The organism is Pseudomonas sp. Sample_24 (assembly GCF_004307605.1).
In the GTDB taxonomy this organism is placed as follows: Bacteria; Pseudomonadota; Gammaproteobacteria; order Pseudomonadales; family Pseudomonadaceae; genus Aquipseudomonas.
In genome coordinates this window covers 1-53489 of the sequence record NZ_RCNW01000480.1, presented here as the reverse complement: position 1 = coordinate 53489, position 53489 = coordinate 1, and the positions used below count along the sequence as shown (strand labels likewise).

Genomic DNA, 53489 nt, shown 5'->3' with positions numbered 1-53489 from the left:
CGCCTGGCGCACCAGAAATCCGAATCCAAAGAGGTCAAGGATTACACCATCGTCGTGATCAACGACCGCACCACCGCCAATCAGCACCTGGCGAAGATCGCCAAACAATTGGATCTGCCTGTGGCTCCCCGTGAAGAAGTGGTGGAGAAGGCCAAGGCCCTGATGCCGCAAGTGATGGATGGCGAAACGTTCGATGAGGCCTACGCGGCGAGCCAGGTGAAGACCACTCAAGAAGCCATCGAGCAGCTTGAGCAAACGGCGCAAACCACCGACGTGCCACAAATCAAGGCATTCGCCGAAGAAACCCTGCCCAAACTGCAGAACCATCTGCAAATGGCCAGGGCGCTGCAAGCCAGCCGCTAGCTTTTGGTATTGCGCAGGCGACATCGGTCGCCTGCGCATTTCAGCAGTCCTTCAAACCAGACTTGCCCTTTTCTTCGACAACCGTGCCTTCCAGTTCAATGGTCTGCCCCTCGCCGAGGCTGCGATAGCGCTTTCTCAGCGCCTCCAGTTCCTTGAGGTCCAGTGCTTCGAGCCCGAGCATCGCGTTCTGCGCTTCCTTCGTCACCCGCAGCAACTCGTCGACCTTCAGATGCAAAATGTCGGTGTCACGGTTCTGCGTGTTCTGGATCAGGAACACCATCAGGAACGTAATGATGGTGGTCGAGGTATTGATGACCAGTTGCCAGGTGTCGTTGTAACCAAAAAACGGACCGCTCACCGCCCACAAAAAAATCAGAATGATCGCTCCCAGGAACGTGGTGGGGCTACCAGCCCACAGGGCGAGTTTCTGCGCGATTTTTGCGAATTTCATGGCCGTGTTTCCTTATTAAGGATGAACCTGAAATTCAGACATCGGGGGGCAGATGAAAATTCGGCCGGGGTTGACGTACAACTGGAAAAGCCTAGTTCTGCATCCACTGGCAGCGCGCATCGCGGTATCGTAGCTAACCGGTTGTCGACTCTGATCATGACAACGCACCGACAGGAGAACGCAATGAGTTGGTCCGCCAAACAATACGTCGCTTTTGAAGATGAACGCACCCGTCCGGCCCGTGACCTGCTGGCGGCGATTCCCGCCGGGGACGTGCGTTCGGCCATCGATATCGGCTGCGGCCCGGGCAACTCGACCGAGTTGCTGGTGGAGCGCTTCGCCGGTGCCACAGTGCGAGGGCTGGACAGTTCGGCCGACATGATCGAGGCCGCACGCAAGCGCCTGCCCAACGTGCGGTTTGATGTTGCCGACATCGACACCTGGAACGACAACGGCCCGTTCGATGTGATCTTCGCCAACGCGGTGCTGCAGTGGGTGCCTGATCACGCCACATTGCTGCCTTCGTTGGTGAATAAACTTGCACCCGGTGGCAGCCTGGCAATCCAGATGCCGGACAATATCAATGAGCACTCCCACCGCTTGATGCGCGAAGTGGCTGCTGATGGGCCATGGACAGGCAAATTGGCGAACGCCGCCGGCCAGCGAACCGACATTGAAAGTGCAAGCGGTTACTACTCGATACTGAAAGCCTGCTGCACCCGCGTCGATGTGTGGCGCACCACCTACCATCATCCGCTCGCAGGGGGCGCCTCGGGCGTCGTCGAGTGGTTCAAGGGCAGCGGTTTGCGGCCGTTTCTCGAGCCGCTGAATGAGGCCGAGCGGGCGCAATACCTCAAGCAATATCAGACAGCTATCGAAAAGGCCTACCCGGCGTTGAGCGACGGATCGGTGCTGTTGCCGTTTCCACGGTTGTTCATGGTGGCGACGCGCTGAAGCGAAATAGGGACAGATGAGTCATCTGTCCCTATTTTTGACCGCTGAGAAAATCACTGCGGTTTGCTTTTCCTTGAGCGCCTGGCGCTCAAGTATTCAAAAACAAATGAAGCAAAGCCGAACAACCCGATCATTGAAATGATCATGATCCCCAACTCTGAACTTTCCATGCTGATCTCGATGCGAAGGGTGAGCCCAGAGGATAAGACATCCATTTACGGTCTCAACGCCTTGCTACGCCTTCTTTACTGGCGCACGCCGATCCTTACGCAAAATATACGGGCGGCTTTCAGCGCTGCACGCAACCAACATCATCATCGGTGCTTGAATCGCTCTTCGTAGGAGCCGGTCGGCACAATACCTGTGGGAGCTGGCTTGCCAGCGATGGCGATCGTGAAGATGCTATCGCCAGCGAGCCGGCTCCTACACAGGGCCATTATGCAATCAGGAGGGTTCTGCATCCATTCGCCGGGCAATGACATCCAGCACATCGCAGCCATCGCGCAAAGATATGCAGCACAACAATGCGAAATCGCTGAGGATGACCGAGTCGCTGCTGATTTCACCGCGCATCGCGAGGTTTTCGAGAACCTGCGTAACGGCACCGATTCGATAACGGGCGCTGCTGAGCAGGGAGTGCAGAGGTTGGGTGGTGTTGACGTAAAACGTGGGGAGGTCGTCGGCGTTGCTGGTTAAAGCCATGTATTCGTTCATGAGTGGTATCCGTGTAATTTGCGAATTAACCACTCCATCATCGCCAAACAATAGGGTGGCAGCTGTACGCGGGTTGGCGAACCGGGACACGGCAAAACCGGCAGATCCTGGGATCTCCCACGCACAGCTACCAAAAAACTGGCAGCACATTGCGTTCAAAAGCACACCGATAACTGCTCGGAAGCTTCTGCACCGTATCGTCAAGTCGCCAAACCCGACACGCCATTTGGGCGTGCCCGGACTATAGGTCTCATGACAAAGGCACAGCAATGCGCAAGTGTACGGACATTTCCCAGACTATTGTAGGACGTTGCTTTATCTGCAATACGCACGGCGAAGCGCCCGCTCAAAGCACGCTTTCACCCAATCCCGTCCAAATAAAACCGGCTACTGAGGGCCGGTCGATACATCGCTGGACCACGCTTAGCCTTGTTGCAATACCTTGAGTGCCGCCGAGGCCAGAAAACCCGAACTATGGGGTTCTGATTTTTTTGCCTGCGGATTTTGTTTCATCTATGAATTGCAGGCGAGGCAGCTCTCTCATTTGTGTGGTCTCCAAGATGGTCTTCTGATGTCTCGTAGAGCTTGCTCTTTGCCCTGGCTGTTGCGGAGTCGTGCGTACAGTTGAATGCGTGGGGGCAATCTGATTTGAAACTCTGGGTGGGCTGTATGGCGGTGGCGGACTCAAGTCCAGGCTGGAGAATGATGGAGGCTGATCGAGTAACGATAAAGTTGAGTATCGCGGTGGATTATCTAAGGATCGAGCCACCGACTGGAACCATTGGGTTCCAGTTGCCGTTGCTGCACGTGCAGTCCTGTAACCCAGCGCTATGCCCGCTCCCCCTGCGACCATACTCACACTCGCCAGAACCGGCGCTATTGCTGTGGCAGGATTTGCAATCACCGCGGCACCGAGCAAAACGCCAGCGGCCCCTGTACCAAGGGCCAAAGTGCCTTGCCCGCTAAATCGGGCACTGTTGGTCAATGAAAGTCCAATCCCCCCAAACGAGGAAATCCCGCCTGCATATCCCCCTAGTGAGATGAGGAAACCCGGTATAGCGAAGCGTCCAGTTGGGTCACGATGATTGATGGGGTCTGCAGCGCAGTACATATATGAGTTCAATCCACCAGCCCCGAACGGGCTCAGCTTGTCTGGGCTGTGGAAACGCATCAGCACTGGGTTATAGGCCCGATAACCGTTGCCGAGCAGATACCAACGAGTGTGCGGATCTCTAAGTTCGCCGTTGAAACCCAGATGCGTTGAAGTAAGACGAAGGGCTGAGAGGTGTCCATAGGCTGTGTATGCCATTGGGTTTGCAATGCCTCGAATCACTTCCGCCATGACGGACTGGTTCTGACTGGTCGCAAGCAGAATCGTTTTTCCGCTGTTTTGGATAACTCGAATGGGCGTGGTCATGGGATGCTCGAAGAAGAGGCGGCATCGCTGTTTTTACAGTATGAAAGACATCTCTTGTACTAGCAGAAGTGATAGTGATCGTGCCTGCATCCCTTAGCCCTGCTGCAACACCTTGAGCGCTGCCGACGCCAGAAAACCCGAACGGCTCTTCTCTTCCGGATGGTGCAGTAGAAAAGTGAAAAGGGGACAGATTTATTTTTGTTACTCTAAACACCCGCTCCTGGCCGATTTTGCCCGTATTGACAGGTAGGTTTGGGTCGATTGCAGTCCTTCGCTACAGGCCGCAATCGGCCGATTCTGTTGAAAAAGTAGCTCCCCTGTCTGGCCTGCGGCAAAATCCGCGCATCGGCCAGCAGGGAAGCACGCAGTATGATGGGACAGTTATCGAGTGGTCAGGAGCGGCTGTTTTACTCGTTCAACCTTGAAGACCACATCCCCGCCAATCACATTCTGCGTAGCGTTGATCGGTGTCTCGATCTGAGCGATTTGCGCCATTACCTCGCCGATTTTTAAAGCCCAATTGGGCGTCCTTCGATTGACCCAGAGTTGATGATCCGCATGCTGATCGTGGGCTATTGCTACGGTATTCGCTCCGAGCGGCGGCTGTGCGAAGAGGCCCATTTGAACCTGGCGTATCGCTGGTTCTGCCGGTTAAGTCTTGAAGATGAAGTCCCCAATCACTCGACCTTTTCCAAAAATCGACACTGCCGTTTTCGGGACAGTGATCTGTTTCGCTGGTTGTTCAATGAAGTGCTGCGTCGCTGCATGGACGCCGGTCTGGTCAAGGGCGAAGGCTTTGCCGTGGACGCCAGCATCATCAAAGCGGATGCGAGTCGGCAGCGCGGGGTACCGGGAGATGAACCGATCAACTGGAGCGATCCGGCCCTGAGCACCCGCGCCGTGCGTGAGTATCTTGAGGCACTCGATGAAGAGGCTCTGGCCGAAACGCTACCGAAGCGCCTATCGCTGACGGATCCTCAGGCCCGCTGGACCGCAGCTCCAGGCGGCCCAGCTTTCTACGCTTATTCTACGAATTATCTGATCGATACCGAGCACGGCGTGATCATGGATGTGGAACCCACACCCGCTCATCGCACGGCCGAAGTCGAGAGCACCAAGACGATGATCGACCGGGTCGAAGCGCAGTTCGACATCAAGCCGGAACGCCTCATTGGCGACACCGCTTACGGTACCGCGCCGATGCTGGCCTGGATGGTGGAGGAAAAAGACATCGAGCCACATGTGCCGGTGTGGGACAAAACCGAGCGCAAGAACGATAGTTTTTCGAGCAACAATTTCCACTGGAATGAAGAGGCTGAGGAATACCTCTGTCCGGCCGGCAATGCATTATGTAGCGAATGGCGAGCCTTCAAGAACGAGCGTTCGCACGTCACCAAAGCCAACACCATCATCTTCCGATCCCGGCAGACCGACTGCGTTGCCTGTCCGATGAAAGCCAAGTGCTGCCCGAACACAGCGTTCCGCAAGATCGCCCGCAGCGTCCATGAAGCCGCTCGTGATGTGGCTCGGCGAATCGCAGCGCTCTCGCCACGAACGCAAGAAGGTCGAAATGTTGTTTGCCCACCTCAAGCGCATCCTGAAACTGGATCGCCTGCGGCTACGTGGCATGAATGGTGCGACAGATGAATTCACGCTGGCCGCTGCGGTGCAGAACCTGCGACGGCTGGCTAAATTTACATCTCAAAGGCCACCCGCCACGGGATAGGTGCGCCTGCACTCAGCAAAAAACCTCAAATTAACCCAATAACAGAGCAGCAAAGGTCACCGAAGGGCCGAAAAACCACTCATTGTGGTGAGTAGGTTCTCCGGTGGTGGTCGTGCCTGAGTTCAGGCCATTTGAAAATCCGATTTTTTCAACAGAATCGGCCGAATGCTACCGCTCGCGACTAGTAGCTAATGGATTACGATAATCGGCAGTACCGAGATGGGGTCGTCGGCAAAATGAAAAAGCCCGACACTCGGCCGGGCTTTTTTTGAAATCAGATCGTTATCAGGCCTGCTTTTCACGCGCCGCCAGCATAACTTCATTCTGCTTTTTAGTGGCTTCGGTCAACACTTCGCTGTAAACGCGCTTTTTCTCTTCTGATTTTGCATTCCGAATGAAGTCTGCGAATGGACTCGTGGACTCCTTTATGGATCCGAATTTCATGGGTTTGCTCCGTCGTTTATCCCAAGCATGGTCATCAGTTCGTATGTCGAATGCTTCTCGGGGATATGGTAGTCGATCTTGTCGACGCCAGCCTTGTAGAGGCGTCCAGTGTTATCAATATGCTTCACAAGCAGATCGACATGAAGATCCTTGCCAAACTCTAGCTTAAGGGTGTTTACCACGTCACGTGCTGCGAAATACTGCTCGACGAAATGCTCCGGTCGAATCCGTCGTCCTTCAGCCTCCTCTCGAGCCTTCACAAAGGACCAGGCAAGCCCAGGGTCTTGATAGACGTAGAGAATTTGCACAAATCTTCCCTTACCCAAACACCGCCGCACGTTTTTCCTCGCGATCTCGATATTTGAAAACGTCCCGTCCAGCAGGAAGGATTGCTTTCGCTCTAGGGCGAGGTCAATCAGCTTTCCAACTAGGATCGAAATGGCGCCTTGGAAAAGCCAGGCGTTGCCACCTCGATACGCTTCAAATTCGCTTCTGAGCTCGTCTGGATCAATTCGTAAGATGGGCGTATCGGAAAAAAGGTTGAGCAGGGCTAAGGATGCTTCTGTTTTGCCGGCACCGGGCGACCCTGCCATGAAAACCGAAACAGGCTCCTTTTCGGGCGGATACTTGCTCTGATCCGTGAGTCGTTTACCAATAGCCTTCTTGTTCAATCGGGCAAACCTGATCGCGTCATCCCAGATGGCCTGCTCTTCTCCCGTCATCTCATGCCTTTTGTCTTGCTGCACCAATGAAAACCCTTTTCGAGTGACTGGTGATTTCCCTTTTGTGCTCCGGTATCGCATGCGACACCCAGGAAGGGCAGTGAACACAATGGCTCAATCCGCCACTCTGGCCCTGTCTAAGTGTTAGTGAACTGGAGATGGTGAGACCTCGAGATGACGAATCTAACAGCTTCGCCGAACTACCTGCCGAGATACGTTGCGGTGATTTGTATCCTTTCATGGCCCAATTCCCGGCTGATCATTTACCGAGCATGATTATCTTCAATACGCTGATATGCGCTCAACTCCTTGGCTGAGTGTCCACCCGCCGCTGGCGGCTTGAGACGAACAGGGATAGACCCCACGCAATCGGCAAGCGAAAAGTTTTTACCAGTGGATTTGGCTTGGCGGATTTTGAAATCGGTGAGCATTTCCAACCCTCAGAATTAGAGTTGGATGCGATGGTTATCCCTTGGGGATGGCTCCTCCAGCCACAATGCGATACGCGAAAAAAACTGCATTGATGTACCACTTTATGTACCAGAAAAGACCGGTAGTCAGTGGTTTTCGCTGGATGTCACTGGAACGAGGCTAGGAAAAAATCCATATCAGCTCAGTGACTTGCATGCGTTCCGTGGACTTGTATAGACGTCCATGGAAAGACGATGTGGAGCGGGTGAAGGGAATCGAACCCTCGTTATCAGCTTGGGAAGCTTGGGCGGATGGTGTTTCAGATGGGCGCCGGATGTATGCTTATGCACCGGATAGCCCCGAACTAAAGGGGTTGAAGGGAGAACCGCGATTTCAGTCTGTTTCATCGGTTCACCCCATATTTCAGTCATACAGCCCCCAGTAACGGCCCCCAAATGCTCACGGAAAAACAAATCAAGGCAATGAAGCCTGCGGAAAAGGAATACACAGTCTCGGATGGCCGAACTGCTCGAGGCGAGGGCGTGCTGCTTCTGCGGGTACGATCGAACGGTACGAAGGAGTTCTACTTTCAGCGCTACAGCAGCGGCAAGAAGATCAAGAGCAAACTCGGTACCTGGCCAACGCTCGGTTTAGCTGAGGCCCGGGATCTGTGCCGCGCTGAAAAGGAAGTCGTGGTCGCGGCCGGCACCTTTCAGGACGTTATGGATGGTTACATCACCAAATTGAGGGGGGAGGGTGCCGCTTCCGTTGAGGATGTGAAGTGGTCTTTCAAGCACTACGTTTCCGAACCCTTTCCCAACCTGATAAAGCTACCGGCTGTTCTGATCGGCCCAGGAGAAATCCGGGACATCATCGCCAGGATGATCGCGAATGGAGTGACCACGTACTGCAATCGACTGCGATCGCAACTGCATGCAGCGTTCCAGGTTGCCCTAGAGCAGGAGTTCAACCCGCGCAGTTACCAGAAAGACGATGTGAAGTTCGGGATCAAAAGTAACCCCGTGGCCAGCGTGCCCGTTCAGGCCGACTGGGAGCAACCAGGCGATCGAGCTTTGTCTACCACCGAGCTTGCCCACCTCTGGCAATTGCTGCCCGAGCAATTAAGCGTGGTCACGGCGGAATTAATCAAGTTCTTGATTGCGTCAGGTGGTCAACGTCCTGAACAGTTGCTCGCGACCGAGCGTCGACATTACTTGAAAGACCACCTGATTATTCGCAATAAAAAGGGGCGCGGGGCCGAAGGCGAACGCTCGTTGCATGTTGTGCCCTATAACAAGTTGATGCGACAGAGTCTAAAAGCAATGAACGAAATCAACGCTATAAGCCTATACCCGTTCGAGGGGAAAGTTCCCGACAGTTCGCTGCACGCCAATTCACTCTCCCGTGCGGTGACCAAACTTTATAGTCGGCATCCCGAAAAGTTCAATGGTCCCTTCACTATGCGAGATTTACGACGTACCTGCAAAACTCTGATGGGCGTCGCGAAACTGACGAAAGAGCTGCGCGACCGAATTCAGGGGCATGCTTTTGGGGATGTCGCATCTAAGCATTATGATCGATATGACTACTTTGATGAGAAACAACATGGCCTCAAACGTTGGGCTTCTTGGTTAGAAAATAATGTCATTACCGCCGAACTAGAGTAAGCGAATCTGCCTTGGCGGACTAATGTAATCTCTTTTGGCGATTAAGCGCGAAAAGCAGGCAGCTCAAATATTTGCGCTGCCTGAATCTAAAGCATAAGTATCAAAATTAATTGTTTGGGGCTAGTAATCGCGTCAGTGCGTTAGTGATTTCGACCTCGTCCTTGAGAGCCTGAGAAAGTCGGTCTGATAATTCGCCAAGCACTACTCGGACTGCAGATGCAAAACCCAAGCATTCTTCATCGGATAAATTATGTATGCCGTCACTCAAAGCTCTATATAAAAGTTTTAGAGGGCTATGGCCGTTTATCAATAAGCTTTCAGGCATTGCATCTTTTGCCATATCCAAAGCTTTCGTGAATTGTGTTTCAGAAAGAGCGGCAGTTAAGATGTCAATTTTTTCTTTGGGGGCTCCAATTTTTTCTGAAACTTTAACAATTTCTTTAAAGATACGATCTTTCTGATGTTCAACTACACGCCTGTAATAAACAAATGCTCCGACGCCTAAACCTTGGTTTTCACACCTCCTACCCTTTAAAAAGTTATCTCTGTCTGGACCAATAAGTTTTAGCAATCTTGGTGGTACAGGAGGTCCGAATACAGGCGTTTCTCCAAATTTTATTAGAGTTCCAGAAGTGTCGTTAGGATTTAGGCGAGCTGCGATTGCAAATGTTTTTTTATGGTTTTGACAGTTAGAGCAAATATAAGTTATGAAGCAGTTAGTGAGTGATTTTTCTCTAAGTGTTATTTTATTGCCATCTGTGCAGCGATGAAATCTAATGCCGTTACATGTTTCTGCAGAGCAATGGATTTGTATCTCTGGCGTCGTTAGATAGTAGTACTGATTGCCACTATTCCACTTCAGATCTATCAGATCGCTAATGTGGACAGTTTGGTTTGGTGGGGATGCTTCGAGAAATTCTGCAAAAGATTGCGGTATTAATTGCGGGGTGGCTTCGCTAGTCATTGTGGCTATCCGAACAGGGCAAATGCGAAGCGCATATGTAGCGTCTCAGTATTGTTTTGTCCAATTTGGGATCAGGAGTGTATGAAAAAGGCCGCTTACGCGGCCTCGTTTGATGTGTAGATTTGCCAGCTTTCCGGGTTGGTCTGCCACGCGGCTATGGCTGACTCCCGCCAGCCAACACGCCCTGCCGAAATTACGACCGACTTCGGAAATCGTCCGCGTTTAATTTCCCGCCAGAGCGTTGTTCTGGAAAATGAGGTTACGCTCAATACCTCTTTTTCACGCATGAAGCGGTCTAACCTATTCGTCATAGCATTTGCTCCTGGGCAACGCTCAGTGCTACGGCCACCGGCCGAACCCAAATTGGCATGCTATTCAGCATAAACGTCTCACCGGCTTCAGCCAGCAATAAAGTAGTCCCCATGACATGGGCGATCGCTTTGGCTGCTGCTGGTGGCACAGCATTTCCTATACGCTCACGCCAAGCCTGATCACTCAGACCGTCCAGCTCGAACATATCTTCGGGGTCGACCAGACTTTGCAACGCTGCGAGCTCTAACGTCGTGAATGGTCGATGCCAGGTACCGTCGAGACTTTCAATCACGCAGGTCAATTTGTCGTTAGCTTCTGGCATCCGGGGATCAGCGACTGACCAACGGCCATTGTCTTGGCGAGCGCTCGCTGAAACGGCACCGCACTGATCATTCCAGCCAACAACGCCATAGTGACCGCCAGTCAAGTAGGCGTCGCCCTTCACACGCTTCATGCCAGGTGTTGGGTCTTGTACCGCGAAAGCACCTTGGCCAGTAGTGCTACCGGCGATAACTGTGCCGGCCGACTGATCCCACGGTGTCACCAGATACTTGCTGAATCCTTCTCCCGGGCGACGTGGGTCGGCAACGCTGTAAGTGCCTTGTCCTGGGGATTTAACACCGATCACCGCACCGCTCGTTTCATCCCAGCGCCGTACCCCGTACTGCTGGTATTGCAGGGCACCCGACTTGGCGCGTGGATCTGCAACCGAGAACGCGCCATTTGTTGGATTGCTGCGACCGGCAACTGTGCCAGTCGAATCGCTCCAATCATGCACGCCGAGGTAGCCTGCGCGATATTCGGGAACGATGACCAGGTCACGCAGATAACCGTCCTCGATCGCCAATTCGTTCAAGCTGCGCCAGTCCTTGCCGGCGGTAACCAAGGCGAGGCGAACCCATGTTTTCCATTGCAGCGCAGGAACCCGGTGCATGGGACCGGCGGCCTCGACATCACCTGCTAGTGGCATGCGACCGAGGATTGAGCCGACCGACTTGAGGGTCTTCTTTTCCGGCTCATATAGAAAGGGCGGCACCTTCTCGATATGACGGGCCACCAGCAAGAAGCGCTTACGGCTCTGGGCCAGACCGCCGATGACTCCGCAATCGTGGGTGGTCTCGGCGACGGCATAGCCGTAGTGACCAAGAACCTTGTTGATCTGGTCCAGCAGGTGGCGCCCGCGAGTAGCGAGGCGTGGCACGTTTTCGAACACCAGCAACGGCACCGGGTCGTTCTTCCAGGCTTCACACATCAGCCAGATGCAGCGAAGCGTCAGTTCGTTCAGGGCCTGATACTTCGGCGTCTGGCTCATAGTTTCGGACAGTAAGCCCGAGGCACCTTTGCATGGGCTGGAAATGAACACCGCGTCAGGCCGTTCGTTGTTGGCCGCGCGGCGCAGGTCTTCGGCGCTCGCTTCGATCCAGTTTGCCGGCGGCTCTTTGCCGTGGAAGCGGATGTATTGGTCACGGTTGAACAGGTCCATCAGAGTGCCGCGCACGCCAGACAGCCGTTCGAAGTCGCGCAGGCCAGCCGGATCTACGTCAACGCCACCGATGCACTGCCATTCGGCCTGGATGTTGCCCACGACGGGCTTGGCGCTATTGAAACCTTTGGCGCCGCCGCCAAGGCCACAGCACATATGAAAATGTTTGAGGGTGCGTTTAAGCATAACGACGCCCCTTTGCTTGTTTGATTGCTGCTTTTTCCGACATGAGGGCTGCCCATTCAGAGGCCTTGCGTTGTTGCCTGAGACGACTGCAGTTTTGGTGTTTGCGTGTTGAGCGTGCTTTCCCGCAAATATCGCAGATGCTGGGCAGGTCAAGGCGATGGCTAGCCATTGCGGGACGAGTTCTAGAGGTGGGTTGCGTTGTGTTCGTGATAGCCTCGGCAACGCCATCGTTGTTGGTTTGAGCTTGCATGGTTCTCTCCTTTCAGTGGTGGTCGGTGCCGAGGGGTTGCAGCCCCTCGGTACCACTTCCAATTACTTTGTTACTTGGCTGCGTCTCGGTCAGCGGCCGTCATTAAGAGCCAGGTGGGATAGATCCCCTTCGGCTCATTCTTGAAGCGCACAATCACGCAGTTGCCGAATACACGCAGAACAACTCCTGGCTTGGGATGACGCCTCTGGTGGCGGGCTCGCTTGCCAGTGATCGCTTGATTCACCTTGTCGCCGGGCTTGAACTCCGTTTTGTTGGTTATCCAAGGGACCAACTTTGGGTTTCGTACGCGCATCGTGTGTCTCCTATGGGGTAGTCGGTGCCGAGGGGTTGCAGCTCCTCGGCACATTCGTTGTTTACTTGGCGAGCCAGATCAGTACGTCAGGTACTTGCATGGCAGTAACGGTGATCAGCGCGACGGTTGCGATCGAGCTGAGCAAGTTGATCAACAACTCCCTGCCACCCGTTTGGGCTGTTTCGTTGATGCGTTGCATGGTTCTCTCCTTTCAGTGTTGGCCGGTTGCAGCCGGCGTTACATGTCGCTGTCTGGCTTTCGCACCAGGTGCAGCTCCAAGCCTTCAAATTCGTTGCTGTCTTCAGTGCTCGATTGCCAATCCAGTACCGCCTGGATCTGCAGTCGCGAACAGTTCAGTACCAAGATTTCGCACTGACCGTTGGCTGCTCGAACCTCCAAAATGTCTACGAGGCCATCGGTGCCGTATGCATCGGCCTGTACGGTTTTCCGGTGGTCGTTGCCCATGTACTTCAGCAACTCGGTAACGCGGTCCTGCAGGCATGGCGACGTGTCTGACGGACCTCCTGCGAGTACTTGAATTTGCATTCCCATGTCCTGTCGGTAAGCAGTGGTCAGGCCTGAAAAACCCAGCACTTCACAATGGGTTGCTTGGTGATGGTGGCGTTGGAGTGCTTTGCCTGGTGGGCACGTACCGCGCTGTCGGTTGCTTTGTTCGTGTCGATCAGCTTCCGGGAGCGGGAATCCTTCAGGCGATCGCGCAGTTCGCTGATGTCTGCGACCTTCTGGCGGTGTTCAGCCGCGCACTTGACGAAGTCGTTGAGGTTGATGGCGATGGTGTGGTCTTTTTTGCTGTGGTTGACCACCGGGCCGTCAGCGTCCAGGCCTTCGAGGTATTCGTAGACTTCCCAGAATTCAGCCACTACCGGGTGATCCGAGCTGATCGAGGCCTGGCGCTCGATGGCCATACGGATGATTTGGGTCCGGGTGTGGCTGATCTGCGGTTCGCTAAGGGGCAATACCAGGCGCAGGCAATCGAGCAGGGCGAGCAACTGGGCGTGGTTTTTGTTGATCCGCTCCACACGGATGTAACCGCGCAGCTTGTTACCGCAATGGGCGCAGTGGTCGTGCTCGTCTTTGAACGGCGTTTCGCAGGCAAAGCAATGGCTGTGGAGGGTGCGAAGCTTGGCTTCATAGCCGGGCACGCGATGGGCGAACAGCTCCATCACCTCCGACTCTTTGCGCACCGCCTGCAGCAGGAAGTTGCTGAGCTTGGCGCCTTCCAGTGAGTTGAGCAGGTCTGCCGCCGCTCGACTTTCAGCCGTGACCGTCGGCCGTACAAAGTGCAACTTCACGATCCTGGTCATGATCGCCTCGGACGCTACGACCGGCGCGTTCTGGCTGATGGCGATCGTGGCGCGGAACGGCGGCTCATAGGTCTCGTTGCCGGCAGTCTTCACACCTTTGGTCGCCAGTGTGCCGCCGCCGTAATAGTCCTTCAGCTCGTCCCATTCGAATGTTTTGGCGTGGGCTTTATCGTCGCCGCTACGGTCCGATTCCAGTAACACAACAGGCATGGCGGAGATCTGACCCATCAAGCGGCTGCGGCCGGCCTTGGTGGATTTCGACGGGTCGAAGCCTTCGTACCCTTCGCGGCCCAGCAGTTTCCACAGCAAGGTGAGCAGGGTGGTTTTGCCGGCACCCGCTTCGCCTGTGGCTTCGAGGAAGGGGAACGATTGATACCGGGCGCGAATCTGCTCGGCGAACAGTGAACCGAACCAAAAGGTCAGCGCCACGGTGCCCTGGGCGCCGAAGCATTGCCAGAGCAAGTCCAGCCAGCGAGTGTCGTACTCTTTGGAGTCCTTCTGCAGCGCGATCTTCACGCCTTTTTGCAGGCTCTTGAGCTTCAGCTTGCCCATCTCGAAGAACTCTTCTTCGTTGATGGTGATGAGCTGGCCGTCGCGAATGGCGATGTCGTTGAACACGTAGCAGCCGTATTCCCGGCTGTAGCCAACATAGTCGATGGTTTGAACAGTTTTGATCCCGAAAAGCTGGTCTTTCATGATTTTGTCCAACTGTTGTCCACTACCGGTGAACACGGCTCCGGCACCCATGCCGAGAAGTCTTTTTTTGAATTCGCTGGCGGCGGCAACCTGGCCACCGGTGAAGGTGTTTTTCACCGAGCCGCCGTCGTGGGGAAAGTCGACGCGAAAGAAGTACCAGGACTCGTCGGTGATCTCGTTGCGCTGGAAATACAGGGCCTTGGGGTAGCAGTTGGCGATCTCGACCACGCAGCCGGACATGCGCAGCGCCTTGGCGCGACGTGCTTTGTCGTTCAGTTGTTGGTCTTCATGGTTATCGCTGGCGTCCAATGCCTGCATGGCGCTGTTGAACTTCGAGATGTCCAACTTCCACCAGTACAGGCGCGAGTCGAAACCGAAGTGAAACTCTTCGCGCTCGCGCCACTGGTACATGAGCAAGGCTTTCTCCACGGCGCTCTCGGCAATCAGCAGGGCGCCGTGGTGCTTGGCTTCGTCCAGCTCCTTGTCGATTCGCTGGGTACGGGCTTCGACGTCATCCATAAATGCCCAGCGCTGATGCAGGTCGTTCCAGTCGACCTTGCGCGAATCCGGTTGTGGGATCTGTGCTGCGTCACAGGTGAAGCCAAGATCCCGAGCTTGGCGAACCCAGGTGCGGGTGTATTTGTGCGCACCTGGTTCGTTGTCCAATGCCCAAACCAGCTTTGGCGTTTTGCCGCCGCGTGCGGTGATCAGAGCCTTCAGTGACTCTTCCGGATAAGCGTTGGAAGAAAGCGCGGCGACGGCGGGGATCCCGTTCTGTACCAGGGCAATGGCATCGAAGATGCCCTCAACGATCCAGATTTCATCTACCTGCAAAAGGTCGACGCAGGGTGGCACCCACCAGTAGCCCTTGTAGCTTTCACCTGGTTTGAAACGCGCTTTCTTCTTGCCGAAGCGGTTCGGCTTGTCGATGAGTCGCTCCCAGTAGCCGCCCTTGTCGAGGGGAAAGCGAACCGTGGCCGAGCCGATGTTCAAATCACGGTCGTAGTAATGCTCCTGGGTGTACCAGCCTTCAATGATCCCAACGTTGAAGCCGCGGGCGAATGTGAGGTAAGCCTTGGCACTTGCCGCCGGTTGATCGTCTGTGGCCGGGGCGCGCTTGCTCCAGTCGTCGAACAGATCGCTGTACAGCTCCTTGACCGGTTCCATGTAGCGGCATTTCTGCTCGCGGCCGCAGCGGATGAACCATGGCTCGTCATACCGCGAGAACAGCCGGCGCTGGTTGCACTGAGGGCACGTTCCCTTGCGCATGTATTGGGTGCCGGCCATGTGTTGCAGACCATAGTCAGCCTCAAGTCGCTGCAGCACGTCGGCACGCAGTTGGTGGTCCATGGTCTTCACTGCGCACGCTCCGCAGTGTTTGCACCTAGCTGTTTTTCCAGCTCCTTGCGGGTCCGGCAAATACCGGCCAGGTGTGGGATGTCCTGGAGCACCTTCGGTGCCCGCTGGCCACGCGGTACATTCCGGTAACGATCGGAGTACCAAACGTCGGCCATGGTGGTGTCGTACTGGCTGTTGAGCCACTGCAGGTATTGCTCTGCCTGCTGTTGGTTCAACTCCAGTTGGATGGTGATATTGCTCATTTCGGCCACCAATAAAGTGCAGTTTCCCCTTACCCACGCAAGGCGGGCATGTCGCAGGGGCGGTTCAGATTTAGTTCGAGGTGTTGCGGGAGGTCAGCAAGCGCGCTGGTAAGAAGCGGGCCGGGACGGGGTAGCGCTTTTGGGTTTGGGTATCGAGCAGCCAAACCAGGTAACGATAAGCGCTGCTGCCCGGATAGATGCCCAGCCGCGCTACGCGTTTCGAGGTCATGCCTTCGAATTCGGTAACGGCCAGCTCCGCGATCCGCTGCACCAGGTGCTCAGGCACTTCGAGCGACTGAGCGAGGTAGCGTTTGCAGTTTTCAAGTAGCTGGTGGTCACCGGACAGGTGCTGTCCATGCTGGCGGTACAGATATGCAACGGCAGCCTGTTGCATGGCGGCGCGATAATCATTGGTGGGGTTGATCGTCAAGGTGATGGCGTTCATGCGAGTGTGGCCTCCATTTCCAGTTGATCCAGCAAGTCGGGTTGATCATTGGCTGACTTCATCGCGGCGCGACGCAGGGCAACATCCGCAATGGGAAGTCGAACAGTGGGATTGGCCATGCCGCTCGGACTCATTTCATGAGTCATTTCGAACTGAGCACGAACGGACCAGCCGCAGGCTTCGTTGACGCATTGCAGGTAAGCCACACGCAGGAAAATATGGGTGCCTTCACTGGTGCGGATACGCATGCGGCCCATGCAGTGGGGGCAAACAAGTTTGTAAGTGCTCACTGGTCGCCCTCCTTGCTGTGCAGTGAAATGGTGGCCAGCACCTCGGAATGGCGTGCGCTCAGATACTTGCTGTGGGCAGCAAGGATTGCAGCAGCTTCACCTTTTTCGATGACGCCATCAGCCAACGCTTTATCGATGATCTGGTCGACCACCCCACGCTTGGCTGCTGTGCTGACCGAGCGGCTGTACAACTCGATGTTGTCCAGGGTTTCAGGGGCAGCGATTGGCACGAACATGCCGCTGTACAGGGAAGCCACGTATTCAGGGAAAAAGCTGGTGCCTGCGTCTCGCTCGAGCATATGAATTTGGTCATCGCTCAATGGCCGGCTGCCCGCGTTCTCGTAGACGTGGTTGTCGAATTTCTTGAGTTCGTAGCCGAGGCGCGCTGCTGCGCATTCGCGACCGCCCGGGTAAGCGCATACAACTGCGCTGACTACTTGGCGTCGGGTTTCTAGTACTGGGCGTTTCATCTTCTGGTTTCCTCCGTGAGCCAGAGGCCCTAATTTGTTATCACGCCGTCTTTGATACCGAGGAGCACTGCTGCTCGATGCGCCTCACCCCGGAGGCACTTTTTCTGCCCGTTCAGCACCGCATAGACGGTGCTTGGATTGAGATCGTGGCGCTTGGCGAAATCAGCTGTAGACAATCCCTGCTCATTCAACCGTTGTCGGGCAAGTTGTAGTGCTTGCTCGGTGATAGCTGTGTTCGGCATAGTGCTAATTCGTGTGATTTGGTGTGAATTTTTGACGATATTGTCCCAATAAATAGGGACTGTCAAGGCTGAGGGGTGCAAAATTGATGACTATTGGAGCTCGGCTGCGCGAGGAGCGAACACGGCTGGGCGTTAGCCAAACGGAATTGGCTGTAGCATGCGGTATTGCGAAGAACACCCAGCTGAATTACGAGAAGGATGATAGAAGCCCCGATGCGGCTTACTTGCTCTTGGCGAAGCAGATGGGCGTGGACGTGTACTACGTGTTGTTCGGTGAGCGCTTACCTGTCTCGGCAGATCGCCTATCACCATTTGAAATTGAGATGCTGTCGTATCTAAGAGAATTTTCGGATTACGACAAAGAGTCAATTCGTCGTATGGCATTCGCCATGGCAACAATTTCTAAAAACACCACCCCACCACCACAGACTTGAAATACTCGAATAAGGAATCCGATTAAATGCTTAGGACTGCAAAAAAGCTTGTGCTGGCCACTGCCCTGTTTTCGACCTTATCAGTTACGGCTCACGCTCTGGAGCCGCAGCATTTTGATAGCCTTCCGGCGATGGTCGAGGACTTTGGGGATTTCTCTGAGGAGAATGGCACCTTCAAAGTCTTGTCCGCCAAACCCCTGCATGTACAGTTTTCTCCCCACGTTGTACCTGGTGATTTGCCAGAAAATGTTCGTTATGAAGTGCAGCGCGCTGCGCTTTATGGCGTGTTTCGAACTTTTGTGCACACCTCTGCTGATGCTGTTCAGGTCACGGCCGCTCCACTCGAGATTGATATCAAAAATGGCGGCACCAGAAAACTAAAGGGACCTGCTGTCGATATCACTGTCACCCGTGCGCAAGCCTTGGCGGCTGTAAAAAAATTCATCCAGGTGAACGATTTTTCGGATCTCGTTGACCCACAACAGATGGGCAAGATTCAGGTGGATAACTGGACCAAAGACTTCGAAAGTCTGTACTACAAACAACCGAATATCGACAGGTTGCTTGTGGATTTGAAGGCGAAGCAGGTCTAACCCAAGACGGGAACGAGGTTCGAATCGCAACTCAAAAAGCTCAGCTCAGGCTGAGCTTTTTTGTTTCCGAGCCTGCAGCCCATTGGCGAACGCGACGGAGAAATGTACTGTATGCACATACAGCTATGGAGCGTTGCAAGCGATGGACCTGATTCATATCCCCTCTCTCCCGAAGATCGCCGGAGTATCGGCAGTCGAGCCCATTACGAAATTGGAGCTTGATCTGCTCGTTGGCTACCGGCGGCTATCTGTGGATGACCAGGAGCGGATGCTTTCGGTATTGCAAGCCATGGTGGCTGTTAATTGCTCGAGCGACTCGCCCCGGCCTCAACGCTGAAGCCGCTTGTTCTCCCTCTCTGCTGCCCGTTTCGCTGAAGACTTACTCTCATAGAGATGAGCTAACCGTCTCGGCTTGCTTTGGTCGCCCTCGGTGAGTTGCTTTTGCTCTCCCGTCTTATCGTCGCGGTACCACGCCACGATTCCTGTGTAATTGTCCGAATTGTCAGCCAGTTCATTCACGCCGTCGTCGTCCGGTAGCTTGGACTCCAGTTCGAGACTGGTGGTGAACGAATCCGGCGAGAAGCTGTGTTTGACGTTTCCGCCCAACCACACCACGTCAGAGATTTCTTGCTTGATGCCAACCAGGGAGTAGGTCAGCTCGGGCGTCAGATCGGGTCGGCCCCTCGCCAGGGTATAGCTGAGTGTCGCGGTACCACGTTGCAGCCTGCTCATTTCCGAGCGAGCGGCCACCAGTGCACTTTTCTGGTCAGTGTAGGTATGGCGCAGGTCTTTCAGGTTTTCCCCGCCGCCGGCAATGGCCTCTTTTTTCTCGGCGCTATTCACCTCGTAGTAGAAAGCACGCACACCCGTGTAGCTGTCGCGATCAGCCTGAAGGAACCGGTGCTGATCGCCATCCTGGCGGGTGAGGGTGATGTGGGGAAGGTGTAGCCCGCTGGCGGTGGTGGATTTCCCGATAGGCATGAACAGTAGACGGCCCGCCTTCACGGTAGCGATGGCATCGTTCTCGAGCCCCAGGCGGCTGAGCAGATTGGCATCGGACTCATTGGCTTGGTCAAGGTGCGCAAGGTTGAGGGCACTGAAGGCGGCACTGACTACGGCGCCGAGCCCGTATGCCCCTGCAATTGCCTCGATGACAGCTTTCAATGTCTGGCCATGCCAGCTGCGTTCCCGTTTGACCTTCAGCCCCGCACGTAGATCGGCGCTACGGGCGCGGATGCTGAGTTGGTCAGGTGCCCCACTGTGCTCGGTCTCGTCGACGGTGTAGGTGCCTTTGTCGACCAGGCCGGTATCACTCCAGCCCAACCAAACTTGCAGGACTGCACCCTTGGGCGGAATGGCCAGCATGCCGTCATGGTCAGACAGGGTCACGTCCAGTTGGTCCGCCTCCATCCCGCGATTGTCGGTGAGCTCGATGTTGATCAAACGCGCCTCGATCGCCGCCGTGATGTCATTGCCATCGACCACGACGCGGCAGATCGGCCGAGGGTAGGCCGTCGCATCGCGGTAGGCCTCTTTCGCCCTGTCAAGGTAGGCATTGACCTGGTTGAGGGCCTGATCGATCACAGAACACTCCTGAGGATGTTTCCTGCGGTGCTCGCTGCAGCGCCGAGGATGTCGGCACGGCCGTCGTCGGTGCGCTTGAGCGCAATGGTGAACTCGATGCGGCGGGCGGCACCGTCGGTGAAAAAGAGCGTCCTAGTTTCGTTGATGCTCTCGATGACCCACGTTCCAAGGATCCGCCCGGTGCCCTCAATGAGCGGCCAGGTCTTTCCGGTGTCAGCCATCACACGCAGGGTGTCGAGGCTCAGTGGTGTTCCGGACAATGCCGGCAGTAGGACACCAGGTAGGGTGATGGCATCCTCACCACGGCCGAGAAACTGACGGGCAGGATTGGTCCCGATTCGTGATGTGGTGCCGTGGCGCCAGTCGGTCTGCCGCTGCAGCTCCTGGTACACCAGAGTTTCTAAGGTGAAGACGAACATGCCGAGGGCCATCATCATGGGTGATTACTCCTGGTCGTAAAGGGAACTGCGTCCCCGCGCCTGCTTGGCGTTCTGGCGCTTGTCCAGTTCGGCCGCGACAGCTCGCGCAATGGCAGACGGATCCATCCCCGCGGCTGGATGGATGTTGATGACGATCTGATCGCCCGCAGCCTGTGCAAGCGGTGCTGCAGAAGTGGAAATGGGCGCTCGATTGTCGACGGCGATCGCGCCGCCGGCACTGCCCATACCAATGGCCAGTGCGCCGGCTTGGGCCAGTCGTTTGCCGGCACCGGCGACAGCGGCCAGTGGACCACCCTCACCATCGGAAAGGCCCTGAGCCAAACCGGCCATGGTGAAGCCGCCCAGTTCAGCGAACACGCGGGAGGGGCTGTGGATGCCGAGTTTTTCCTTGAACCAGCCAATGGTGTTTTCACCCGCTCCAACCACGGCGTCTTTCACGCTGCCCGCTGCAGCTGTGATGCCGTTGACCAGGCCGGCCATGATCATGCCGCCGAACTCGGTGAATTTCCCCGGCAACTCAACCCCGAAGTAGCTCATCACACCGGCGAAGGCGCGGTAGAACAGGCCGAGTGGGCTGAAGTTGACCAGGATCTGCAGAATGCCGGCGATGCCACCACTGAAGCCCTGCTTCAGCTCAACCCACAGCGAGCCCAGGTAGGCTTTTACCTTGTCCCAGTTGGCGTAGATCAGGTACGCGGCCGTGGCAATGGCAGCAACAGCGGCGACGATCGGGTTCGCCATGAACAGTCGGCCAATCCACAACAGGGCCTGGCCCACCAACGGCAGAACTTTGCTGCCCAAATTGACCAACAAGCTGAGTACGGAAGGCAGTCTTATACCGATCAACGACAACCCATAACGTACAGCCAGGAACGGTCCTAAGGCACCCGCGACGGCCAGCGCGGCGGCGCCGAAGCCAGCGGCCACAGCGGCAATGCCGGCGGCAACGGTCAGAATGCCTTTGACCAGGCCGGGGTTCGCCTGAGCCCAGGCATTCACCTTCTCGAGCACGTTGTTGAAGCTATCGACCAGGGCCACAAGCGTCGGCCGCAGTGTTTCGCCCATCGCGCTGCTGAGGTTGAACATGCGGTTTTGCGACATCTGCCAGCGGGCGGACAGCTGCTCGCCTTTGATGTCGCCCTCACGCTGCATCGAACCCGCGCCCTTGACGCTGTTGACCAGCTCAAGCTGGCGTCGGTATTCGCCGATGTTGTTGGCCAGCTTGGCGGCATCGTCGCCATATTCCTTGCCAAACAACTGCGTGGTCACACTCAATTGTTCGCCCTTGGGCAACTTGTTGATGGCATCCAGCACCTTCTGGATGGTGCCCGTAGCGTCTTTTGCCATCCCCTCCTGGACGGCCTTCGCTTCCAGTCCAACGGCTGCCAACCCTTCCTGAAAGCGCTTGGGTTGATTGGTTGCGATCGCCAGCTCGCGGATCATGGCGTTCGTGGCCGTGCCGGCAACCTCGGCTGAAGAGCCCAAAGTGAGGAACGTCGAACCCAACGCGGCGGCGTCCTTGAACGACATGCCCACCGAGGCCGTGATGCCTGCCGTGCGTTGCATGACATCGATGATATCGGCGCCCTTGGATTTGGCGTTGTCGTCCAGGTAGTTGATGGCGTCGCCGAGTTGACTGACGTTCTGGATCGGCAGTTTGTACAGGTCGGCGATCCGAGCCAGGTTCTCACCGATCTGATCGGCCGGCAGTTCAAACGCGGTAGCAGCCGTCGCAGCGACACGGGCAAATTCGAGCAGGTTGTCTTTGCCCTGGACGCCCATGCGCGCGCCCCCTTCGACCAGGGCGGCGATATCGGTCGTGGCCATGGGGATTTGCTCGGCCATTTTTTTGATGGCAGCGCCCATGTCGTAGTAGGTCTGTGTGAGCTTGCCATTGTCGTCGCGTGCGCCGTCGACCTGCTTGGCCACCCCGGCCATCGCATCCTCGAAGCTCGAATAGCTTTTCACCATGCCGAGGATCGGCAGGCCCACGGCGGCACCGGTGGCGCCAGAACTGGCGCCTGCTACTGCCGCATTGCCGGCAAATTCCCGCCCTTTGCTGTAGCTGCGCTGCAACCTGGACACGCGCTCTTGCTGCTTGCCCAGGGCGGCCAACCGCTCACGCTGGGTCTTTATGGCTTGATTCGCCGCCTCGATATCAGTTTTCAGCCGGCGTTCCGTGCTGCCCAGATCGCGGGTATCAGCCCCGGTGGATTTGACCAGGGGGATCAGGCGCTGCAATTCGGCGCGTTGCTCACCATGCTTGTTCTTGAGCTTTTCCACCGCTGCGGTGGCGTTGACAAAGGTTTTCTGGAAAGCCGCCGAGGGGGCGTCCATGCCTTTGAGTTGCTCGCGGTACAGGCGCAATTTGTCCTGGGCCTTGGCCAGTTCCTCCGAGGTTTGGCGCACGGCCTCGCGTTGGCGGGTGTAGCTGGAAATGTCCGATTGCTGTGCGTTGAGCGCCTTCAACTGGTCGCGTGCTTCCTTGAGCGCACGTGAGGTGGCATTGCTGCCATTGCTGATCCTCTTCAGGGGGGCGGTGACCTTATCGACCGCCGACAGCAGTACTTGGAGCTGCAGCTTGTCAGTCATCTTTCGCCCCGCTTCTTACCCGGGCGCGCTCGCGCCACTCCATTAATTCAGCGAGGGACAGCGGATCCATGGCCGCTGGCCCCCAGTGGAAAATCACAGCGATGTCCGCCATGGCGTCATCTACGCAACGAGGGACGCATCCACCTTCGCCGACTTCGGCAGCAAAAAACCTGTCACCACGGTGGCCATCTGCACCAGGTCGGCCGGGTCCATCTGCCCGAGTTCAAAATCGGTCAACGCAGGGCTGGTGATACGCGGCAGGACTTTGCGCAAGGCGAGGACATCCATCTGCAGCAAGTCCGACAGGCTCACGCCACGCAGCTCGCCCGACATGGGTTTGCGCAACGAGACGGAGGTGATTTCTTCGGTACCGCGCTTGATCGGAGTATCCAGGGTGACGTCTTCAACATTGGGGTTCTTTTGTGGAGCTTTTTCTGGCGTTGGCATGGTGATGTCCTGAGAGTGGGGGAGGGGAGCCGCCTTGGGTGGCACGGCTAGAGGCCGATGGCTTTGCGGTGTTCAGCCAGCATGTCTTTGCCGTTGACGTTGAAAATGAAGTTGAGCAGATCGATTTCGACTTCCACGTTTCCATCGATCGACAGCTTGTAGTAGCTGCAGGTGGTGGTGAACTTGTGCTCGGTGTCCTCACCGGACTCGGCATCTCCCATGTCGATTTCTTCATGGCGACCACGCACAACGACCTCGACGGCCGAAACGTCGCCGGTGTCATCGCGTTGAATGGAGCCAGCCCAACGCAGCATCACGCCACTGGCAGAAACGGCGCCGTATTGACGCAGTGCGGTCAGGTCCCAGCCGCCGAGTGTCCATTCCAGCTGAATGCCGTCGTCGCTGTGGCCGAGGTCGGCCTTGACCGGGCCGTCCATGCCACCACCACGGAACTGTTCGAATTTGCGCCCGAGCTTGGGCAGGGTGACGCTCTTCGACTGGCCGACGTAGCTGACGCCGTCGTTGAAGAGGTTCATGTTCTTGAGCTTTTTTGGCAGGGCCATTGGGGCGCTCTCCTACGGCGCGGCCGAGGCCGCGCGGGTGAATGGGTGATCAGGCGTTGACGCGGCTGGCGAAGTCGACCAGGTAGCGATCGGTGATGCGCTGGCGCAGGTTCAGGTTTTCCAGCGGCGGTACCGGCGTGTAGTCGTAGTCCAGGTACAGCTTGCCGGCCTTCAGGGTGTCCTTGTCATTGGCGGCCTCGTCGTACCAGCACTCGCCGCCAATCAGGTAGCCCAGGCGTACCAGCTCGCGGAACTTCGCATTGATGCCTTCGACGATGTCGCGCACCAGGCTTGCGTGCATGGGCTTGTCCACCGCCCAGAACTGGCCCTCGGCCATGGTGTCGGCGAGTACCTGGGCGGTGCGGGTGTAGTTCTCGAAGGCAAACAGTGGATCGTCGCTGCAGGTGCGCGAGCCCCAGAAACGGAAGCCTTCGCGGCGAATCAAGGTGGTGACGTCAGCTGCGTTGAGCAGGCCGGCGTCGGTGGCTGGGTTCTGCAGATCCCAGTAGATGTCCTTGCTCAGCCCAGACACACCGTTGACCGGCACGTTGGACAGGGTTTTGTGCCAGCCGACCTGCTCGTCAAGCTTGGCGCGCAACCCCAGCGCGCGGGCGATGGACGAGGCGGGGGCATCCGCATTCGTCGTGGTGTCCCAGTTAATGAAGTCCGGCCAGATGGTCATCAGTTCCCGCGCACCGAAGTTCTCGCGGTATGCGATCGCCTCGGAGACGGTCTCGCAGTCCCAGGCATTGGCATAGGCAAAACCTCGGAGCTTCTGCGCGATGCCAACCAGCTCGGTGGTGACGGCCAGTGAGTCCAGACCTGGCACCCCGAGTATGCGCGGACGCACACCGAGTTGGACTTCGGCCGCGAGCAGCGCCTTGAGGCCTTTGTACTGTCCGTTGGCGCTCACACTACCTACGATGTTGGAGGTGGTTTCTGCTTCGGTCGCGCCTTCTTCCACCCGTACCACAACGGTTACCGGGCTGGCCTGGTCGGCGATGGCGTCCAGGCTTTTAGCCAGCGTACCGAGCTCGCCGGCCTTGCCGCTGGCGGTCAGCACGTCGGTGAGCAGAACGGGCTTGTTCAGTGGGAATGCGACCGGGTCCGCGTCGCTTGCTGTGCAGACCATGCCGACTACTGCCGTGGCGATAGTGCGGATGGGGCGGGTGCCTTCGTTGATTTCGACGACTCGGACGCCGTGATGGTAGTCAGTTGCCATGGTGATTCCTGCGCGTTGGTGGCGATGAAACGCAGGGTGACGCGCGCGCGATGCAGCAGCGAGCATCTGGGGTTGTAGGAAGGGCTGGCACAACAAGCACGTGCAGTGCTGAAAGGAAAAGCCCCGCTGACGCGAGGCTGTGTACGGCGATTATTGGGTCTGCTCGGCGATCCAGGCCGGCGGCGACGGGCGTCCTATCTCGGCCGGAAACGCCGCTTGCTCGGGCCAATCGCGCAGTGCCTGCATATAGTCCAGCAAGCCGGCGAACTGCTCCGAGGTAATGGTGGTCGGCCGGTTCAGCTCGCGCTCGTCGCGGTGCCGGTCACGAATCCATTGCACGCGCTGAATTTCGCTGTCGCGCCAGGATCGTTCGAGCACGGCCAGATCCTCGGGCGGTGGGTCGATCAGGATCGGCAACCCGTCAGCATCATGGCTGCGAACCTTGCCGGGCTCGGGATTGGCGAGGACCTCTAGATAGCGACCATCGCTGATTTCCTTCGCATCAGCTGGCATGGTCCTGTGCAGGCCTTCAAGATAGGTCGTTTGCGTGGTCTGACTATAGAATCGTTTCAATACTTAGACTCCAATTCCAATGACGCGGGCCGGCGAATTAATCGAGCCGCCCCAGTTGTACAAGTTCACCGCAACAGGCGACACACCTCCCGCCACAACATTGCCAGCGTTGCCATTCCCAGCGTTACCCAAAGGCGCCGCGAGCGCCCAAATGCAGCCCACCGGGAAGGCCATAGGCCAATAAGCCGCGCCCGTTGCACCTGGTGCGATCGACGCCGAACTGGTCCATTGAATGATTAAGCTACCGAGCCAAGACGGAAACACGACATAACCTGATGCGTTGAAACTCACCGTAAAACCCAAACGCATCTTGTACGGCGTGACCATGACGTCATCACCTGATCCCGCATTGACCTGCGCCAAGGTCGCTACTTTGGCAATGCCCTTGACCACTTCAGTCGCCTGAATAACCAACGCCGCAATTCCAGCAGAGAATTTTTTCGGCGTGACAATAGTGGTGTCATCGGCGCCCGAGTTGGTCTGCGTCTGCGTCGCAATTTTCGCCCAGCCGAATGCGGATTCGGTCGCCTGAACTAACCGCTTGGCGATGGCCTGGAACACGCGCAAGGCGGTCATGGGCTTGGTGTTGTCCTGATCGGCCTGCGCCTCGGCTTCGGCCTGCGTCGGGATGTCGATGCCGTAACCCGTCAGCGTGGTTGGATTGGTGCCGCCAATGACTCGACCGTACTTGTCAACGGTCACGCTGCGGTAGGTGCCGGCGTTGATGCCCGTGCGCCCGCTGACCATTTCAAACAGCAGATCCGAAACGCCCAGGACAATCGGCCCATCCGTTACCAGTTGCCAAACGCTGTCGCCGTTGAGCGTGCCGCGTTCGACATGCACGAACATGCCGGGAGTTACCTCCAGACTGCTGTCGGCATCCGCGCTGCGTGTCCATACCCCCGCTGCTGACACGTTGTACAGACCATTATCTTTGGACGCGACCTGATGCTTTACCAGCACCCGTGAGTCGCCGGTCAACTGCACGGCATCGATGATCTGCAGGCCATTCAATGCCACCGGGCCGGTGGTAGCTGCCAATACCGAATGCTTAAAGTCCTGCTTGTTCAGCTCATCGAGGACTTTTTGATCTACATACGACCGGGTCGCTAGCACCACGCTCGGATCGATCTTGAGTTCGACGGTGCTGCTGTTGCTAACGAGTAGGTTCATGCGTACGACTTGCGTGCGACCAGATCCTTGCGTGAGTAGCGGTTTGAACGACGGCGCGCAGTTGGCGATTGCCACCAGGTCGTTGTCGGCATCGTACAAACCGATCTCGCGGATCCACCAGCCACCGACCTCGGCCGGGATAACTTGCTCGGCAATGATGATGGCGCTATTGGCAGGATCAACCTTGAGCTGATTCAACGGAGCCCGACGCCGTTCATTTATCAGGGCGATTTGAGTGGCGGCCGGGATCGGGTCGGTACCATTGGCATCCCCCACACTCATCTGGGTGATCTTCCAGGGAATGCCCAGGGCATCGGCGTTGGCTTGTTTGGCGGCGCCGACATTGGTCAGGATGGCGAAGAACTGCGAGGTCTGGTCGATCATGGGTAAATTTCCAGAGTGTCGATTGTGTGGTCACGCCCACCACGACCGATAACGCCCGAGACTTCGATGTCTCGCGGCTCCGGTGGGTAAACATCGATTTCGTCGCCTTCATGAAGCGCGGCGGCGACGTGAAAGCCGCCCGAGGTTTCCAAGCTGATGGCCAATCCGGTCAGATGACGTGTCAGGGGTTTGGCGTCTTCGATCAACCAGGTGAGCTCCTGGTACATCTCCTCGGTGATGCCGGTGTCGAGTACCCCGACCTTCAGGGCAAAGGTGCCAGGAACGCCTTCAGGTACCGTCTGCCACCACTCCAGCACCTCGATCAAGTAGCCCAGCGGCTCGACGACGCGTCGCAGGGCGCCGATGGTGCCCTTACGGGAATGGACGTAGTACGAGGTCTTGATGACTCGGCGCTTGGTCGCCTCCGACCAGTTGGAATCCCACCGGTCTACGGAAAACGCCCAGGCGAGGTAGGGCAGTAGGTCGACAGGGCAACGATCGGGATTGACCAGGTCGCGGATCGGAATGGGGACACGCTCGATGCGAGCCAACGCTTGTGCGGCGAGCTGCTCGAGCTGGCTGGCATTGGGTGGCAATAGAGTGCTCACAGTTGCCCCCCGACTATCACTGTCACGCCGGTGCAATACGCCGCTTGGGCGGTGGTAGGGGCCAGGTCAATCCAATCATTGAGCTCTACCTTGCGAACGCCCTCGACGTGCAGGGCGGCATGGATGGCGGACTTCGAGATTTCAACGCCCAGGCGCCGACGCTGCGAAACGAACGCTGCGAGTTTGGTTTCGGCTGCTGCACGAATCGGCTCAGCCTCGGGGCCGGTGGTGGCCAGGTACAACACGGCATCGACCGTGTAGGGCAGGATCTCCGCTGATTGCACGGTGAGACGATCGGCCACCGGACGCCGATCTTCGTCGCTCAGATAGTCAAAAACGATATCCAGCAAATCCTGTGGGGCAGTGCCGTCGCCCAACAGCGCCTGCACGGTGACGACCGCCACGGCAGGGGACGGGCTTTCGGCTGAGGCATCGGCCACACGACCATCGGCGCTGCGCGCGTGCAGGATGTAGCTGTTACGTGGGCCAGCAGTAGAGAGGCCTTCCCAGGCCATTTGTGCGCGCTCGCGCAAGCTTTCATCCGATTCCATCACCGCCGTAACGGGCGGGACTGCTGTGGGATCGGCCGGAATGACAACAAGCCGGTGGACGTTGACGTTGGCGGCCAGTTGCACCAGGTCATTGCCTTTCGCCTTGGCCAGCAAGTTGGCCAGGCACGCCTCATTGACCCGTTGACGCCAAACAGTTTCGCGGTACGCGTTCTCCTGGACCAGTTTGGTCAACGGCTCCGACTCAAGTGCGAGGGTGGCGGCAACTTCAGCCTGCTGCTCGGCGGGCCACAAGCTCACCGTGTAGGCCTTACGCTCGGCAAGGATCTGCTCGTAGTCGATCTGTTCGACCACGTCGGGATCTGGCAGCTGCGCCAGGTTAATCGGCGTGAAAGTCTTCATGCGGTGGCTCCCATCGCCAGCGGTACGCGCAAGTTGAGCGGTTCGTTGGTGTCTACCCGAGTGCCCTCGATGTCGAGAATCGTCTGTCCGGCTTGTTCACCCAGGCTCAGCTGCACACGGCTCAAATGAATCCGCGGCTCCCAGCGCATCAGGGCCATCGCGGTCGCGGCATAGGCCTGCAGGCGCGTGGCGTTATTGGTGGGCCAGTCGATGAGGTCGACCAGCAGGCTGCCGTACTCGCGGCGCATGACACGCGTGCCGATCGGGGTGGTGAGGATGTCGGCAATCGACTGGCTCAACTGGTCGTTGCCGGCGATGACGCGGCCGGTGGCCCGGTTCATTCCGATCATGGTGTCGGCTCCAGGGAGACATCGGTGCCCTTCATGACGCCTTTGGTGCGGTGGTTTACCAGACTGATGTTCTGCGCACCGGCGGTGACGTCTTCAGTTGCGCTGAGCAAGCCCTCGACGGCTACATTTCCGGTGATGTGTACATCGCCGGTGATGTTGACACCGCCTGGGGCGGTCAGATTGGCGGTGCCACCGGCAGGCAGCGTGGCGGTCAATGTGTGGCTCTCGGTGTCGTACTCAACGATGGCGCCATCGCGGTACTTCCGACGTCGGCGGGCGAGGTTGTTGTCCGGCGCCGGGAACTGATCGCTGAAAATGCCGTAAAGGACAAAGCCGGTCGCTGGATTGCCTGAAGGCGAGAGCACCAGGCACTGCTCGCCTTCGCTGGGCGGATCCCACTCGCTGTCGGTACCGGCCCTCGGGGAGAAAAATGGCAGCCAGCCGGTCATCAGTCCGCCAGTTTTCACTCGGCAGCGTGGGGCTTCCGGATCGATGGCGGCGATGGTGCCGGCACGGAGCAGGTTTTCGAGGCGGCGGATTAGATCGGTGAGGTTTTCCATGTCGCCGATGGTGACGCTCGCGCGTGCGAGCCGCACTGGTCGGTTCGTGTAGCGGGGCGTGCTACAGGAACCGGTCAACCAGCGAGATGATCGATTACCGCGTTGCGGATGGTTTCGAGTTCCTGCTCGGTGAATCCGAGCAGCTGACGCGCTTCATATCGGACATCGGCTTGTCCGCGTTCCGGACGGTCTTTCAGGCCGTACTGGTGGACGCGGGCCATGCGGGCCACCCTGCCCAGGAACTCGACCGAGAACCCGACGCCCGAGCTCTGCACCTTGAGGTAACGGGCGGTGCGCAGCTTGGTGAACATTTTCGACTTGATCCGTCCCTGCTTGCCCCGCAGCGTCTGTTTGGGCTTTCGTGGGGCAAACGCGGTGCCGTCCGGATTGCGCTGGGCGGTGATGCGCTGTCGCTGGGTCCGGCGCAGCTCCTGGGCCAAGGAGCCCATAAACTTGCGCCGCTCATTTGAGTCGAGCCGGTTCAACAGAACGGTGGCCCAATCCTCGAGCGCCTGCAGGTCCTGGGTCACGGCTGGCCCCATTGGGCGAGAAATTCGCCATCGGAAGTCGTCACCGTGACGCCGGCAACGGTGAATTGTTCATCGTCAACAAGGGGCTCGGCCGGGTGGTTGACCACCAACTTACCGTCATCCTGCCGCTTGACGATGACTCGCTCGGTGAGGGGCAGTTTGATCGAAAGGTCGACCTTGCTGTTGTCCAGGACATCGGCCTCAAACGCGATCGCATCCTTGCCACGTTCAAGGTTCTCCATCAACTCCCGCTGATTGACCAGCACCCAAGCGAACAGCGGAATGGCGACTGCATCAGGGTGGCCGGCGAAGTCGGTCAGGATCAGATTGAGGGTGTAGGCATATTCAAACGACAAACCCGGGGCAGCGGTGCTGCGCATCGTGCCGTTGTCGATGAACACCAGCAGGCGGTCGGGGTTGTGTCTGAGCTCGGGAATCGAGTCGAGCAGATGTTTGCGCAGGGATTCCGGTTTGTTCATGGCTTGGCGGCCTGCTTGAGTTGATGACGAAAGACCATGTCGACCTGGGCAGCACAATCAGCCCATGCCGCCTCGGCGCGATCCTGATCGGTGAGTAGCCCGCCGTTATGGGTTGGGCTGCTCGCCGGCAGGCTGCACGGCACCACGGCCGGACAGCCACTGACGATAAGCGTCGGCGCCGGTGAGGGCGGGGCGCTCGCGCAGCCGGCGAGCAGCATCAGGCAAAGGCTGGGCAGCCCAATCGCGTAGTTCGGCGTTTTCACGTTTCAGAGCCTCAATGGTGAGTTCGCGTTTTGCCAAACCTTGGCGCAGCTGATCCTGCTGGGTGCGCAGAGTGGTTTGCGCGCTGCGTTCCTGCTCCAGGGTGGACTGCAGAGTCTTGGCGGTTGCTAGGTTGCGGTCGGCGTCTTCGCGGGCAGTTTTGGCGTCTTGCGTTGCCAGTTCCGTGTTCTTGTCGGCAACACTGATGCGCAGCTCTTGGGTCCATATCAGCAAAGCCAAGGCACCGAACAGGGCAGCGCCATAGAGGAACTGGCGCAAAGTACTCACGCGCGGTACCAGCCGAGTTTGTTCATATCACCCACATCCATTTGCTGCACCGGGCCGCGAATGATGATGACTTTGCGGCCTGGCATTTGGACGTAAAGCGCATTGATCAGCAGCTCCATGTCGTGCTGATCGCTGTCCGGTGGCACCACCAGCAGATCGCCGTCCTGGACGTTCAAGCGTTGTATTGCGTCGATATCGATCATGCGGCCTCCGGCATTGGGCAGCTGGAAGCGTGTCGTTGATAGGCGCGCTGCAGCTTGGTGTCGTAGAGATTGCGTTCGTAATCGGGTCCGTTGTAGCCCTTGGCGAACGCCGCCCACTTCTTGGCCTGGAGCGCTTTCACCAGCGCTGGCTCGGCCTCGAGAAAGCGTACGAACGCTTCGAACTGCTCGTTTTCGTCCTTGGCCATGCGGGTGGCGAACTCTTGCACGCTGGCGTAGCCCAATCGCACCGCGTGATACCCCATGATTTGGAAACCGCCCCAGCTGGCCGATTCCAGTGCACAGGTCTCGTCGATCAGCTTGGCATTGGCCAGGCGCTGATGTTCGGCCGTGCCACCGACGTACCCGCCGGCGCGCGGGTTGACCAGGTGGGGTTGGGTGGCCGCGAGCTCGTCGGCATGGGCCTTGAGTGCAGCCGCGTCGTCATCTGGGTGGCGCGGTTTGACGAGCTGCCGGTACATGATGTGCCGCTCGAAGAGGATCTTGGGCTTGCCGTTATCGAGGAAGCCCGAGCCCAGGCTTTCCACTTCGTTCACCGCGAGAATGGCTGCCAGTTCGATGCCGAGCCGCGCAGCAGCGGTTGCCAGCGTGGAGTGGCGCAACAGGCAGGAACAATCGGCACCGGCCAATGCGGCGAGGGTCTTGGGGCCGGCGATCCCGTCTCTGACCAGTCCGATTTTTGATTGATAGTTGCGCACCGCGATTTCGGTGGCGTCGCCGAAATGACCGTCTACATAGAGGTCAGCGCCGGTTTGGTTGAGGCGTTGTTGCAGCACGCGAACATCCTGGCTGCGGTCGCCATGACGAAGGGTTGTCATACCTGCTCCACCTTGCGCTTGAAGAATTGGTTGGCCAGGGCGCGGGTGCCCTCGACGCCCAGCAGTCCGATGACCCCGCCGAAGAATGGCGCCGTCGTCGCCGGGATTCCCAGCAGGGACAAACCGTGACTGCAGGCCAAGGCAAGTGCGCCACACAACGGGGCTTCCAACGCCACGCGACGCAGGGTGCCGCCGCCGTACATGATCCGCAGGGCGGCGATAATGGCGGCGAGTCCACCGGAGTAGATGGCGGGCCAGTTTTGTTCGAGCCAGGCCGCGAGCCAGGCCCATGTATCCGGTTTGTCAGGCATGCGCATAATTCCGCTGTCCGAAGGTGGAGGTAGAAAGCTTTTCGATGCCCAAGTGGTGGGCGGTTTGAGTCAGTCCCATAGGTTCACCATCTGGCGCTGCTCGGCTTGCGGCGCTGCGTCGGGCAGTTGCACCAGGGTGCCGTGTGGCAGAGTCGTTCCGAGGTCGGCCAACCCGGGGTTCGCCTCGAGCACGGCTTCGGTGACACCCGCCGTGCGCCCATAGATCCGCCAGCAAATGGCGTCGACCGTGTCGCCCTGGTTGGCACGCAGGCTGGTCGCCATCACGCGTGTTCCTTGAGTTCCGGGGTGATCGGATCGGCGTACACAAACTCCCCATCAGGCGAAACCAATGCACCAGGTGAAATACCCGTCTCCGGGATGCGGCAAACCGCCAAACCCAGCGGGTGCATGATTTCCCGGTTGATCCGCTCGAGCAGGCCCAGGCGGCTGATTTCGTTCCAGTCGATGCGTTTGCAATCAATCATCAGAGCAACTCCACGGTGGCGCGTGAGATACCGCTCAAATCGCGCATCGCCCAGCGCGCATCGCGGCGGTACTCATCAACGCTGGGGGTGAGTTCGTCGGCATTGCTGCTGCCTTCGTTGGTGCTGTCGTAACTGCGGTACCGCTCGGCCAGCTCAGCACCAGCGGTGCAATAGACGGCCCGCAAGTAAAGGTGCAGTGGACGCGACAGGTTCTGGATCAACGGCCCGGGTACGGCTTCCAGATTGGTGTAACCGAGTGCGTGTTGTGCCGCCTGATAGTCGCTGAGCTCGCGGTTAACGCTGAGGATGGCGTTGACCAGGGCGACCTCGAGGCGCATGGAACTGATGCTGGCGTCGAGACGCAGAGCAGCGCGCACGTTTTCGCCGTCGAGATCGGGCCACCACCCGTCATTGCTGATCGGGTGGGGCTCGGTCGCGCTGGGCGTGGTGCCGGTCGCAATAAAGCCGCTCATGTTCTGGCTCCTGGCCAATCAATGCCTTGAATAGGTCGGCGGTGGTCGGGACTTCACAGCAAGGAAAGGAGAAAACCCGCTGATCCGACCCGAGCCGCCGGGGTTGCGTGGGAACGCTCGGTTAGCTGGCTGGGCCAGCGTGTTTTTTCAGGAGGCGGTCAACGCGCTCCAGATCCTTTTTGCCGCCGCAGGAGGTGTGCAAGGCAATCGCTCGGGTGAGGTTGCCCCGGGCTTCCTTGAGCGTCTCCATTTGCTCGGCGGTCGGGGTTTCATCCGTAACCTGTGCTGCCAACGCTCGGCCGATGGCCAGATGCAGCTTGGCGCGGGCTTCATCCGGCATGTCCCGCTCCCGCGTCAGCTCCTCGGTGTCGAGCAGTGTTTGCAGGTCGAACGCGCCGCCGGCTTTCTGTGCCTTGAGGGCAGCCTCGGCCACCTCTTCGGCAATCAGGCAGCCGGTGCTGCGCGCAAAACGGTCGGGCATGATTAGGTTGTGTTTGAGCACGTAGCCCGCGATCTTTAAGGCATGGGGGAATGCCCCGGCGTCGATCGCCCAGACCATGAGAGTGGTCATCACTTCATCCTGGGCACCGTTGCCGCCGGCCAGGACACCCTCGATGTAGGGCTCGTAAGTCGGCAGCAGCTCGATCTTGAGCGCGGCCTTGCGCTCATTGCCCTCGATGTTTTTCAGGCGCAGCCGGTCCTGCAGTAGCTGGGCCAGTTGAAGCTCGTAGGCCGTGGCACCGGCCATGCTGGTCAAGGGGGAAGCGGCGGCAGCTTCCAGCTCCGCGAGAACGCGGAGCCGGTGACGCTGAGCGAGTGAGAGCGCCATGGCTTATGCCTCTTCGATGTTCTCGACCACGGCACCCAGACCGAAGTCCTCGATGACATAGGCGTCGTTGGAGGATTGGTAGTCCGCGATGCGATCCCACTCCGGCTCGTCCTTGATGTGACGACGGCGAGCGCTGATCTGCCAGTAGATCGACAGGTTCTTCAAGGTGGTGACCATGATCGCCTTGTCCAGGAAGAACGGGGCATCTTCAATCGGCAGGCCACCGAGGCGAGCCTTGGCGATGATCTGCGACGCCGCCAGTTCGTTCTCGTTGTCCGAAGCGCCTTCGATGTTGGCCAGGAACTTGGCGTGCAGCAGGCTGCGATCGACCAGGACAACCAGATCCGGGCGCTTGCGGTGCCATGGGTCCAGCAACTGGATGGCGTCATAGACCAGGCCATCAAGTGTCTTGTAATCGCCGCCGGCGCCGATGGTGACCTTGCCCGCGACCGCGCCTTCGCTCATTACCCGTTCCGGCGCATTGGTGCGGTACTTCTGAATCCAGCCGACGTTGACATCCTGCAGCAGCGGGTTGGTTGCGCGATTGGTGTCGGCGGCGGCACTGGTACCGTTGAAGCCAATCATGATGCGGTCGAGCGATTGCCGTTCGACGATGGCGCCCGACAGGCGTGCCTGGAAGTCCTGAAACTTGGCCCAGGCGTCGAGCAGGGCATACGGGATAGCGGTGTCGAAGTCAGTCTTTTTGCAGCTGTAGGTGTCCTTGTTCAAGGCACTTACATCACGTGGAGTACGGGCCTTCTGGTTGGTGTCGGTACGGCCCGCGATGGAGCTGCCAACACCGAGAACGATGGCTTCGCCGTCTTTTTCGTCCACGCCGATGACGTTGATTTTTTTCAGGAAGTCGCTGGCCTCTTGAATGGCGGTTTCCAGCTTCTGTTGCACCGAAGGGGTGACCGTGAAGGATTCCGCTGCCGAGCTGACGCCGTTGAGCTTGGCGACTTGTTGCAAAAGGCCGGTGTAGGCCTGACGAGTTTCATTACGCATAGGGTTCTCCGAAGAAAGGCTGGGGTCAGAACTGGGTCAGCACCTGGTTTTCGCCACCGGTGACCTGAGGGCGATGCTGTTGGCTGTGATCAGCGGTTTTGCCGAGCTTGGTTTCGAGGTCCGCAAACTTCGTTGCCAGCGCCTCGTGTTTGCCGGTCAGTGCCTGCAGATCGGATTTGGCTTTTTCATTGGCGTCGAGGGTGCTGCCCACGGCGTCAGTGAGCTGGCTGATCAAGGTGCCCAGTTCGGCGAATTGCTCCTGGTCGGCGTCGTCCTTGCCTTTAAGGCGGGCGAACAGACCGTTCATTTTTTCCTTGAGGCCTGCAAACACCTGGGGCTGCTCGCTGACCTCTTCGAACTCCAGCGCGACCTCTTCGGCGGCGGTAAACAGGTTGTCCGAGTGGGTTTTCCGACTGGTGAAGGTGCCATGTTTGGCGCTGAACGAGAGTGCTTCGGTGCCCAGGCTGGCCGGCGTGTCGGTAATTGCCAGACCCACCAGGTAGGCCTTGCCGGTGTCGGCGAACTTGGGTTGAACCTCGATCGAGGTGTAAATCTTTTGGCCTGCTTTGTTCAGCGCGAGCAGCGCGTCGTTGGGCTGAAGTTGAGCGAACAGGGCCAGCTTCTTAACGCCTGCGATGTCGACTTCTTCGGCCTTCAGTGCCAGCACGTCGCCATAGGCGCCGAATTCACCACCAGGCATGTAACCCTTGATGTGCTCGCAGTTCATTCGAGCACCGTAGGTGTTGGGGCTGTAGGTGCTGGCCATATCCTCGATCCAGCTGCGTTCAATGTTGCGCCCATCGGTGGTAGCGCCTTCGACGGCGATGCGAGTCCACTTGGAGCGAAATTTCTTTTTCATGGGAGAGGCCTCAATGCGTTGGCTGCGGTAGCAGGTAGCGTTGGGGCCATGGTCGGCAGCGCGCGCACGGCGGGCAATGATGCTGGCCTGTAGCCGGTAGGCCTACAGGTCTCGGGGTTAGGGGCTTCGCGCGCGTGACGGCAGCATCTGCGTCATGAATGAAGCCACCCACCCACCGATGGATCCACGCCGCCAGGCCAAGTTTTTGTACTGGACGGGTTGGCGCGTCACCGATATTGCCGACTTCCTGAGTGAGAAAGAGAAAACCATCCACTCCTGGAAGGCCCGCGACGATTGGGACCGGGCCGACAACGTCGAGCGCATTGGCGGCGCACTCGAAGCCCGCCTGGTGCAACTGATCCTCAAGGATGGCAAGACCGGCGGTGACTTCAAGGAAATAGACCTGCTGCATCGGCAACTGGAGCGGCAGGCCCGCATTCAGCGATTCCAGGGCGGCGGCACCGAGACCGACCTCAATCCGAAGTTGGCCGCGCGTAACGCTGAGCCCAAGAAACAACCCAAGCGTAACGACTTCTCCGAGGAAGACTTCGAGAAGTTGGAAGAAGCCTTTCGAGATGGTTGCTTCGAGTATCAGCTTGACTGGTACCGGTCGATGAATCAGCGCACCCGAATGTTGCTCAAGAGCCGGCAGATCGGGGCGACCTACTACTTCGCTCGAGAGGCATTGATCGATGCGCTCAAGACCGGGCGTAACCAGATTTTCCTATCCGCCAGCAAGGCGCAGGCCCACCAGTTCAAGAATTACATGCAGGCGTTTGTCAGTGATGTGCTGGGCCGGCAATTGACGGGTGATCCGATCGTGCTGGCCAACGGCGCCGAGCTGCACTTTCTCGGTACCAACTACCGCACAGCCCAAGGCCGATCGGGCAATTTCTACTTCGATGAATTCTTCTGGACCCACAAATTCGAAGAGCTCAACAAAGTCGCCTCGGGCATGGCGCTGCACAAGCACTGGCGCAAGACCTACTTTTCGACCCCGTCGAGCATGGCCCATGAGGCCTACAAGCTGTGGACCGGGGAGCGTTTCAACAAGGGCAAACCGACAGCCCAACACCTCAAGTTGGATGTGAGTCACGACGCCCTGGGGCAGGGCCGGCTGTGCGAGGACCGCATCTGGCGCCAGATCGTGACGATCCTCGATGCCGAGCAACGAGGTTGCGATCTGTTCGACCTGGAAGAGTTGCGCTTCGAGTACAACCCTGAGCAATTCGCCAACTTGCTGATGTGCCAGTTTGTCGACGACGGCGCCTCGATCTTCCCGCTGCAAATGCTTCAGCCCTGCATGGTCGATAGCTGGGTGGAGTGGGGTGAGGATTACAAACCGTTCGCCGCACGTCCCTTCGGTGATCGGCAGGTCTGGGTTGGCTATGACCCAGCCGAAACCGGCGACAGCGCGGGTCTGATCGTAGTAGCTCCGCCGCTGGTACCGGGTGGCAAGTTCCGCGTGCTCGAGCGTCACCAGTTCCGGGGCATGGACTTCGCGGCGCAGGCCGAGGCCATCCGCCAGGTGACCAAGCGCTACTGGGTGACCTACATCGGCGTCGACGTTACTGGTTTGGGCAGCGGCGTGGCCCAGCTGGTGCGCCAGTTCTTCCCGGCCGTCACCACGTTCAGCTACTCGCCCGAAGTGAAAACCCGTCTGGTGCTCAAGGCTTACGACGTGATCAAGAACGGACGCCTGGAGTTCGATGCCGGCTGGACCGACATGGCCTCCAGCCTGATGGCCATCCGCAAAACCATCACCGCCTCCGGGCGGCAGTTCACTTACACGGCCGGTCGTAACGACGAAACCGGTCACGCCGACTTGGCGTGGGCCTTGTTCCACGCCCTGCACAACGAGCCGCTGGAAGGGCAGACAGCTGCCAACACCGGCATCATGGAGATTTGTTGATGACTACCGATCTGGTTGAGGCGCTGCCTGCGCAGAGTCAGGCCCATGCATTCACCTTCGGCGATCCGGTACCGGTGCTCGATGGTCGCGAGATTCTCGATTACCTGGAGTGCTGGTCGAACGGGCGCTGGTACGAACCGCCGCTGTCGCTGGACGGCTTGGCCAAGTCGACCCGGGCCAGCGTGTACCTGCAGTCGGGGCTCAACTTCAAGCGCAATGCCCTGGCTCGGACTTTCATCCCTCACAAGCTGTTGAGCCGCCAGGCATTCGAACAGGTCGCCTTGGATTTCATCTGGTGTGGCAACACCTACCTGGAGAAGCGCGACAACATGCTGCGCCAGGCGCTCGGCTTGTTGCCGGCGATGGCCAAGTTCGTCCGCCGCGGCATCGAGGAGGGGAGTTACTTCCAGGTGCGTGGCTGGCGGGATGAACACGAATTTCGCAAAGACAGCATCTGCCACCTGCGGGAGGCGGACATCAACCAGGAAATATATGGATTGCCTGAGTGGCTGTCGGCGCTGCAGAGCGCGCTGCTGAACGAGGCGGCGACCTTGTTCCGGCGCAAGTATTACCAGAACGGCAGTCATGCCGGCTTCATCCTCTACATGACCGATGCCGCGCAGAACGAAGATTTCGTCACGGATCTGCGCAGCGCCATGAAGAGCAGCAAAGGCCCGGGCAACTTCCGCAACCTGTTCATGTATGCACCTGGTGGGAAGAAAGACGGCATCCAACTGATCCCGATCAGCGAAGTCGCGGCCAAGGATGACTTTGGCTCGATCAAAAATATCAGTCGCGACGATCTGCTCGCAGCCTTGCGTATTTATCCGCAACTGATGGGCATCGTGCCGCAGAACTCGGGGGGCTTTGGTTCGATGCGCGAGGCCGCTCAGGTGTGGGGGCTGAATGAACTGGAGCCGCTGCAGGCGCGCCTGCTGCAAATCAACGAATGGCTGGGCGAGGAGGTTATTCGCTTCAAGCCGTTTGAGCTTGGAGAGGGGAAGTAAATCCCGCGCAGTGAATAAACGAGGCGACGAGCCGGTGCGTCAACACCAGCTCGACGTCGTACCACTCGAGCATTCCGAGTGATCCAACCCAAGGCCTCGCCCCACTGCGCAGGGGGGCGGAAGCCTAAGCGAATCCAATAGCAGAGACAAGGATCACTTATGTCTACACCGATTTTCCCTTGGATGGGCGGAAAGCGCCGCATGGCCAAACACATCCTGCCTGAGTTTCCAGAGCACGAATGCTATGTCGAGCCGTTCTGCGGAGGTGCGGCACTGTTCTTTATGAAAGAGCAAAGCCATGTGGAGGTTATCAACGACTTCGATGGTGAGGTGGTCAACCTGTATCGGGTGGTGGCGCATCACCTGGAGGAGCTGGTCCGGCAGTTTCGCTGGTCACTGGTCAGCCGCAAGATGTTTGAGTGGACCAACATGCAGATCCCGGAAACGCTGACTGATATCCAGCGGGCTGCGCGGTTCTTCTACCTTCAGCAGCAATGCTTTGGCGCCAAGCCAACGGGTCGCACCTTCGGTACCGCGACCACTTCACCGCCCAGGCTGAATCTGTTGCGCATTGAGGAAAAGCTCAGCGAGGCGCACCTGCGATTGGCTCGGACAACCATCGAACACCTGGACTGGAAGGAATGCATCCGCCGGTACGATCGGCCGCACACGTTGTTCTACCTCGATCCGCCTTACTTCGAGACTGCGGGGTACGCACCAGGTGCATTCAACTTCGAGCAGTACCAGGTGATGGCCGAGCTGGCGGCATCGATCAAGGGCCACATGGTCATCTCAATCAACGACCACCCACAGATTCGCGAGGTGTTCTCGGGGCTTCGACTGAAGGAAGTGCCGTTTCGGCATATGGTGGGGGGGCAGGGCGGTAAGCAGGCCAACGAGTTGATCTATTTCAACTGGTGAGTAAGCCGCCCGGTAGGCGTTTCAACAGATAACTGGAGCATGAAAAGCCGCCTTACTAAAGGCGGTTTTTTGTGTCTTTTGTCCCGTCCTGAGTGCCTCAGCCAATCATTGCTCCAGCACCACCAGCCGCGCCGTCGCTGCGTGCTCAAATTCCAGATACAAACCTTCCAAGCTCGCCGCATTCAGCGCCTTGACCGTCTCAATCCCCAGGGCGAAGCCCTCGGCGCGGTCCGCCGCGCGGTGGCAATCGGCCGCTGTGCGCGCCTGGGCAATGTTGCCCAGCAGTTTCAGCGCCATGGCGTGGATCGCTTGCGGCAAGTTCAGCGCCGCGAAAGGGTCGTGCTCGTCGCCGCTCATGGCCGCGCCTTCGACAGCCACGGCCATATCTCACCAGGGCGTGAACGCACAAAGCGCACAGGTAAACTTTTAAGGTCACCGAGGGCGGTGTGATCACTGGCTCGTTTCAATGCTTTCGACTCCAGACTCTGTACAGAACCAAGGCAGCCATCAGTGCCGCACAACCATAACCTAGGGTAGCCGGCTCAAAGTCGTAGCCACCCCAGGCTTCAGCAATTAAGAACATGCCAAAGCCAACTAGGACGATGGTAAAGAGAGGGAGCAACCAGGCGGACATAGAGATTCCTTTTCTTTCCGAGTGAGTGGCGGTCAGTGCGCAAAAACAATGCTAGAGATGATGGTAGATCAGTCCTGGGCGGCTTGTATCCGAAGCAACAAAGCCCCCACACCGGGGCACAGATGTGTGGGCCTGTTGAACATAAACGGCGTTTTTCGTAACGCGACGGTTACGCGCGCGGCCGCTTCCAGCTTTTTATCAGAACACCCGACGAACGGTAGTGAATTCCGGCTGATTCAAAATCTCGCCAAGCTAAATACAAGACATACGAGAGAATTTACCGATGTCTTTAAACCTCAACCTAAACAATTTGCTCCTGATCGTTAGCATCTTCGTCACTCTGCACGGCCCCATTCCATCAGCGCCGCCGGCCCCAAATCCCGTGGTGGCCCTGCCACTACTGATTTGCCCCCGGTGATGCCGGGGGGCGTCTTTTTCTTCACTGGGTGCCTATTCGACTTCTGCTGGAATCACACTACCTAAGCAGCTCTTCCTTTCCAGCTCATCTAAATGGGCTATCACTTCCTTCATATCCTTATCTCGATCCCATTCACCTGGAAGAGGTTCGTCAGCAGGTAGCCCTGCATGTGAGCGAAGTTTTTTCGCTACGTCAGATGCCTGCAACCCTAATACGGCGTACCCCCTTCTCCTTGACCAGAAAAACTCCGGGTGATCCGGCGGATCGTAATTGAAGTCCTGAATTCCTCGAAGCTTTCCAAGAAGCTGGTCCTGTTGATCGGGAATTCGAAGAATCGAATACATCAAATCTTTGGGTAACAGTCTCCAATCAACGTCAAGTTCTAATGGACGAAAAATAGGGTCTGAAGTCGTGGTTTGGCAGTAACCATCTTGGCCCGCTGGTTGACCATGCCAGGTGCCATCATCTTTGCAACAGTCGAAGCATTCACTTGCGAATCGATCCAAGTGCGAAACAACGATAATCCCTAAATACGTCGTGGACTGGTTAACCGTCTTACGTTTGACCCACCATTCTTTAATCAAGACGAAGGAGTTGCCGAGCAAAACGCCGCTGATACCTGCCACAGCCGAAATGATTGCTGAAACGTTCCCAGGATCCATGAGTGCCTCTGCGTGATTTGAGCGTAGTAAACACCAATTGTAGGTACAGCGATCAACGAGGTGCGGGCTTTCTGGTACCGGACCCACCAAGTGGTGTTTTGACTTGGCGCGCGCCGTCGTCCCCCCGCCACGCCTGCGGGCTAAATAGGGCGCTTTTTCTGCACGCCCTGCAGGTGCTGTGACGCGGGCCTGGCTGGGCTTGCTCTGGCATTGATAAGGGTGAAAAAGCCTGCGAATCCCTGCGAGGGTAGGCTGTTTTGAGGGCGTTGCTGGAGCGAGGTCACAGGGCGATTCAGAGAGGTCACTCGGGAAAAGGGTTAGTTTTTGAAAATGGGGGTAGAGGTGATTTGCAGGCCCCGTGTTTACTGGGGTTGAGGCCTAACTTTGAGAGGTTAGTTTTGGTTAGGTTTGAGGTTATTAAATCGTAATGTACTGATTTATAAGGATTTTATTGATTGGGTTATTAACAGTTATAAAGGTTAGGAAATTACCTCTCATAACCCTAAAGCTAACCAAGGGCGCCGACCGCAAAGCCGCGTAGCACAAGGCTTTCAGACCGATTAGCAAAAAACTAACCTTTCTAACCTCTTTCCGGTGGGTCAACATCAAAATGAGAAAAAGACTCAAACGGGGAGGTTTTCTTCTTCCTCGCCTTCTACCGGCAGTTCCTCGTTGTGCTCGATCGCTTGAATTCGCTCAATCAGCCATGCACACGAGGCGGACATAGATAAGGCTTCGTCCTCTTCCAATTGTAGTTCCTGGATATGCGCCGCCTCGTTACGAATCTTCATCAATCTCTTGAACGTCGAGGCTGTCAATTCGTCGATATGGCCTTTTTCGCGAAGCAACCACAATTTGTGTATGGGGCTGTCGTACTTAGGCTCGAACCGCCAACCAAGTTTATCTATGGCTGAATCAAGGGCTGACTCAACCTCAGACCAGGAATACAAAATGGCCGCTCGGGGCGCGATTGCTGCTAATTGGACCGTGGCAGCACTTACTACTGGGGGAGTTGCCCCACTTGAAACACTGGTGTCGGTTGTTAGATCCGCTTGGACAGCCTTGAGCTGTTCTTCAAGATCAATCTGTAAATCTCCGTACTTCAGCGTGCGGATTTTTGGCAGGAGAGCAAGTAGTGGTCGTTTGACCGAGAGAACAACGGCTACTGCGGCGATTGGCCATGCCAGCGAGGAGGTGATAGCCGCTACAAACTGCATCCAATCCATGATCACACTCCTAAAGCGGACTCTTTGTTACGTGGCTTTTTACGTATTGCAGATAAACAAAAGGCCCGCATAACTGCGAGCCTTGATTTTTTATGGCGCGGGCTCTAGGTATCGACCCCGGGGCTTATTGATTACAAATCAGTGGCTTGCCTGGACATCCAAACAGCCAAACGGCCCCCAAAACGGCCCCCAACTGATTGCAGAAGTGTTCATGCACCGCTGGAAGCCTTGAAAATAGTGGAGCGGGTGAAGGGAATCGAACCCTCGTTATCAGCTTGGGAAGCTGGAGTAATGCCATTATACGACACCCGCTCAGAGCGGTGACTTTGTACCAGATGTGCGTGTGGAAATGAAGTTTTTCTTTGCGCGATACGGCTTTAGCGCAGGTGAAACACTACAAGGACCTGAGACGGTCATTCGCGGGCAAGCCTCGTTCCTGCGGAACCGGGCTTGCTCGCGATGACGCTGTTTCAGATGGCCAATGCATGGTGGTCCTGGACGTAGTGGTAACGCGGTCGGCTTTCGTGCTGCGCCGGCTTCAGGAACCCAATCAGTGCGTTGCGGCTGTCTCGGCAGGCAGCTTTGTGTTCCATGTCGAGAAAGTGGCCGGTGGCCTCAAGGGTGGTGAAGGTGGCGTGTTGCACGTGGTTGGCGAACAACCGGGCGCCATCGGCGGCGGTGTATTCGTCCCATTCGCCATTCATGAACAGCACCGGCACATTGATTTTCTCTGCCGCTTTGAAAAAGCACTGGCGGTCGCTGTGCAACAGATCGCTGATGTGGAAATGCATCTGCCCGTATTCGTGATCGGCCAGGCTGCTGACGTGCCGGTAGTTGAAGCGCTTGAACAACGTCGGCAGGTGTTTGCCAATGGTGCTGTTGACCAGGTTGCCGACCCGGTCGCCATCACGGCTGCCGAGGTAGTCCACACCGCGCTCGAGATAGTCGAGCATGTGCGCGTTGATCTCCGGCGAGAACGAGCTGATCACGGCTTTTTCGATGCGCCGTGGTCGTTGGGCGAGGGCGACGAGGGTCGCGGCGCCACCCCAGGAAAACGACAGCACGTGTTCGGCGGCGAAGTGGTCGATCAGCTCCAGAAGGATCTGCCCTTCGACTTCCTTGGTCAGCAATTTCTCATGCAGGTTGTGGGCTTTTGATTTGCCCGCGTAGGGCTGGTCGTAGCAGACCACATTGAATTGCGGATGGAGGTTTTTCACGGTTTGTGCAAACGACGCAGTCGTGGCCATCGAGCCGTTGACCAAGATAATGGTCTTCTCTGCGGCGTCTGCGCGATAGAACTCCGTGTAAACCCGATACTGACCCTGTATATCCAGCACAGCGATTTCTGGCCTCATGTCATAAGACTCCTGGCAAGCGGGTATGCGCGCAAAAGAGATTGCACGAGCTTTGTGACAGGTAGGCATATGCCTTGGAATTTGGAGGCCCATGTCGATCCAGTGCAGTCCGGTCGACGGGTATTGTTATTGGCGGGCAGTCTGCCGGGTGAGGCCGGAACCCAAGGGTCCCTACCGGCAAAAAGTTTCTTAGAAGTATGTTGTGACTCGTCGGTCACAATTCGGGCCGACGTCCTGATTCAAGCAGGGGTCACATCTTTGCGCAAGTGCCGCTGGTAAATTGTTCGACAACTTCTGCTGAGCGGTAGGCTGCTTAGATCGATTGGATCTCTTCGGCGCTTAAAGCGCGGTATTCGCCCGGTTTTAGCGAGGTGTCGAGTGCCAGCGGGCCCATGCGCTCGCGGTGCAGGCGCAGCACTTTGTTGTTGAAGTGGCCGAACATACGCTTGACCTGGTGATAGCGGCCTTCGACGATGCTCAAGCGTGCGCACTTTGGTGCGAGCAGCTCCAGTTCGGCGGGTTGGGTGGTGAGGTTTTCGAAGGCGAAGTACAGGCCTTCGTGGAATTTGATTGCGTATTCGGGGCCGATGTCCTGTTCGGTTTCAACGAAATAGACCTTCGGCAGTTTGGTCTGCGGTTGGGTCAGGCGTCGTGACCAGCTGCCGTCGTTGGTGATCAGCATCAGGCCGGTGGTGTTGTAGTCCAGGCGCCCGGCAATGTGCAGCTCGTCTTTGTCCGGCTCGTGGATCAGGTCGAGAACGGTCGGGTGTTGCGAGTCGCGGGTGGCGCTGACGCAACCGGCAGGCTTGTGCAGCATGAAGTGACGCAACGGTTTACCGGCTTGCAGTACGTCATTGTCGACTTCAACGCGGCTGAATTCACGGACCTCACTGTGTGGATCGCTGACGACTTTTCCGTCGACCCGCACGCGTTTTTCCACCAGCAACAGGCGCACTTGCTTACGGTTGAAGCACGACAGGTTGCTGAGGAAACGGTCGACGCGCATGGTTGAATATCGGCGATAAAAGGGCCGCGCATCTTACTCGATCGGTCGAGCCGCTGCTTGCAACTGCAACTGCGCCTCGACCTCAGCGCAGCGCGGGCACAGACATGAAGCGTTGCGCAGTTCGGCCGGCAGTGCCTGGAGCACCGCCGGGTCGATGTTGACGCCATAACACCAACACGCCCGATCGGCAGTTCGCGGATCGGCCAGGGTGCAGTCGTTGGGGGCGCCGCAAGCGGGGCACAGATCAGGCTGGTTCATAACGGGGGTGAGGCTTTTCCACGCAGGTTCGATTGCGGCCACTTTGTTTGGCCCGATACATCGCATGATCGGCCCGCGACAGCAGGGTGTGCAAGGTGTCGTTGGCTTGCAGGGTAGTCAGGCCGATGCTGACTGTCAGATGCAGCACGTTGCCGTTGTAGGCATAACGTTGCTGTTCCACGTGCCGGCGAATTTTCTCGGCGATTTTCAGACCCGTCTCAGCGTCGGTGTCCTTGAGCATCACGATGAATTCTTCACCGCCCCAGCGGCAGACAATGTCGGAATGCCGCAGACAGCTTTCCAGATCCCGCGCAAAGCCGATCAGCACCTGATCGCCGGCAAGGTGGCCGTAGGTGTCGTTCAGTGCCTTGAAGTGGTCCAGATCCAGCAGCAACGTCGTCAGCGGCTTCGGTTCGCGCTGAGCTTCGTGCATCGCTTGTGCAGCCAGCAGATCGAAGCCTCGGCGATTGGGCAACTCGGTCAGGCTGTCGAGGGTGGCCTGGGCCTGGATTCGGCTCTGATAGCGCTTGATCACCCGGTTGAGCAGGGTCAGCACGCTCAGGGTGACCACCAGGCAAATCAGCAGGTTGAGGTACAGCGAGCGACGGATGTCACTGAGGTCACCGTCTTCGAGTTTGTCGACGAACAGATACCAGTTCAGCTCCGGGATGAACCGCACGTTGAGGAAATGGCCCTGGCCCTGGCCGGAATATTCGTAGCTGCCGCTGTGGGGCTTGGGCAACTGGCTGACCAGGTTTTTCATGCTTTCAAGTTCGCCCAGAGGCTGCCCGGCCTGGGCGCCTTGCGGACCCCCTTCGGCACCGGTGAGTACCAGCCGCCCAAAGGTGTCGACGAAGTACACACTGCGCTGATAATGCTGTTGGTACTTGTCGATCAGTTTTATCACTGCATCGACCGTGAGCCCGACACCGGCGGCACCGATGAAACGGTTGTTGTAGTCGTAGACTTTGTAGTTGATGAAGACGGTCAGGTTGTCCTTGTTGGCGAGGTCCGGGTCGACGTTGATCTCGTAGGGATCCTTCATGTCACGCACCCGAAAATACCAGGCATCTCGCGGTTCGGTGGCCTTGACCTGCTTGAGCACTCCTTTGGCGTGGTAGTAAGTCAGGCTGGTGTTGGAGACGAAAAACGCGGTGTAGGCGCCGTAGTGGGTCATGACCTCGTTGAGATAACGGGTCATTTGATCGGTGTCTTTTTCACCGTTGACCACCCAGTCGCGCATGAAGGTGTCACGGGACATCATCGAGGAAATCAGGATCGGTCTGACAAGGTCTTTCTGGATTTCCGAGTACACCGTATCGGAAGTCAGCGGCAGTTCGGTGTTGACGATGTTGTCGCGGATTGATGCCCGCGAGGCGTAGTAACTGAGGAATGACGTGGCCAGGAAACCTGCGCCCAGCAACCCGATCAGCGTGAGTATCAACCAGCGTTGAGAATACAGCGGCGAGCGGAGCGGCATGGCAATTCCATTGTCAGTAATCCGATGGCAGACATTCTAAGGGCTGTTGCCGAAAATAACTGCTCCATGTACGCCGCGAATGGTCGTTCCCACACAGTTGGAGGGTTTGATCGTTCCCACGCTCCGCGTCCCTTCGCCCCGGTGTCGCGGAGCGTCACAGGAGCGTTCCCACGCAGAGCGTGGGAACGATCAGTCAGGCGAGGGTTTTCAGGTAGGCACGCCAGCCACCCAGGTGGCTGATATTCACCGCCCCTTCCAGTCCATACGATTCGCAGATAAACCCGCTCTCCCAACGCCCGTCTGCCAGCTGCACCTTGCCCAATCCCAGCGGCGCGGGAATCCCGATCAGGAATGAGCCGAGTTCACTGCTCGGCAATTCCCACACTTCGACGGCGATGGCCACGCCACCTTCCTTCACCCGAACCATGCCCGGACGAAACGGCGGGCCACCGGCCAGGGCGTAGAGTTGATAGTCGGGTGAGCTGGTTGTCGTTTCCACCCATCGAGCGCCGCGCTGCTTGAGCTGCCAGTTCAGCGCCAGCCCGTCCAGGTGTGCGCCGCAGACCACCAGCCGCGCACGATCATTGCGCGCCACGGATGTCGGAGCAGGGGCAGACAAACCCTGCTGGCGCTGCAAACCAGCGGCCACGCTCAACAGGTATTGATCGGTAAACGCCCGACCAAACAGTGTCACACCCCAAGGCAAACCGTTGCCCATGAAAGCGCTGGGCACGGCCACAGCGGCGTAGTCCAACAGGTTCATGAAATTGGTGTAGTAGCCCAATTCGGAATTACGCTGGACTGGTTCGGCGGCGAGCTCTGCCAGTGTGACCGGGCGGCCGATGGTTGGCGTGATCACGCAGTCGAGATTCTCCAGCGCCTTGTCGCACAGGGCTTTCAACGCTTGCAGACGGTATTGGGCGCGGAAGGTTTGCACGCCACTGACAGCCGGGGCCTTGGCCAGCACGGCGCGGATCACCGGCAACACGGCCTCGGGATTTTGCGCCATCAACTCGCCGGCCACGCTGTAGCGCTCAGCCACCCAGGGGCCTTCATACAACAGGCGCGCGGCTTCAAGAAAGGGCGACAGGTCGAGCTCAACGGCTTCACCGCCCAATGCCTTGAGCTGATCGATGGCCTCGGCGAACAGCACCGGCCCCTCGGTGCAGCCGAAGAACTCCAGGTCTTGCGCCCGCGGCACACCAAAGCGGAACGGACGCACGACACCAAACGCCGAGCCGTCATTCCACAGTGGGTTGCTGCGGCTGTACTCATCCCTTGGGTCGAGTCGGGCGGTCAATGCCAGCAACTGACTGGCTTCGCGGGCGGTCGCGGTAAACGTGGTCACGCAGTCCAGCGTACGACAGGCCGGCACTACCCCGGCGGTGGAGATCAGGCCCTTGGTGGCTTTCATCCCGACCAGATTGTTCAGCGCCGCCGGGACGCGTCCGGAGCCTGCGGTGTCGGTGCCCAAGGCAAAACTCGCGACACCGAGCGCTACTGCCAACGAAGAACCGGCACTGGAACCGCCCGACGGATATTCCGGCAACACGCTGTTCGGGCACGCGCCATAGGGCGAACGACTGCCGTTGAGGCCGGTAGCGAATTGATCGAGATTGGTCTTGCCCAGCGGCACCGCGCCCAGCGCCAGCAGTTGTTCGACGATAGTGGCCGAACGTTGCGGTACGTAGGCAAAGGCCGGGCAAGCCGCCGTGGTCGGAACGCCCGCCAGATCAATATTGTCTTTGATCGCGAACGGCACGCCGTACAGCGGCAGGCTGTCGATTTCTCGACCGTCGAGCGCGGCTAGATAGGGTTCCAGTTCTTCGACACTCAGCAAGTGGATGAAGAGGTGGTAGTCCGGGTTCAGCGCTGCGGCTTTGTCCCGCAGGCTCAGCAGCAATTGCCGAGGTGTGGTGCTGCCGTCGCGGTAGGCGTTGCGCAGGGCGTCGAGTTGCAGATTGATGTTCATGGTGTGCGTCCTTTTCAAAATGGGTTCAGTCGAGTGCCAGGACCACGACGCGCTGTCCGGCGCGCACCGCCGAACCCGGTTGCACGCGGATCTCGCGCACCACGCCGGCCATCGGGGCGAGCAGGGGGATTTCCATCTTCATCGACTCCAGAATCACCAGCACATCGCCGGCTGCGACACGGCTGCCGGTTTCCACCTGAACCTGCCAGAGGTTGCCCGCGATGTGGCTGTCGACGCTCAGTTGGCCATCGTCCAGCGGTGCGTCTTCGACCACTTGCGGGGCCAGTTCCTCGCTATCGAAATGCGCCTGGCCGCTGGCGATCCAGCGCTCGCGTTCGGCATTGAAGGCGGCTTGTTGCTGGTCGCGAAAAGCATTGATGGTCTCGGCTTCCTGTGCCAGAAACGCCTGGTAATCCGCCAGGTTCAGCTGGCTGTGTTCGATGTTCAGATCGAAGCGCCCGAGAGGGAAATCCCGGCGAATGCGCAGCAATTCATCGGCGCTGACCGGGTAGAAACGGATCTGGTCGAAGAAGCGCAGCAGCCACGGTTTGCCGTCGAACGCGGCGACCTCGCGGTAGCGGTTCCACATCTGCAACGTGCGCCCGACGAACTGATAACCACCGGGGCCTTCCATGCCGTAAACGCACATGTAGGCGCCGCCGATACCCACCGAGTTCTCCGCGGTCCAGGTACGGGCCGGGTTGTACTTGGTGGTGACCAGGCGATGGCGCGGATCGAGCGGGGTGGCGACCGGTGCGCCGAGGTAAACGTCGCCCAGGCCCATCACCAGATAGCTGGCGTCGAACACCGTGCGTTGCACTTCATCGAGGTTCGGCAGGTCGTTGATACGGCGGATGAACTCCAGATTGCTCGGGCACCACGGCGCGTCCTTGCGCACGGTGGTCATGTACTTCTCGATCGCCAACTGGCACGCCGGGTCGTCCCAGGACAGCGGCAGATGGACGATGCGCGACGGCACTTGCAGGTCCTTGGCGGCGCACACCGCGTCCCATTCACCGGCGACGATGCCGAGCAGGTCGGACAGCGGCAGTTGTTCGGGTTGATAGTGGATTTGCAGGGAACGGATGCCGGGTGTCAGGTCGATCACACCGTGCAAGTCTTGGCTTTCCAGCGCCTGCATCAAGGCGTGGGCGCGGAAACGCAGGACGAGGTCGAGTTCGGGGGCGCCGATCTCAAGCAGCAAATGCGTGTCGCCCGACAAACGCGCGACCAGTCGGGTATCGTCCTGGCCAAGATCCAACACCACTGGCGACACAAGACCCTGTGGGAGCACTTGGCCTGTGGCGAGCGAGCAAGCTCCCTCGCCACAAAGGCTTTGTGTTGCCAATTGACGGGCGGTCTTGAGGTCGACGGGTAGAAACTGCACCTTGTCCCCAGCCTTCAATTGCCCCAACTGCCAAAGATCGGCCTCGATCACCGTCACCGGGCAAACAAACCCACCGAGGCTCGGGCCATCCGGGCCGAGGATCACCGGCATGTCCCCGGTGAAGTCCACCGCACCGATGGCGTAGGGATTGTCGTGAATGTTCGACGGGTGCAGACCCGCCTCGCCACCGTCGGCACGCACCCATTGTGGCTTCGGCCCGATCAGGCGCACGCCGGTGCGGCTGGAATTGAAATGCACTTCCCACTGCGTAGCGAAGAAGGTCTCGATGTAGTTCTCGGTGAAATATTCCGGGGCTCCGTGGGGGCCGTAGATCACACGGATCTGTCGCACGGCTGGCAACGCGGTGACGAGTTCCTCAGTCAGTTGGCGACCGACGCTGAGGTCGCTCAGCGCCGGAACATGCAACACGTCACCGGCCCGCAGGGCACGACCGCCATGGCCGCCGAACTGGCCGAGGGTGAAGGTGCTTTTGCTGCCCAGATAATCCGGCACTTGCAGGCCGCCGCGCAGGCACAGGTAGCTGCGGGCACCGGCGCCGGCGATGGTGCCGAGACTCAAAGTCGCCCCTGCGGGGATCAGCAACGCCGTGTTCATCGGCACGCTTTCGCCGTTCAACGTCAATGGAATCACAGCCCCGGTCACGGCGATCACGGCTGCGCAGTTGAAGCGCAGCAACGGCCCGCTCATGGTGATTTCCAGTGCCGCCGCGCCTTCGTCGTTGCCCAGCAAGCGGTTGCCCAGACGCAATGCACGACTGTCCATCGGTCCCGACGGCGGTACGCCGACAGCCCAGTAGCCGAGGCGGCCGGGATAGTCCTGGACACTGGTCTGGGTGCCGGCGCTGATGACTTCGAAAGTGTTGGCCTGATACACCAGGCCTTCCAGGCAACGGGTCCATGGCTGGCCGCTGGCGAAGGGGGTATCGAGCAGAATCTGCCGCAGATAATCGCGGTTGGTCTCCACGCCATACAGTTGGCTTTCGCCGAGGGCTTGATGCAAATCGGCACGGGCTTCTTCGCGAGTCGGCGCCCAACTGATGACCTTGGCGATCATCGGGTCGAAGTAGGGCGGGATCTCGCACCCGGCCTCGACCCACGTGTCGATGCGCAGTTGTATGCCGTTGGCCGAAGGGAAATCCACCGCAGTGAGCAAGCCCGGGCTCGGCTGGAAATCCCGTCCCGGATCTTCCGCATACAGCCGCGCCTGGATCGCGTGACCCTCAGGTTTCAAGCCGTGCATCAGCTCGCTCAACGGCGGTAAATCACCGGCCGCCAGTTGCACCATCCAGCGCACCAGATCGACGCCCCACACCTGTTCAGTGACGCCGTGCTCTACCTGCAAGCGAGTATTCACTTCCAGGAAATAGAAGCGTTGGGCGTCGCTGTCGAAGACGAATTCCACGGTGCCGGCGCTGCGGTAACTCACTGCTTTGGCCAGTTTGATCGCGGCGGCACAGAGTTCATCGGCCATGCCGTCCGGCAGGTTCGGTGCCGGGGTTTCTTCGAGGACTTTCTGGTTGCGCCGCTGTACCGAGCAGTCACGTACACCGAGGGCGATCACTTCACCACAACCATCGCCGAACACTTGCACTTCCAAGTGGCGGGCACGCTGGATGTACTTCTCGATGAACACACCGGCATCGCTGAAATTGTTCTGCCCCAGGCGTTTGACCGCTTCGAAGGACTCGCTCAACTCGGCTGCACTGCGACACACCCGCATGCCGATGCCGCCACCGCCGGCGGTGCTTTTGAGCATCACCGGGTAGCCGACCTGTTCACCGGCGAGCAGGGCGGCGTCGAGGCTGTCGAGCAGTTCGGTGCCTTCGAGCATCGGCACGCCGTGTTGTCTGGCCAGTGCACGGGCGGTGTGCTTGAGGCCGAACACCCGCAGTTGCTCTGGCGTCGGGCCGATGAAGGCGATGTCGGCGGCTGCGCAGGCTTCGGCGAACGCAGCGTTTTCCGACAGAAAGCCATAGCCGGGATGGATCGCCGTGGCGCCCGTGGATTTGGCGATGGCGAGGATTTTGTCGACCGCCAGATACGTGCCGGCGGCGGCACCTTCGCCGAGGCTGTGGGCCTCATCGGCTTGCAGGATGTGCAGGCTGGCGGCATCGGCTTCGGAGTACACGGCAACGCCCTGGACGTGCAGTTCGCGCAGGGTACGCAGGATGCGGCAGGCAATGGCGCCACGGTTGGCGATCAGGACTTTTTCGAACATGGCATAACCCCTGAAGGGGATGCGGGCCGTCCCGCAGTTTTTCGATAAGCGCCGAGGTCGTCCCCAGCGGCAGAATCAATTCTCTTCAGACCACCACCGACTCCTGTGGGAGCTGGCTTGCCAGCGATAGCGATGGGTCAGTCGCCATCAATGTGCAGTGTGTTGGCCTCATCGCGGGCAAGCCCGCTCCCACAGGGTTAGCGGTGGTCTGGAGATTTCAGGCACTGCCCGGAACGGGCCTGGCACAGGGCAAACAACCAACGGCGCAACCGCGAAAATTTCAGTTCCATACCAGCAGCTCCGCAGGGGTCGGGTTGTAGGCGTTGCACGGGTTGTTCAGTTGCGGGCAGTTGGAGATCAGCACGATCACGTCCATCTCGGCACGCAGATCGACGTATTTGCCTGGTGCGGAAATCCCGTCTTCGAAGGTCAGCCCGCCGTCGGCGGTGACCGGTACATTCATGAAGAAATTGATGTTCGGCCCGATGTCGCCCTTGCCCAGTCGTCCGTCGTGGACGCAGGCGCGCAGGTAGTTGTCGCGGCAGCTGTGCATGTAGCGTTTTTCCAGGGCGTA

At 58.2% G+C, this 53489-nt stretch carries 60 protein-coding genes, 1 tRNA gene and 3 pseudogenes; 9 read left to right on the top strand and 55 right to left on the bottom strand.

Annotation, left to right across the window (positions count from 1 at the left end; translation table 11 throughout):
• Window positions 1–363 (top strand): DUF4142 domain-containing protein (locus tag D8V06_RS27855; RefSeq protein ID WP_130932236.1); only part of this gene is annotated, 363 nt, incomplete at its 5' end.
• Between the two features lie 40 nt (window positions 364–403).
• On the opposite strand, the gene D8V06_RS27850 is transcribed toward D8V06_RS27855, so the two are convergent.
• On the bottom strand, window positions 404–814 hold the full coding sequence (locus tag D8V06_RS27850) for a low affinity iron permease family protein (RefSeq protein WP_056856052.1): 411 nt from the start codon (window positions 812–814) through the stop codon (window positions 404–406).
• 183 nt (window positions 815–997) lie between these two features.
• Here D8V06_RS27850 and tam point away from each other — a divergent pair, with 183 nt between their 5' ends.
• Window positions 998–1768: a trans-aconitate 2-methyltransferase gene (gene tam, locus D8V06_RS27845; protein WP_056856051.1), complete on the top strand. Its 771-nt coding sequence runs from the start codon at window positions 998–1000 to the stop codon at window positions 1766–1768.
• Window positions 1769–2212: 444 nt separating this feature from the next.
• Here the strand turns inward: tam and D8V06_RS27840 are convergent, their stop codons facing one another.
• From D8V06_RS27840 to D8V06_RS27830, 3 genes and pseudogenes are all read right to left on the bottom strand, one after another.
• Window positions 2213–2482 carry a short-chain dehydrogenase gene (locus D8V06_RS27840; protein WP_130906097.1) on the bottom strand — a complete coding sequence of 90 codons (270 nt, stop codon included), beginning with the start codon at window positions 2480–2482 and terminating at the stop codon, window positions 2213–2215.
• Between the two features lie 472 nt (window positions 2483–2954).
• The gene (locus D8V06_RS27835) at window positions 2955–3791 is read right to left on the bottom strand and encodes an RHS repeat-associated core domain-containing protein (RefSeq protein ID WP_241667874.1); all 837 of its coding nucleotides are present in this window, start codon (window positions 3789–3791) and stop codon (window positions 2955–2957) included.
• Between the two features lie 201 nt (window positions 3792–3992).
• Window positions 3993–4073, bottom strand: a pseudogene (locus tag D8V06_RS27830) (type II toxin-antitoxin system HicB family antitoxin); the annotation flags it as partial.
• A gap of 195 nt (window positions 4074–4268) precedes the next feature.
• On the opposite strand from D8V06_RS27830, the pseudogene D8V06_RS27825 reads away from it, so the two are divergent.
• A pseudogene (locus D8V06_RS27825) lies at window positions 4269–5625 on the top strand (IS1182 family transposase).
• Between the two features lie 285 nt (window positions 5626–5910).
• On the opposite strand, the gene D8V06_RS30515 reads toward D8V06_RS27825, so the two are convergent.
• Window positions 5911–6069: a hypothetical protein gene (locus tag D8V06_RS30515; RefSeq protein WP_177434503.1), complete on the bottom strand. Its 159-nt coding sequence runs from the start codon at window positions 6067–6069 to the stop codon at window positions 5911–5913.
• Window positions 6066–6791: a zeta toxin family protein gene (locus D8V06_RS27820; RefSeq protein WP_130906938.1), complete on the bottom strand. Its 726-nt coding sequence runs from the start codon at window positions 6789–6791 to the stop codon at window positions 6066–6068. Before D8V06_RS27820 ends, D8V06_RS30515 begins: the two co-directional genes overlap by 4 nt.
• 866 nt (window positions 6792–7657) lie before the next feature.
• Here D8V06_RS27820 and D8V06_RS27810 point away from each other — a divergent pair.
• The gene (locus D8V06_RS27810) at window positions 7658–8869 is read left to right on the top strand and encodes an integrase family protein (RefSeq protein WP_130932235.1); all 1212 of its coding nucleotides are present in this window, start codon (window positions 7658–7660) and stop codon (window positions 8867–8869) included.
• Window positions 8870–8975: 106 nt separating this feature from the next.
• Here D8V06_RS27810 and D8V06_RS27805 read toward each other — a convergent pair whose 3' ends face one another.
• The 12 genes from D8V06_RS27805 to D8V06_RS27755 form a co-directional block, all read right to left on the bottom strand.
• Window positions 8976–9833 carry a hypothetical protein gene (locus tag D8V06_RS27805; protein ID WP_130932234.1) on the bottom strand — a complete coding sequence of 286 codons (858 nt, stop codon included), beginning with the start codon at window positions 9831–9833 and terminating at the stop codon, window positions 8976–8978.
• A 95-nt stretch (window positions 9834–9928) separates the two neighbouring features.
• Window positions 9929–10120 carry an AlpA family phage regulatory protein gene (locus D8V06_RS27800; protein ID WP_241667873.1) on the bottom strand — a complete coding sequence of 64 codons (192 nt, stop codon included), beginning with the start codon at window positions 10118–10120 and terminating at the stop codon, window positions 9929–9931.
• A gap of 20 nt (window positions 10121–10140) precedes the next feature.
• Window positions 10141–11814 (bottom strand): DNA cytosine methyltransferase, encoded by a 1674-nt coding sequence (locus D8V06_RS27795; protein WP_130932232.1) that lies wholly within the window; start codon window positions 11812–11814, stop codon window positions 10141–10143.
• Entirely contained in the window at window positions 11807–12064 is a 258-nt protein-coding gene (locus D8V06_RS27790) for a hypothetical protein (protein ID WP_130932231.1), read from the bottom strand. The genes D8V06_RS27795 and D8V06_RS27790 overlap by 8 nt, the downstream gene beginning before the upstream one ends.
• 374 nt (window positions 12065–12438) lie before the next feature.
• Window positions 12439–12576 (bottom strand): hypothetical protein, encoded by a 138-nt coding sequence (locus D8V06_RS30510; RefSeq protein WP_177434502.1) that lies wholly within the window; start codon window positions 12574–12576, stop codon window positions 12439–12441.
• Window positions 12577–12614: 38 nt separating this feature from the next.
• Window positions 12615–12923 carry a hypothetical protein gene (locus D8V06_RS27785; RefSeq protein WP_130932230.1) on the bottom strand — a complete coding sequence of 103 codons (309 nt, stop codon included), beginning with the start codon at window positions 12921–12923 and terminating at the stop codon, window positions 12615–12617.
• Window positions 12924–12949: 26 nt separating this feature from the next.
• The gene (locus D8V06_RS27780) at window positions 12950–15748 is read right to left on the bottom strand and encodes a toprim domain-containing protein (RefSeq protein WP_130932240.1); all 2799 of its coding nucleotides are present in this window, start codon (window positions 15746–15748) and stop codon (window positions 12950–12952) included.
• Between the two features lie 5 nt (window positions 15749–15753).
• Window positions 15754–15999: a hypothetical protein gene (locus D8V06_RS27775; RefSeq protein ID WP_056852146.1), complete on the bottom strand. Its 246-nt coding sequence runs from the start codon at window positions 15997–15999 to the stop codon at window positions 15754–15756.
• A 70-nt stretch (window positions 16000–16069) separates the two neighbouring features.
• Window positions 16070–16444 carry a hypothetical protein gene (locus D8V06_RS27770; RefSeq protein ID WP_056852147.1) on the bottom strand — a complete coding sequence of 125 codons (375 nt, stop codon included), beginning with the start codon at window positions 16442–16444 and terminating at the stop codon, window positions 16070–16072.
• Window positions 16441–16734: an ogr/Delta-like zinc finger family protein gene (locus D8V06_RS27765; protein WP_056852148.1), complete on the bottom strand. Its 294-nt coding sequence runs from the start codon at window positions 16732–16734 to the stop codon at window positions 16441–16443. The genes D8V06_RS27770 and D8V06_RS27765 overlap by 4 nt, the downstream gene beginning before the upstream one ends.
• Window positions 16731–17204: a YmfL family putative regulatory protein gene (locus D8V06_RS27760; RefSeq protein WP_056852149.1), complete on the bottom strand. Its 474-nt coding sequence runs from the start codon at window positions 17202–17204 to the stop codon at window positions 16731–16733. The genes D8V06_RS27765 and D8V06_RS27760 overlap by 4 nt, the downstream gene beginning before the upstream one ends.
• 29 nt (window positions 17205–17233) lie before the next feature.
• Complete coding sequence (locus tag D8V06_RS27755; protein WP_130932229.1) at window positions 17234–17446, bottom strand: DNA-binding protein; 213 nt, start codon at window positions 17444–17446, stop codon at window positions 17234–17236.
• A gap of 86 nt (window positions 17447–17532) precedes the next feature.
• Between D8V06_RS27755 and D8V06_RS27750 the strand changes: the two genes are divergently transcribed.
• Complete coding sequence (locus D8V06_RS27750; RefSeq protein ID WP_130932228.1) at window positions 17533–17880, top strand: helix-turn-helix transcriptional regulator; 348 nt, start codon at window positions 17533–17535, stop codon at window positions 17878–17880.
• 26 nt (window positions 17881–17906) lie between these two features.
• Window positions 17907–18473: a hypothetical protein gene (locus D8V06_RS27745; protein ID WP_130932227.1), complete on the top strand. Its 567-nt coding sequence runs from the start codon at window positions 17907–17909 to the stop codon at window positions 18471–18473.
• A 327-nt stretch (window positions 18474–18800) separates the two neighbouring features.
• Here D8V06_RS27745 and D8V06_RS27740 read toward each other — a convergent pair whose 3' ends face one another.
• From D8V06_RS27740 to D8V06_RS27620, 26 genes and pseudogenes are all read right to left on the bottom strand, one after another.
• Complete coding sequence (locus tag D8V06_RS27740) at window positions 18801–20057, bottom strand: phage late control D family protein (protein ID WP_130932226.1); 1257 nt, start codon at window positions 20055–20057, stop codon at window positions 18801–18803.
• Window positions 20054–20494: a phage tail protein gene (locus D8V06_RS27735; RefSeq protein WP_130932225.1), complete on the bottom strand. Its 441-nt coding sequence runs from the start codon at window positions 20492–20494 to the stop codon at window positions 20054–20056. Before D8V06_RS27735 ends, D8V06_RS27740 begins: the two co-directional genes overlap by 4 nt.
• 6 nt (window positions 20495–20500) lie before the next feature.
• A complete protein-coding gene (locus D8V06_RS27730) occupies window positions 20501–23089 on the bottom strand; it encodes a phage tail tape measure protein (RefSeq protein WP_130932224.1) in 2589 nt (862 codons plus the stop codon).
• On the bottom strand, window positions 23082–23201 hold the full coding sequence (locus tag D8V06_RS27725) for a GpE family phage tail protein (RefSeq protein ID WP_130932223.1): 120 nt from the start codon (window positions 23199–23201) through the stop codon (window positions 23082–23084). The genes D8V06_RS27730 and D8V06_RS27725 overlap by 8 nt, the downstream gene beginning before the upstream one ends.
• An 8-nt stretch (window positions 23202–23209) precedes the next feature.
• Entirely contained in the window at window positions 23210–23536 is a 327-nt protein-coding gene (locus D8V06_RS27720) for a phage tail assembly protein (protein ID WP_130932222.1), read from the bottom strand.
• A gap of 47 nt (window positions 23537–23583) precedes the next feature.
• Complete coding sequence (locus D8V06_RS27715) at window positions 23584–24099, bottom strand: phage major tail tube protein (RefSeq protein ID WP_130932221.1); 516 nt, start codon at window positions 24097–24099, stop codon at window positions 23584–23586.
• 49 nt (window positions 24100–24148) lie between these two features.
• Window positions 24149–25321, bottom strand: coding sequence for a phage tail sheath protein (locus tag D8V06_RS27710; protein ID WP_130932220.1), 1173 nt, complete (start codon window positions 25319–25321; stop codon window positions 24149–24151).
• A gap of 150 nt (window positions 25322–25471) precedes the next feature.
• Entirely contained in the window at window positions 25472–25894 is a 423-nt protein-coding gene (locus D8V06_RS27705; RefSeq protein ID WP_241667872.1) for a phage tail assembly chaperone, read from the bottom strand.
• 3 nt (window positions 25895–25897) lie between these two features.
• A complete protein-coding gene (locus tag D8V06_RS27700) occupies window positions 25898–27451 on the bottom strand; it encodes a phage tail protein (RefSeq protein ID WP_130932219.1) in 1554 nt (517 codons plus the stop codon).
• Window positions 27448–28059 (bottom strand): phage tail protein I, encoded by a 612-nt coding sequence (locus D8V06_RS27695; RefSeq protein WP_130932218.1) that lies wholly within the window; start codon window positions 28057–28059, stop codon window positions 27448–27450. Before D8V06_RS27695 ends, D8V06_RS27700 begins: the two co-directional genes overlap by 4 nt.
• Window positions 28056–28970 (bottom strand): baseplate J/gp47 family protein, encoded by a 915-nt coding sequence (locus tag D8V06_RS27690; RefSeq protein ID WP_130932217.1) that lies wholly within the window; start codon window positions 28968–28970, stop codon window positions 28056–28058. Before D8V06_RS27690 ends, D8V06_RS27695 begins: the two co-directional genes overlap by 4 nt.
• On the bottom strand, window positions 28967–29320 hold the full coding sequence (locus tag D8V06_RS27685) for a GPW/gp25 family protein (RefSeq protein ID WP_130932216.1): 354 nt from the start codon (window positions 29318–29320) through the stop codon (window positions 28967–28969). The genes D8V06_RS27690 and D8V06_RS27685 overlap by 4 nt, the downstream gene beginning before the upstream one ends.
• A complete protein-coding gene (locus D8V06_RS27680) occupies window positions 29317–29916 on the bottom strand; it encodes a phage baseplate assembly protein V (protein WP_241667871.1) in 600 nt (199 codons plus the stop codon). Before D8V06_RS27680 ends, D8V06_RS27685 begins: the two co-directional genes overlap by 4 nt.
• Window positions 29917–29954: 38 nt before the next feature.
• Window positions 29955–30410 carry a phage virion morphogenesis protein gene (locus D8V06_RS27675; protein WP_130932215.1) on the bottom strand — a complete coding sequence of 152 codons (456 nt, stop codon included), beginning with the start codon at window positions 30408–30410 and terminating at the stop codon, window positions 29955–29957.
• The gene (locus D8V06_RS27670) at window positions 30407–30889 is read right to left on the bottom strand and encodes a phage tail protein (RefSeq protein ID WP_130932214.1); all 483 of its coding nucleotides are present in this window, start codon (window positions 30887–30889) and stop codon (window positions 30407–30409) included. The genes D8V06_RS27675 and D8V06_RS27670 overlap by 4 nt, the downstream gene beginning before the upstream one ends.
• Window positions 30886–31080, bottom strand: a pseudogene (lysC, locus tag D8V06_RS30975) (Rz1-like lysis system protein LysC); the annotation flags it as partial. The gene D8V06_RS27670 and the pseudogene lysC, both read right to left, overlap by 4 nt.
• A complete protein-coding gene (gene lysB / locus D8V06_RS27665) occupies window positions 30995–31438 on the bottom strand; it encodes an Rz-like lysis system protein LysB (RefSeq protein WP_130932213.1) in 444 nt (147 codons plus the stop codon). The pseudogene lysC and the gene lysB, both read right to left, overlap by 86 nt.
• On the bottom strand, window positions 31435–31641 hold the full coding sequence (locus tag D8V06_RS27660; RefSeq protein WP_130932212.1) for a hypothetical protein: 207 nt from the start codon (window positions 31639–31641) through the stop codon (window positions 31435–31437). The genes lysB and D8V06_RS27660 overlap by 4 nt, the downstream gene beginning before the upstream one ends.
• On the bottom strand, window positions 31638–32477 hold the full coding sequence (locus D8V06_RS27655; protein ID WP_130932211.1) for an N-acetylmuramidase family protein: 840 nt from the start codon (window positions 32475–32477) through the stop codon (window positions 31638–31640). Before D8V06_RS27655 ends, D8V06_RS27660 begins: the two co-directional genes overlap by 4 nt.
• On the bottom strand, window positions 32474–32788 hold the full coding sequence (locus D8V06_RS27650; protein ID WP_056852168.1) for a phage holin, lambda family: 315 nt from the start codon (window positions 32786–32788) through the stop codon (window positions 32474–32476). The genes D8V06_RS27655 and D8V06_RS27650 overlap by 4 nt, the downstream gene beginning before the upstream one ends.
• 69 nt (window positions 32789–32857) lie before the next feature.
• On the bottom strand, window positions 32858–33070 hold the full coding sequence (locus D8V06_RS27645) for a tail protein X (RefSeq protein WP_130932210.1): 213 nt from the start codon (window positions 33068–33070) through the stop codon (window positions 32858–32860).
• Window positions 33070–33273 carry a hypothetical protein gene (locus D8V06_RS27640; RefSeq protein WP_056852170.1) on the bottom strand — a complete coding sequence of 68 codons (204 nt, stop codon included), beginning with the start codon at window positions 33271–33273 and terminating at the stop codon, window positions 33070–33072. Before D8V06_RS27640 ends, D8V06_RS27645 begins: the two co-directional genes overlap by 1 nt.
• Window positions 33273–33746, bottom strand: a complete 474-nt coding sequence (locus D8V06_RS27635) for a head completion/stabilization protein (RefSeq protein WP_130932209.1) — start codon at window positions 33744–33746, stop codon at window positions 33273–33275. The genes D8V06_RS27640 and D8V06_RS27635 overlap by 1 nt, the downstream gene beginning before the upstream one ends.
• A gap of 121 nt (window positions 33747–33867) precedes the next feature.
• The gene (gpM, locus tag D8V06_RS27630) at window positions 33868–34575 is read right to left on the bottom strand and encodes a phage terminase small subunit (protein WP_130932208.1); all 708 of its coding nucleotides are present in this window, start codon (window positions 34573–34575) and stop codon (window positions 33868–33870) included.
• Between the two features lie 3 nt (window positions 34576–34578).
• Entirely contained in the window at window positions 34579–35580 is a 1002-nt protein-coding gene (locus D8V06_RS27625; protein WP_130932207.1) for a phage major capsid protein, P2 family, read from the bottom strand.
• A gap of 25 nt (window positions 35581–35605) precedes the next feature.
• A complete protein-coding gene (locus D8V06_RS27620; protein ID WP_130932206.1) occupies window positions 35606–36439 on the bottom strand; it encodes a GPO family capsid scaffolding protein in 834 nt (277 codons plus the stop codon).
• A 154-nt stretch (window positions 36440–36593) separates the two neighbouring features.
• Here D8V06_RS27620 and D8V06_RS27615 point away from each other — a divergent pair, with 154 nt between their 5' ends.
• From D8V06_RS27615 to D8V06_RS27605, 3 genes are all read left to right on the top strand, one after another.
• Entirely contained in the window at window positions 36594–38351 is a 1758-nt protein-coding gene (locus D8V06_RS27615) for a terminase ATPase subunit family protein (protein ID WP_130932205.1), read from the top strand.
• On the top strand, window positions 38351–39358 hold the full coding sequence (locus D8V06_RS27610) for a phage portal protein (protein ID WP_130932204.1): 1008 nt from the start codon (window positions 38351–38353) through the stop codon (window positions 39356–39358). The genes D8V06_RS27615 and D8V06_RS27610 overlap by 1 nt, the downstream gene beginning before the upstream one ends.
• A 159-nt stretch (window positions 39359–39517) precedes the next feature.
• Window positions 39518–40279, top strand: a complete 762-nt coding sequence (locus D8V06_RS27605; protein ID WP_130932203.1) for a DNA adenine methylase — start codon at window positions 39518–39520, stop codon at window positions 40277–40279.
• 105 nt (window positions 40280–40384) lie between these two features.
• On the opposite strand, the gene D8V06_RS27600 is transcribed toward D8V06_RS27605, so the two are convergent.
• From D8V06_RS27600 to D8V06_RS27545, 11 genes are all read right to left on the bottom strand, one after another.
• Window positions 40385–40636 (bottom strand): hypothetical protein, encoded by a 252-nt coding sequence (locus D8V06_RS27600; protein ID WP_130932237.1) that lies wholly within the window; start codon window positions 40634–40636, stop codon window positions 40385–40387.
• Window positions 40637–41363: 727 nt separating this feature from the next.
• A complete protein-coding gene (locus tag D8V06_RS27595) occupies window positions 41364–41993 on the bottom strand; it encodes a hypothetical protein (RefSeq protein WP_130932202.1) in 630 nt (209 codons plus the stop codon).
• 623 nt (window positions 41994–42616) lie between these two features.
• On the bottom strand, window positions 42617–43219 hold the full coding sequence (locus D8V06_RS27590) for a hypothetical protein (RefSeq protein ID WP_130932201.1): 603 nt from the start codon (window positions 43217–43219) through the stop codon (window positions 42617–42619).
• A gap of 238 nt (window positions 43220–43457) precedes the next feature.
• Window positions 43458–43531 (bottom strand) — tRNA-Gly (locus D8V06_RS27585).
• A 158-nt stretch (window positions 43532–43689) separates the two neighbouring features.
• A complete protein-coding gene (locus D8V06_RS27580) occupies window positions 43690–44574 on the bottom strand; it encodes an alpha/beta hydrolase (protein ID WP_056856045.1) in 885 nt (294 codons plus the stop codon).
• Between the two features lie 313 nt (window positions 44575–44887).
• Complete coding sequence (locus tag D8V06_RS27575; protein ID WP_056856044.1) at window positions 44888–45580, bottom strand: pseudouridine synthase; 693 nt, start codon at window positions 45578–45580, stop codon at window positions 44888–44890.
• A 33-nt stretch (window positions 45581–45613) separates the two neighbouring features.
• The gene (locus D8V06_RS27570; RefSeq protein ID WP_130932200.1) at window positions 45614–45838 is read right to left on the bottom strand and encodes a cysteine-rich CWC family protein; all 225 of its coding nucleotides are present in this window, start codon (window positions 45836–45838) and stop codon (window positions 45614–45616) included.
• On the bottom strand, window positions 45825–47318 hold the full coding sequence (locus tag D8V06_RS27565; protein WP_056856042.1) for a sensor domain-containing diguanylate cyclase: 1494 nt from the start codon (window positions 47316–47318) through the stop codon (window positions 45825–45827). Before D8V06_RS27565 ends, D8V06_RS27570 begins: the two co-directional genes overlap by 14 nt.
• Window positions 47319–47511: 193 nt before the next feature.
• Entirely contained in the window at window positions 47512–49290 is a 1779-nt protein-coding gene (gene atzF, locus D8V06_RS27560; RefSeq protein ID WP_130906934.1) for an allophanate hydrolase, read from the bottom strand.
• A gap of 25 nt (window positions 49291–49315) precedes the next feature.
• Window positions 49316–52915, bottom strand: a complete 3600-nt coding sequence (gene uca, locus D8V06_RS27555) for an urea carboxylase (RefSeq protein WP_130932199.1) — start codon at window positions 52913–52915, stop codon at window positions 49316–49318.
• Between the two features lie 280 nt (window positions 52916–53195).
• The coding region (locus tag D8V06_RS27545) for a DUF1989 domain-containing protein (protein WP_130932198.1) at window positions 53196–53489 on the bottom strand (294 nt) is incomplete at its 5' end.

Bases quoted from the DNA above. Each gene is read 5' to 3' on its own strand.
- D8V06_RS27565 (WP_056856042.1), bottom strand. From the start codon at position 47,318: ATGCCGCTCCGCTCGCCGCTGTATTCTCAACGCTGGTTGATACTCACG.
- gpM (WP_130932208.1), bottom strand. From the start codon at position 34,575: ATGGCGCTCTCACTCGCTCAGCGTCACCGGCTCCGCGTTCTCGCGGAG.
- D8V06_RS27660 (WP_130932212.1), bottom strand. From the start codon at position 31,641: ATGATCGATATCGACGCAATACAACGCTTGAACGTCCAGGACGGCGAT.
- atzF (WP_130906934.1), bottom strand. From the start codon at position 49,290: ATGAACATCAATCTGCAACTCGACGCCCTGCGCAACGCCTACCGCGAC.
- D8V06_RS27690 (WP_130932217.1), bottom strand. From the start codon at position 28,970: ATGAAGACTTTCACGCCGATTAACCTGGCGCAGCTGCCAGATCCCGAC.
- D8V06_RS27575 (WP_056856044.1), bottom strand. From the start codon at position 45,580: ATGCGCGTCGACCGTTTCCTCAGCAACCTGTCGTGCTTCAACCGTAAG.
- D8V06_RS30515 (WP_177434503.1), bottom strand. From the start codon at position 6,069: ATGAAATTCGGATCCATAAAGGAGTCCACGAGTCCATTCGCAGACTTC.
- D8V06_RS27605 (WP_130932203.1), top strand. From the start codon at position 39,518: ATGTCTACACCGATTTTCCCTTGGATGGGCGGAAAGCGCCGCATGGCC.
- D8V06_RS27785 (WP_130932230.1), bottom strand. From the start codon at position 12,923: ATGCAAATTCAAGTACTCGCAGGAGGTCCGTCAGACACGTCGCCATGC.
- D8V06_RS27760 (WP_056852149.1), bottom strand. From the start codon at position 17,204: ATGAAACGCCCAGTACTAGAAACCCGACGCCAAGTAGTCAGCGCAGTT.
- D8V06_RS27755 (WP_130932229.1), bottom strand. From the start codon at position 17,446: ATGCCGAACACAGCTATCACCGAGCAAGCACTACAACTTGCCCGACAA.
- D8V06_RS27655 (WP_130932211.1), bottom strand. From the start codon at position 32,477: ATGACAACCCTTCGTCATGGCGACCGCAGCCAGGATGTTCGCGTGCTG.
- D8V06_RS27735 (WP_130932225.1), bottom strand. From the start codon at position 20,494: ATGATGATGGCCCTCGGCATGTTCGTCTTCACCTTAGAAACTCTGGTG.
- tam (WP_056856051.1), top strand. From the start codon at position 998: ATGAGTTGGTCCGCCAAACAATACGTCGCTTTTGAAGATGAACGCACC.
- D8V06_RS27685 (WP_130932216.1), bottom strand. From the start codon at position 29,320: ATGATCGGAATGAACCGGGCCACCGGCCGCGTCATCGCCGGCAACGAC.
- D8V06_RS27625 (WP_130932207.1), bottom strand. From the start codon at position 35,580: ATGCGTAATGAAACTCGTCAGGCCTACACCGGCCTTTTGCAACAAGTC.
- D8V06_RS27590 (WP_130932201.1), bottom strand. From the start codon at position 43,219: ATGGATTGGATGCAGTTTGTAGCGGCTATCACCTCCTCGCTGGCATGG.
- D8V06_RS27610 (WP_130932204.1), top strand. From the start codon at position 38,351: ATGACTACCGATCTGGTTGAGGCGCTGCCTGCGCAGAGTCAGGCCCAT.
- D8V06_RS27745 (WP_130932227.1), top strand. From the start codon at position 17,907: ATGCTTAGGACTGCAAAAAAGCTTGTGCTGGCCACTGCCCTGTTTTCG.
- D8V06_RS27810 (WP_130932235.1), top strand. From the start codon at position 7,658: ATGCTCACGGAAAAACAAATCAAGGCAATGAAGCCTGCGGAAAAGGAA.
- D8V06_RS27840 (WP_130906097.1), bottom strand. From the start codon at position 2,482: ATGAACGAATACATGGCTTTAACCAGCAACGCCGACGACCTCCCCACG.
- D8V06_RS27780 (WP_130932240.1), bottom strand. From the start codon at position 15,748: ATGGACCACCAACTGCGTGCCGACGTGCTGCAGCGACTTGAGGCTGAC.
- D8V06_RS27725 (WP_130932223.1), bottom strand. From the start codon at position 23,201: ATGGCGGACATCGCTGTGATTTTCCACTGGGGGCCAGCGGCCATGGAT.
- D8V06_RS27835 (WP_241667874.1), bottom strand. From the start codon at position 3,791: ATGGCATACACAGCCTATGGACACCTCTCAGCCCTTCGTCTTACTTCA.
- D8V06_RS27710 (WP_130932220.1), bottom strand. From the start codon at position 25,321: ATGGCAACTGACTACCATCACGGCGTCCGAGTCGTCGAAATCAACGAA.
- D8V06_RS27720 (WP_130932222.1), bottom strand. From the start codon at position 23,536: ATGCCAACGCCAGAAAAAGCTCCACAAAAGAACCCCAATGTTGAAGAC.
- D8V06_RS27670 (WP_130932214.1), bottom strand. From the start codon at position 30,889: ATGAACAAACCGGAATCCCTGCGCAAACATCTGCTCGACTCGATTCCC.
- D8V06_RS27600 (WP_130932237.1), bottom strand. From the start codon at position 40,636: ATGAGCGGCGACGAGCACGACCCTTTCGCGGCGCTGAACTTGCCGCAA.
- D8V06_RS27640 (WP_056852170.1), bottom strand. From the start codon at position 33,273: ATGATTGATTGCAAACGCATCGACTGGAACGAAATCAGCCGCCTGGGC.
- D8V06_RS27700 (WP_130932219.1), bottom strand. From the start codon at position 27,451: ATGATCGACCAGACCTCGCAGTTCTTCGCCATCCTGACCAATGTCGGC.
- D8V06_RS27645 (WP_130932210.1), bottom strand. From the start codon at position 33,070: ATGGCGACCAGCCTGCGTGCCAACCAGGGCGACACGGTCGACGCCATT.
- D8V06_RS27580 (WP_056856045.1), bottom strand. From the start codon at position 44,574: ATGAGGCCAGAAATCGCTGTGCTGGATATACAGGGTCAGTATCGGGTT.
- D8V06_RS27635 (WP_130932209.1), bottom strand. From the start codon at position 33,746: ATGAGCGGCTTTATTGCGACCGGCACCACGCCCAGCGCGACCGAGCCC.
- uca (WP_130932199.1), bottom strand. From the start codon at position 52,915: ATGTTCGAAAAAGTCCTGATCGCCAACCGTGGCGCCATTGCCTGCCGC.
- D8V06_RS27620 (WP_130932206.1), bottom strand. From the start codon at position 36,439: ATGAAAAAGAAATTTCGCTCCAAGTGGACTCGCATCGCCGTCGAAGGC.
- D8V06_RS27615 (WP_130932205.1), top strand. From the start codon at position 36,594: ATGAATGAAGCCACCCACCCACCGATGGATCCACGCCGCCAGGCCAAG.
- D8V06_RS27790 (WP_130932231.1), bottom strand. From the start codon at position 12,064: ATGCAAGCTCAAACCAACAACGATGGCGTTGCCGAGGCTATCACGAAC.
- D8V06_RS27770 (WP_056852147.1), bottom strand. From the start codon at position 16,444: ATGAACGCCATCACCTTGACGATCAACCCCACCAATGATTATCGCGCC.
- D8V06_RS27570 (WP_130932200.1), bottom strand. From the start codon at position 45,838: ATGAACCAGCCTGATCTGTGCCCCGCTTGCGGCGCCCCCAACGACTGC.
- D8V06_RS27800 (WP_241667873.1), bottom strand. From the start codon at position 10,120: ATGCGTGAAAAAGAGGTATTGAGCGTAACCTCATTTTCCAGAACAACG.
- D8V06_RS27775 (WP_056852146.1), bottom strand. From the start codon at position 15,999: ATGAGCAATATCACCATCCAACTGGAGTTGAACCAACAGCAGGCAGAG.
- D8V06_RS30510 (WP_177434502.1), bottom strand. From the start codon at position 12,576: ATGCAACGCATCAACGAAACAGCCCAAACGGGTGGCAGGGAGTTGTTG.
- D8V06_RS27805 (WP_130932234.1), bottom strand. From the start codon at position 9,833: ATGACTAGCGAAGCCACCCCGCAATTAATACCGCAATCTTTTGCAGAA.
- D8V06_RS27750 (WP_130932228.1), top strand. From the start codon at position 17,533: ATGACTATTGGAGCTCGGCTGCGCGAGGAGCGAACACGGCTGGGCGTT.
- D8V06_RS27715 (WP_130932221.1), bottom strand. From the start codon at position 24,099: ATGGCCCTGCCAAAAAAGCTCAAGAACATGAACCTCTTCAACGACGGC.
- D8V06_RS27595 (WP_130932202.1), bottom strand. From the start codon at position 41,993: ATGGATCCTGGGAACGTTTCAGCAATCATTTCGGCTGTGGCAGGTATC.
- D8V06_RS27795 (WP_130932232.1), bottom strand. From the start codon at position 11,814: ATGCTTAAACGCACCCTCAAACATTTTCATATGTGCTGTGGCCTTGGC.
- D8V06_RS27730 (WP_130932224.1), bottom strand. From the start codon at position 23,089: ATGACTGACAAGCTGCAGCTCCAAGTACTGCTGTCGGCGGTCGATAAG.
- D8V06_RS27650 (WP_056852168.1), bottom strand. From the start codon at position 32,788: ATGCCTGACAAACCGGATACATGGGCCTGGCTCGCGGCCTGGCTCGAA.
- D8V06_RS27820 (WP_130906938.1), bottom strand. From the start codon at position 6,791: ATGACGGGAGAAGAGCAGGCCATCTGGGATGACGCGATCAGGTTTGCC.
- D8V06_RS27850 (WP_056856052.1), bottom strand. From the start codon at position 814: ATGAAATTCGCAAAAATCGCGCAGAAACTCGCCCTGTGGGCTGGTAGC.